The sequence below is a fragment of the Brevibacillus nitrificans genome (assembly GCF_003710965.1).
In the GTDB taxonomy this organism is placed as follows: domain Bacteria; phylum Bacillota; class Bacilli; order Brevibacillales; family Brevibacillaceae; genus Brevibacillus; species Brevibacillus centrosporus.
The window spans coordinates 576,714-634,384 of record NZ_RHHU01000010.1 but is presented as its reverse complement, the minus strand read 5'-3'; the positions used below and the strand labels follow the sequence as shown (position 1 = coordinate 634,384).

Sequence of the window (57,671 nt, the reverse complement as noted above, 5' to 3'; positions counted from 1 at the left end):
CCTCTGGACGAGTAGACAGAGACACACTGTATTCGAAGCCGAACACTTTATAAATACTGTCGATCAGCTTGATCATGCCTTTGATTTCGGTTTCGATCTGATCCGGACGAACAAATACGTGCGCGTCATCCTGGCAGAAAGTCCGTACGCGAAGCATACCATTCAGAGCACCGGAGTACTCGTGGCGGTGAACCTGACCAAACTCGGAGTAACGAATTGGCAGATCGCGGTAGGAATGCATCGCATTTTTGTACATCAGCATGTGTCCTGGACAGTTCATCGGCTTCAGAGCGTAAGTCGCATTATCTACTTCAGAGAAGTACATGTTCTCTTGGTAATGCTCCCAGTGGCCGGATTGCTTCCAGAGGCGCTCGTTCATCAGGAACGGAGTGCGTACCTCTGTGTATTGCGCCAGCTGCTGCAGACGGCGGGAGAATTGCTCCAGCTCGTTGCGGACAGTAAAGCCTTTAGGCAGGTAGAACGGCATACCTGGTGCTTCCTCGGAGAACATGAACAGCTCGAGCTCTTTGCCCAGTTTGCGGTGGTCGCGTTTTTTCGCTTCTTCGATGAAGTGCAGGTATTCTTCCAGCTCGGCTTTTTTCGGCCATGCGGTACCGTATACACGCTGCAGTACTTGGTTTTCCGATTTTCCGCGCCAGTAAGCGCCCGCTACGTTCATCAGCTTGAATGCTTTGATGAAGCCAGTGGAAGGCAAGTGAGGACCACGGCACAGGTCGAAGAATTCGCCCTGTTCATACAGAGTGATGGTCGCATCCTCCGGCAGATCGCGGATCAGCTCCAGCTTCAGATGGTCGTTCAAGCCTTGGAAAATCTCAGTTGCTTCCGCACGGCTCACAACTTTGCGGCGAATCGGCAAATCTTCTTTCACGATTTTTTCCATTTCCGCTTCGATTTTGCCGAGGTCTTCCGGGCTCAGGGAAACCGGAATGTCCATGTCGTAGTAGAAACCGTCTTCGATCACAGGACCGATTCCGAATTTTACTTCACTGCCGTAAATGCGTTTTACTGCTTGTGCAAGCAAGTGAGCGGTGCTGTGACGATATACTTCAACGCCGTCTTGGGAATCCAGCGTTACGATTTCGATCGCTGCATCCTCTTCCAGCGGGGTGTACAGGTCTACAACTTTGCCGTCTTTTTTACCAGCGACGGCTTTCTTTTTCAAGCTGGCGCTAATGGAACCAGCGATGTCTTCGATGGTAGTCCCGGCCTCGTATTGACGAACTGCGCCATCCGGGAAAGTCACGTTAATTTGTGCCACGTTAGGTTCTTCCTTCCTTTGCTAAGATTTGAGATTTACTAAACTCGGCAATGCCAAGTAAATAAAAAAACACCCATCCCAAAAAGGGACGAGTGTCATCTCGCGGTACCACCCTAATTCAAGTCTGTCAGTCTTGCCCAAACAGACTCCTCAAGGAATTTTAACGGTTATTCACCGGCTGACCGATACTGGAAGGCAGATGCCTTTGTTCCCGGCTGCTACTCAAAGGGGGTAGATCCATATGGGTGCGCAGCGGGCTTCCAGCCATGTCCCGCCTCTCTGAAGCGACCTGCATATCGTCCATGTCCTTCTCATCGTATTTCCTGTAAAGTTGTTGTTGCTATTATAGTTTAGACGGATTGTGCAAGTCAAGTACACGTCTGTCTGCCAGACAAAGGGGGCAAGACTGGCACGTACTCAATCGGCTGTCGAAAATGCTGCGAATGGTCTGCGTCAGTCCCGGTCTCTCCGTCGACATGTGCAGGACGATACTTTCCGGTGCCAAGGTCACGAGGGCGCTGACCAAATAGTCTTCGTCCCGGCAGTTTTGCTCCTCCATGCTCAGAACGGAATCCAGCTGATCCAGCCACAGGCGATCCCCTTTTTTATCATAGAGGTGGAAAGGTTTGTCCACACTAGGAACGACGTGAACCACTTCCTGCTTGGTTTCCTGGACGGCGATGAAGTAACGCAGCAGCTCCACGAATTCCTGATATTGCTTGTCTTCCAGATATTCGTCGATTCCCGCCTCCACCAGCTCAAACAGTTCATTCCAATGGTCCTGCAGGCGAAAACGGACGAAGCCCAAAACGTTGACGGTTCTCTCGTATTCCAAGTACGTAAATGCCTTGCGATAGACATTCGCCTTGCGTGTTGTAGCGGTAAACAGCTCCGTGCCGGAAGGTTCATGTTCTTGGCACATACGCTGGATGTAGGGAAGGATTTCTGCCCACTCTTCCTCCAGCTGCTCGGACTGCAGCAAATCCTCTGCCATTTCCTCGATGATTTCGGGTTCCTTTACCTGCATGATCCACTCAGCTAAGGACAATGCCACGAAAGCACGAGCCCAATCAATCGTCTGCGCATCGTATTCTTCTTCGCACCAGCTCTGAAAGAAGAACACATGGTATCCGTTCTGGTCCTCCTCTTTATATGTAATACGCACCGGTGCAGTGTTGACCCGCTCCGTCATCTCTTGCAAGATGGCGCGATACGTGCCACTATGCGCAGGGACATTCTCCAGCAATACGCGGAACGCTTGCATAACCATCCCCCCAACCCGCAATTGTACTTACAGTATATGTCCCGACAGGAGCGATATACTTTTAAACGGTTGGAAACGGAGGGAAGGAGGGGGACAAGCTTCCTGCTATTTCCTTACAATCACTTTCAATCTGGTTGTTTTCCCTGCGTACTTGGCAGTGAGGGTAGTAGTTCCTGTTTGATGGGCCAGTAGCTCTCCATCATTTACGGTTGCAATGTCTGGATTCTCCACCTCCCAGCTCACCACATCCGTGAGGTCATCCTCGAAGCCGTCTTCGTAAATCCCTTTCACCGACAGTTTGACCAGGTCTTCCTGTGCAAGCCGCAGCAAATGTTTCTCCATGGCAATTCGCTGTGGCTTTTTGTCTTCCATAACCGTGACCGGAATAGAAATGGTACGACCACTATAAGCTGCGATCAGCTTTGTCTTACCTGTGGTCAAAGCCGATACTTCGCCGTCCGTTGCCCGGATGATTTCCGCTTCTTCTGCATGCCAGCTTGCTAAAGAGGTTATATCCATTTTCTTGCCATTGAACAGAACTGCATAAAGTGTGATTTGTCGCTTTTCCTCTTTATCTAAAAGGATTTGACGATAGGAAGACGTGAGATAACGGACTTTCGCCTTTGAAACCACGACCTTGATCTCGAGTACCTTGCCTTCGTAGCTGACCGTGATCGTCGCTTCTCCCTCTTTCTTGCCTGCTTTGATCTGCCCTGCTTTTACCGTCACCAGAGTGCTGCTGCTCTTAATCTTTACGTTTTTGTTTTGTGTAATTTCTTCCTCAGTGCCATTTTCGTAGACAGCAGTGACGTTCAAGCTCGCTGTATCTCCGGGTTGAAGCATGAAGCTCGGTTTGTCCACAATCAGCTTTGCCAATTGGTTTTCAGCTTTGACAGGCTCTACCGTCACTTTTACAGAAGCTGTTTTATTCCCATCAATCGTCGTGACGCGGACGATCGCCTCTCCCGCTGAAACAGGCTCAACATAGCCATTTTGATTGACCCTGACTACTCCCTCATCGCTCGTGATCCAGCTGACTTGCTGATTCGTCGCGTAGACCGGCGTGATCATTGGACGAAGGTAAACTCCATCGCCGCTTTCTTTCAAGGTGATTTGCTCTTCATTCAACCGGATTTGCTCGACCGGATAATAGGCAGGTGGCGATGCGGGCGTTTTCGTACGGAAAGGCAAAGCTGTTACGTTCGCCGCCAGGTTCCCCAGCAAATCCTCTGCTACCAAATAGATGGTGTAGCTCGTAGAAGCTCGCAGCCCTGTCAGATCGAAGCTCTCTTCCTGATTCGCTGTCACCGCCAGATTGCCATGCATATTTGCAGCTAGCGGCATCCCGGCAGCATCAGTCCCTGCCTTAACCTGCGCGGCCAACGGAGCTCTTGCGTTTTGAGGGACGACAGCATAATAGACGACGCCCGTCTCATTCGTTTTCACCATTATTTCCGCGCGATTATTTCCAATACTCCCCGTTTTCGGATAGTTCGTTGCAAAGTCAGGTGCAGCCACGTCTACATGTACCGTAACGGATTGTGCCTGCTCCACATTACCTGCAGTGTCCTCACTCCACGCTTTCAGCACAAAGGTTCCGTCCGTCTGGAAGCTGACTGTATGACCAGATTGGGGGACGTCACTATCGATCTGGTAGTACGTCGTTTTTACACCCGATAAGTTGTCGCGGGCAGACAAGGAAACCGTCACCGTTCCGTCTGGCAAGCGAACAGGCTGCGAGATCGTCGTCACTGGCGCTGTACGGTCGATCTTGATCCCGGCCGCCGTTGCAGTTGCCGTGTTGCCTGCCTTATCACGCACAGCCGCCGTTACAGATAGATTGTCCCCCTCTCCCGTTAGAAGACTGTCGTTCGGCACAGTGACTGGATTCACTCCTGAAGTGCTGTCATTCACGTTCCATTTCACCGTCACATCACTATTGAACCATCCTGCCGCATTGGGCTGTGGGGCTGTCGTCCAAGTAATTGTCGGCGGTGTCGTATCCTTGACGGCATGAACGGTATACACCTTCTCCTCGGAGCAATCCCCTTTTTTCACGGAAAAGGTTACTGGGGTGATTCCCTCGTTTACAGGAGTCGTGTATGGCGCTCCACTTATCCACCCCTGTTCGTTGACTTCCAAATAAGAGTCAGCAGGTGTTTCTAGCTTAGGAGTAAGCGTCAACCCAGTCGCAGTAGGGAGCACGATAACCAAATACTTCAGATTAGCGTTGTCCGTTTCAATGCTACTAATAGTATCAGCCACAAGCAGCTCAGTTAAATTGGTTGTGGATTTGCTTGGGTCTCCTTTCGTCATGTACAGCTTTAACCGCATTTCCTCTGCATCGCTAATTTGCTTGGTACCATCCTTGTCCAAGTAAAATACCCCGTCGGAATATTTTTTGGGGGAAACACTCACCATTGTGATGAGACCACTGCTGTTCAACTGATAGATTTTCACCGCATATTTCTGGCCTGCGACGATCGGAATCGCTTGTGGGAACACCATGTTTTTCCATCCAGTACCTTGGATCCTGGCACTGGTCTGACCGATGATGGTTCCCGTCGACGGATCATCCGAAGTCAGGGATAAAAAATCGATACCTACGTCGTCACCCGCAAGATCATGCTGCAAGTAAACATCCAAAGACGTTACGTCAGCCGTATGTTTCGCTTGAAAGGTCTGTGTTAAAAAATCAAAGTAACCAATATTCAAGCTACTATAATTACTTGATGATGGGTCGCCAATAGCCACACATGGACTGGGCTGAGCTGCAGCTGCTGTAGAGGGGATCTGCCCACACAGCATCGCAGTCATAAAGATAGTTAGAACCAAAGTCAGAGCAGAGGACCGAATCCACTTTGACTTGAAACGTTGGTTTTGATACATGATTTCACCTCTACCATTTATTATCGTTGCTAGAATTATAAAAAATTTCCGTAAAAGATTTCTGTAACGACCACCACACTTTACACAAAAAAGCGTCTTCATCTCGTTCCCGTTGGAAGCGATGAAGACGCTTGTTCGTCATTTCATTCAATTAGTTCTGCATCACAAAATCTTTTTCCGCCATTTCGCCATCCCTAAAGACGCGCAGGATGTCATACTGCGTGTTGCGCTGCGCAGGCGTTTTGCCAGCACCGCGGATCAGCTCGAGAATCTGGTTGGTATTTACCTTGTACGTACATGCGGCTGCGGATACGACGTTTTCTTCCATCATCGTCTGCCCGAAGTCGTTGGCCCCATAGGAAAGGGACAGCTGACCGTAGTGTGGTCCCATCGTTACCCAGGACGACTGGAAGTTTTCTACGTTATCCAGCATCAGGCGGCTGATCGCCAGCGTCTTCAGGTACTCTTCCGGCGTGTTGTTGACGGCCTTCATGTTGGTGTTGTCCGGCTGGAATGTCCAGACGATGAACGCCTTGAAGCCGTGCGTCTCATCCTGTGCATCGCGAATGCGCATCAAGGAAAGAACGCGTTCTTCCATTTCCTCGCCGAAGCCGATGACCATCGTTGCGGTACCTGGAAGCCCTGCACGGTGAGCTGCTTTTTGTGTGTCGATCCAATCTGTCCAGGAGCCTTTCAGTCGAGAAATTTTGCGACGCGTGCGGTCGTCGAGAATTTCTCCGCCTGCTCCTGGCAGGGAGTCTAGACCCGCTGCTTTCAGCTCGCGCAGGACATCCTCTACCGACATTTTGGAGACCTCAGCGATTTTCAGGACCTCGGCTACGGAAAGCGAGTGCATGGTAATTTGCGGGAAGCGTTTTTTAATATCGCGCAAGAGGTCAGTGTAGTACTCCAGCTTCAGATCCGGGTTGGTTCCGCCTTGCATCAAAATTTCGGTGCCGCCTACATCTACCGTTTCCTGAATCTTTTGGAAAATCGTTTCTTTTGGCAAAACGTAACCTTCCGAAGATCCTGGCTTGCGATAAAAGGCGCAAAAGCGGCAATACGTGTCACAAACATTGGTGTAGTTGACATTACGGCTAATGACGAAAGTTGCGATGGGATCCGGATGATGCTTTTGCATCACCAGATTCGCGTAATGCCCCATTTTTTCAATTTGATCGCTTGCAAACAAGGCCAAGCCATCCTCAAGGCCCAGACGTTCGCCTGCAAGTGCCCGTTCCAATATACTGTCGATCATAAGGATCACTCCTCGTTACCTACATAAATTCCACTCCACATGATAGCACACTTGGTCAAAGGCGGCTATGCCCGAGGTGCATACGATGTAAAAACTTACATACAAAAAAACAACCCTGCTTCCCGCAAGGTTGTTTGTTCAGCATCTCTTCTATTCAAAACCAATTTGCTCGTAAACTTCCGGTTCCCAGTAAATAACTGTCTGGGCAAGCGGCAGATTCGTCTCACGAGCGCCGTTTGGCTGACCATTAAAGTAGATGATTTCCGTAACAGAAACGCGTTCTCCTCGAACGTCAATTTCACCGGAAAGCTGCAGATTGGTTCCATCTGGTGCATAAAAAATGACTTTCCCCGAACCTAGTGTTTTCACTTCGGCCCCTCCCACTGATGTTTGTCCTTTCTCTATAGTAGTGGATATTATTTCCTATCGTCAATGAAAAAACAAGGACCTATTGACCAAGCAGCGAATCCGAAATGGTATTCTTTTTGCGACTTCGGTTCTGCTTTCCTTCTGCTTGCTGGTACAAACCGCCTGTCGCTTCGATTCCTTGTGTCTGTAACGCATCCGTGGTCATCGCCGTATCTTCAGAAGGCCCATTGAATTCCGGGCGGTATGGCTGAGGTGAAAAAATCGGTGCCGCATTCACGGGGGTCAGCGGCTGGTCAGCTGGGGAGGAAGCTTTTGCGCCACTGGCTGTCTCTCTCAGTAAGTGAGCGGAAATGGAGCCTTTTTCCTGAAGCGGCTGCGTCGGAGCAGCCGCTGGAGAAACAGCTTGCTCCATCACTCCATTCTCGGGGCGCAAAGGCTGATAACCGCGCAGCAGCTCGGCATTGGTCGATTCAGACATCGTTGCCAGCGGATAGAACCCTCTGCTCTGCATATAGCTCCATATTTCGTGAGCCTGATGAGCACAATTGACGGCTCCCTGCAGCAGCAGCTCACGAATCTGCGGATGCGCTGCCTCGAGTGCCGCTGCCAGCTTGGTTTTGGCTCCTGTTTTATGCATACCGAGAAAAGCGGACGCCACATCGCGGTCATCGATTTGGGCTGAATACGCATGCGGCTCACTTATTTGTGCAGCCATGGCTGGGGCGGCAGGTGCAAATGTCCGGTTCGGGCGATAGGGCAGCATCTCTCCCGCGCCCAGCCCTTGCACGGTATAAACGAAAGTATTGTACGCATTTTGCATGAATTGCAGCTGATGAGCTGTGATTTGGGCCAGCTGTGCATCGCGAATAAATGGGACGTACAAGTGGGCCGTATTGATCGCGTCAACCGCTCCGTTCAAAACCTCATGAAGCTCTATGACTTCGTGTGCACCATAGGGATGAGATTGCATAGATGGTTACGCCTCCTTTTTGTCTCTCGTCAAAATCTCTAACAGTATGTCCGAAAATTTTCCGTCCTAGAAGCTGGTGCTGACTTTGGACAAACGGACATATCTTAGCTACAGAAACCAGAATCTTTCCTGTATAATGGCTAGGGAAGGAAAAATCGCAAGGAGATGCCCATGCTGGAACAAATCACGCAACTGTTTATGAATTACGGAATATGGGGACTCTTCGGAATGGCATTTTTGGACTCGTTTATCAGTCCAGTTCCACCTTTCTTCATGCAAATTGCGATGAGTTTGCTCGATCCTGGCTCCGCACTGCGATTTGCGACTGTAGCTTTCACGGCTTCCATACTCGGCGCTCCCATCGGATTTATGCTGGGAAGATGGCTAGGGAAACCGCTTTTACAGAAACTGCTACCCGCAAAATGGACAGCTCTCGCGACCGAGCAATTTGCGAAAAACGGAGATGCTGCTGTACTGATTGGGGCTTTTACCCCCATTCCCTTCAAAGTTTTTACTGTGCTTAGCGGGGTATTCAATTACTCTTTAACGAAGCTGATGCTCTTCGCCATCGTCGGGCGAGGATTAAAATTTTTTCTAATCGGCACTCTGTTTCACTTTTACGGAAAGCACGCAAAAGTACTCCTGGATGAATATCTGGAGGTCACGATACTCGGGATTGGGGTCTTGGTCGCGATCGCCTGGTTCATCTGGAACAAGCGCAGGAAACGGTATTTGTAAACGGAAGACAGCCTCATACAGAAAAAGCGTCCAAGCCATGTCACTGGCTCACGGACGCTTTTTTCATGTCACGCGAAAAAGATGGTCTGGCAAAGCCAAGATGCACGCCCACAGAAAAATTCTCTTCGGTAATCACCGATCGCACAGGCGCCCATATATTGTAATTGTGAGTTTTTGGAGGAGGTGAGGCAATGGCCGTAATCAAAGCGAACTCGAACGACGTGGATCTGCTAGCTCGATTGCTTCGTGCTGAAGCAGAGGGAGAAGGCGAGCTTGGCATGCTGATGGTCGGCAACGTGGGTGTAAACCGCATCCTTTCCAACTGCCTTGACTTTAAAAACATCCGAAACATGAATGACATGGTGTTTCAGTCTCCAGGTGGCTACGAATCGGTGCAAAAACCGTATTTTTATCAACGCGCGCGAGATCGAGAAAAACGTTTAGCCAAACGCACGATCAATGGAGAACGGACGCATCCCGCGTCAAACGCTTTGTGGTTTTATCGCCCTGCCGGGAACTGTCCGCCAACCTGGTGGGACCAACGCAATTCCGGACGTTACAAAGCGCACTGCTTCTTCGTTCCAACACCGCAAGATTGCCCACGCGTCTACTAGAGCAAGACAGATAAAGGAGAGAGTTCATCATGAGCCAACAAATGCCCTACCCTCAGTATCAGCAGTACGGGTACGACATGTACCAATCGACTCAGTTTCCGTACGGAATGCCTCAGCAGCAGCAACCTCAGCTGGTCCCTATGCAGCCAAGCGGTTCTGCTATTCCTGGCATCCCGTTTACGCCAGGCCAAGTCGTCGAGGAATCTTATATTGAAAACATTTTGCGTCTGAATCGCGGCAAAGTCATCACGGTGTATCAAACATTTGAAAACAACAGCCAATGGAATGCGAAAATCTTTCGCGGCGTGCTGGAAACGGCTGGCCGTGATCACATCATTCTCAGCGATCCGCAAACAGGCAAACGCTACCTGCTGCTCATGGTCAACACCGATTACATCACTGCCGATGAAGAATTGAACTACGTTCCTCCTACCCTGCCACAAGGCATCCGTTAAGAAGGCCTCGATCGCGGAAGCCCTCGTAGAGAGGAGCGGAACAATTCACGCAAGAAATTAGGGCTTCGCCAAGCCTTCGGCGGAGCTTTAGTTGCGCTTACGCTGGATAAAGATATCTGTACAAAAAAGACAGACTTCCCTGCAGCAAGCATTCGGAAGTCTGTCTTTTTCCATTCTGGAAATCCATTCTGTTATGATAAGGAGAGTCTAAGAAATAGCCCAAAGGATGAAGAAACGTGGCATTTGGAATCACTCGTGCAGAATTAAGCCGCTGGAAGCAAGCCGTGACCAGGGAGGAGATCGCCTATCTCACCCACTATTGGATCGATCCCCGCTTTCCTGGTGTAAAAACGGTCACCAAGGTCGGTTGTGCCAACCGCGCCCTTCTCACGCAATGGTGCTTGGAGAACGGCTTAAATCCTGCCTACATACACGATCGACCACCTTTTCCTCACTTTGACCTAATCGGTCCTAAGCAAAAGGAAATCTTGAAAAAAGAAGGCTTATGGGATCAGCTGGAGCGTTTTCACCTGCTCGACTGATTCATAAGCCTGACGGCGGTACTTTACCGTTTTTTCTTTTCGTTGTAGCCCCTCTCTCCATAGGGCTGAAGCTTGTCGAGCCATTTGTTCTCCAATTTTTCCAAGGCATCCGCTAAATCGAAAAAGGGATCTGGCTTTTGCTCCAATACCTCCAGCACTTCAAATACGAAAGCATCCTCTCCGTATTCGTTCCATTCTTTTTGGAGTGCTTTGTTGGTATGCGACCCGTGCTTGAGCGTAAATTGTTTGCCATTCATGGTTTTCAGGTTTTTCGTCGCATCGACCCACACTTTGCCGTTCTGTATGTTTTTGATCTGATAAACGCCGGCTTCTGTTTTGACTTCCCTGTACATCTGTTTAAGCTCTTGCTTGCGATTCATCTGTTTTTCCTGCTCCTCCCCGTTGCTTTTCACCCAGTACTCGCTGCCATCTGCTGCCCGATCCAGGAAGCCGTGGTCAATCAGGTACCTCCTGATCGTCACGTAATCCTCGTAAGCAGTTTCCAACACCGCATTCACTTCTTTTTCGCTGTAGATTTTCTTTGGATCAAAGCGCTTGGTGATCTCCTCCAGCACGACCAGCCGATGCTTGAGCTTGCGTGGATAATGCTCCAGGCGGCCAAGCGTTCCCTCAGGAAAGTATTTTTGTGTAATTTCCGCATACTCCGCAGAAGACACTTGCAGCTCATCGTCTTTCTTTTTCGGGGACCTTGGCGCCTCCGATATCACGGCTGTCACAGGCGATTTCTTGGTCGTCCCTTTCATCAGCTCCATCATCACCAGAAAGACCTTGGCCTGGCGTTCCTTTTCCTTTAAGGCAAAGCGATGATTGCGAATGGTAGACGCGCTTCCAATGCCCATCTCCTTTTGCACTTCCTGGTCGCTCTTCCCTTGGAAGAATAGGCGCATGAGCTGGTTCTGGTGATCGGACAAGCCTGTGATCTTTTTATCCAGCTCACTCAAATACTGAAACACAGAGCCATGCGCTTCTTCTATGTGATGGTGGATAAATTTCGCCGCGTCATAAAGACGTCCCTCGACAGGATAGATGATTCCTTTTTCAATGGATTCCCCGCAAAGCAAACAGAAATAGTCATGCTCGCGCTCACAATATCCCTGCGTTACCTCCTCAAAGGTAGCACTCCAAAATGGTTCTGTAAGTGACATAAATAAACACTACTTTCTTTTGTTTGTTTTATAATAGATAATTTATCATTTCGTTTGTATTATGTCAAACATTTAAGGGTCCTGTCTATACAAATTCCCGGATGAAGCTATCGCATCCCACGGGAACAAGTCTTATTCGGGTTCGGAATCTCCTTCATTTGGATCTATGCAAAAAAGCTCCCCGTTCGCCAAAGGCTAAACGCAGGAGCTTTTCGTTTATGGTTAGGTTCAAGTCGACTCCATCGTAAGATTCGCCTGTGCCGTGAGGAAGGCCCTTCGATCTCCCTTCCAAAACCGGCTATCCTTGACCTCTTTTTGATTCCGATAGCGTATGGCAAGGCGGTTGACCAGCCTGTTGATTTCGAGATGCTGGGCTTCTTCCATCGTAAAGCGCACCGCGTATTCATAAAAGCTTTCTTCCCAGGAGCCCGTGCGAACGATATGGCCGTACATCGTAATCGGCTCCCCGCACAGCTCCGTGGCAAATTGCAGGACAAGCTGGTCGTTGGCAGGCATTTTTAAATGGGATAAAAAGCGCAATCCCCCTGCGCCAATATCCTCGATCAAAACGTGAGCGCTTCCAATTTCCATCATCTTTCCCTTGATGAGCACGATCGTCATCTCAGCGCACAAAGGCTGCACCAACTTCAATCGAAAGTATTCCCGTTGATGTACCCCTGTGACTCCAGTCAATCTGCTCACCACCTTGAAAGGAATAGGATCTTCTCACATCGGACAAATTGGCATTCCTATTTTTTCTGCTTCGGATAACGCATGTCCTGCAAGTCGACTTCGTAATGTTCCCACAGCTGGCGCTGGTCGTAGATGATCGAGTCGCGTTTGTCCAGACGGAAGAGGAGCTTAACCACGAACCAGACCACCAAAAGGAAACCAAAAAAGATCACGAGCGTTAAATAGATCACCGACTTTCCTCCTCCCATTTTGTACCATGATATGGGAAGGAGGAAAAAAAGATACCTAAATGTGTCGGATTCGTGACAATTTTCATTTAAAACGGCGTTGTACTCCTCGGCTTGTCTCCCGTGGCAAACAACCTGTCCACGAATGGAATCTGTTTTTCATCACTGATGTCTGCCAGACCATACAGGTGCAGCTTACGCAAGCTGATCACCCCCATGACCAGAGAGGAAAAATCCGAAATATCCATCCAAAGCTCGACATCCGGCTCTCCTGCCTCTACCACCTGCGGATGGCCTTCCGAAAATTCGATTAGCCAGCTCCCCTCATTTTCCGGGAGAAAGGAATCACGAATGTTCAGACGCACAAGTCCGCTTTCTCTGCCAAAACGACATGTCGCGAGCTGATGGAAAAATCCCGGCACATCGATCACGCGGTACATCAAACCGACACCAGAGACATGACTCTCGTGGTAGATGCTTGGGATCAAGCGGTCCGTTCCATTGCCAGGATCAGTCAGCAGCATGTGAAAATCCTCATCTGCAGTAGTCAGCACCACACGTTGGATCTGATCGGACTGACTGTGCAAAAAGGACAGGAGCTGCAGTAGCGCCTCTTGATTTTCATATAAAAATTCTTTAATGACAATATTATTTTGCAATTGATTCTCTTCGTGAGTACGTTGAAAGTGGAAAACGAGATAGCCCGTGACTCTGCCGTCTTTTTTGCACCCGACGATCACCTGTTCCGGTTGATCCAGGAAGGTCTTCAGCTCCCGCTCCGTCTTTTTGATCATCCCGTGCGTGCAACGGACGATGCGGTGATAGCAGGCAAGGATCTGCTCCCGTTCTGCCTCGCCCAAATAGGAGACCTTGTCCTTCGCCGTCAAGGGAAGGCTGGCTGGAGCGATCCGATATTGATGAACTTTGGTCCCCTGGCCAAATCCCATCTTTTTGTAAAAATCGACGCGAAACGGATAGAGCGAAACCAGACAGACGCCACGCTCCCGGTACGTCGCAAGGAAGCCTTGCAGCATCGCTTTGGCTACCTTTTCCTTTTTATGCAGCAAATCAACAGCGACCGTACCGATTCCACCGGTCAGCATCTGGATTCCGCGGACATTCATAAAAAAGTCGTACCACTTCATGACACCGAGCAAGCGCTCTCCCCGAAACAGTCCGTGGAAGCTGGCATTCTGGTCATTCTCCAGTGTATCCTGCACACGCTCCGCAAAGCGCTGCCGATTGTCGGGGGCAAGGAGATTGCTTCCAGGGTACGCCAACGCTGTAATCCTGACAACATCATGGATATCCTCGTGTGAAATCGGTCGAATTTCCTCCATCGTCCTGCACTCCTGTCCATCGCAATATGGGAATCATCCATTTTCTTACAGGAACATCGTACCGAATCGGCAGGGGGATAGGCAATACGTTTTCGTCGTTACGGATAAGAAAACCTCTATCGATGCCTGCTCAAGGAGGAGCGACCGCGTTTTAGTGGAAAGTTTTCATGCGCTCCAGAATTCATAAGCATTACGCTTATAAATTCTTATACGTTGAAAAAAGACATCGACTTGATCGCCGATGTCTGTTTCTGTACCTAGTTTTCTCTACGTGCATCTGCAGCTTTTTGCGCTCTCGCAATCATCAAGGCGATCACCAGACAACCAATGGCCACGATCCATGTTCCCGTGAAGACGACGTGTACCCCGGAAGCCAGAATGCTGCGAACGTGGGCGAGCTGCTCGACAGGCAGACCACCGCTTTCAAACGATGATCCCAGATTGGTTTGCCCGCTGGCTACCGTCACCATATTGAAAAACATCCCGAAAACCGCAGCTCCAAAGGTCTGACTAAACGTCCCTGTAAACGTGTTTAGGGCAATCGCCGTACCTCGCTTATCTACGGCAACGGAAGCCTGAATCTTGACCATGACAATCGGACTGATGAATCCCATTCCCAAGCCAATTAACCCGACGGCCACATAGATCAGGAATCCTGGCGAACTCTCCGCCAATAGGAACAGAAGAAACGAAGCGATCGTAAGCACGGTTGTCCCTGCCGTCACCAGCTGCTCTGCGCGAAGGCGTCCAAGCAGGTTTCCGGACAGCACAGCGCCAAGCGTCCAGCAAACAGGCATAGGAGTTAGGACAAAGCCTGCCATGGTCGCACTTTCCCCCAGCACGCCTTGACTCCAGATCGGCAGGTAGACGACCAGGCTGATCACAATGGCGTTGGACAATAGCGTCAGCAAGTTAATCATCGTCACATTGCGATTGGTAAACAAGCTGAGCGGGATTAAAGGCTCTGGTGACTTTCTCTCGACGGTCACGAAGATGAAATAGGTGATCAGACTAAACGCAATCAGCGAAAGGATGGTTGGACTCAGCCAGGACTGGTTCTGGCTGCCGGTCAAAAGCGCGTACAGCAAAGCGATGGTCCCGATGCTGAAGATAAGCGCTCCTGGGTAATCGATATGCCGCTTTGTTTTGGCCCCGAACTTTTCCTTGTAATACAACATGAGCATGAAAAAGGACAAAAGTCCAAAAGGCAGGTTCAAGAAAAAGATATAGCGCCAAGACAGCATGTCGACGAGGAAGCCTCCCACAAGCGGTCCCGCTACGCCAGAAAGCCCCCACACGGCACTGATCCAGCCCTGTGCCTTAGCACGCGAGGATTGATCGTTGTACAAATCTCCGATAATCGTCATCGTAATCGGCATCACAGAGCCTGCACCCAAGCCCTGCAGCGCCCGAAAGACGATCAGCTGCTCCATGGAATTTGCCAGTCCGCATAAGGTGGAGCCAGCAAGAAAAATTCCGATCCCGAACATCATGACGTTTTTTCTGCCAAACAAATCGGCCAGCTTTCCGTAAATGGGCGCAGAAACCGCTGTTGCCAGCATGTAGATCGCATACACCCAGCTGACTTGCTCAAATCCAGACAAATCACTTGTAATCCGAGGCACGGCGGTACTCACGATCGTTCCTTCCAGCGCGGCCAGGAACGTCGAGAGCATCAGTGCGATCATGATTTTTACCCTCATACAATCTCCTCTCTATCTATGCACGCATTCTCTATCTAAAAAGCATTGTAACAGTATAGCACGAAAAGCCACTCGTACAGCATGGGCGACCAAACAAAAATACCCTCCCACCGCGTGGCAGGAAGGCACCCCAAACCATCCTTTATTTTGCTTGCCGCTTTTTGCCCAGAGAGCGCACCGCTGCAAACACTTGCTGATAATAGTGAGCCTCGTGAGGGACAAAAGCCGACTGCTCCACGCGAAGCTCGACTTCCTGTCTAGTCCCGTCCGGCTCGGATAAAAAGCCGTGCACCGCAATCGTGGCCATATCTCCCGCGAATAGTCGTTCCACCTCATCCAGCTCTGCCCACAACAGCCCCGTTACCTCTTCTGCTTGCAGCACATACGCTTGCAGAGGCTGATCACAAGCATAGGCAAACACGTGGCACATTTCTTTGTCGATGAGCTCTGGAGTCTCCAAGACGTCATTTATTACTCCGATCTCATCGAGCGCATCGAACGAGACAGTCAAGCCCAGCTCTTCCTCCAGCTCTCGGACGCCGTCTGCCGGACCCTCGGACGCTACCAGATGGCCAGCCGATGTAATGTCCAATAAATTGGGGCCTGTATCCTTCTGCGGGTGGCGTTTTTGAAACAGCAGCCATATCTTGGATTGCTCTACGCGGTAGATCCAGCAGTGAAACGTCTGGTGCCAATGCCCGAGTCGGTGTACTTCTGTGCGTGGCGCCACGCCTATAGGTGTTCCGGATTCGTCAAAAATGTCCAGCATCTCCGCTTTCAATTCCCTACACCTCTTCCTATCTCTCTTGTCTTCTCTACCTTACCAGTCCTTGTGCACGCTGGCTACAGCAAGGAGTGGTAGCCGTCGATGAACACTTTTCCGGCAAAGTACAAAAAGAGCAGTGCAGATACAAACGAGAAGCCCCGAACAAGCCGATGTCCCAGCCATTTGCCGCCTTGGCTCGACACACCTGCCATAAACAGGGACCATGTGATCGAAGCCGTAAAGAAGCCACTGAAAAAGAGCAAAAGAGCCGACGCCGAGTTTGCATCAGAAGAAGCGATCACGCTGCCGCCGATTGTCGCAAACCACAAAATAGCCGAAGGAGAGGCCAGCGCCAAGCCAAGCCCGGAGGAAAAGTCTCTCCAGCTGCGTTTCCGATTGTTCTGCTCCCCGCCCTGTTCCTGCAGGTCAATTTTTTTCGGGCTGCGAAATTCTTTGATCATGTTCCAAGTCATGTACAAGAGAATCAACGTCCCGCCCAACCAGAGCACCCAGCGGATGACCCGGTTTTCCATCAGGAGCGAGATCCCGACCATGGAAAGCAAAGCGTAAATCAAGTCACCGAAGCTGGAGCCAACCCCAATGAGAAAAGATGGGAGCAAGCCTCGTGCTACTCCTGTGCGAATGATCGCGACATTGACGATCCCCAAATCCAGACAGAGCGATAAGGATAGAAAAAAGCCAGAAAGAAACCAGGTCAAATGAATCCCCTCCACCAACAAACAGATGTCAGAAAACCTAACCTATTTATAACATGAATTTGTTCACAATGGGTATGGTTTCCTTTCATCAGGGACCATCAGCTTGCTGTCTTTTTTTGTGCAGGCTCTTCTTCCGCCTTTTCTTTCCATAATCGCTCTAACACCAAAGCAAGGAGGACCCCTACCAGCAGACCGTTTCCGGCTATATACTGCACGATGGCGGGAGCCTCTGAGAATGTCTCGGCAGGCAAAAACAATATCGCCGTCCCGATCATCATCGCCACCCCGAGAATCAGCAGTCTTCGCTCCGTCATAGGCTCGCGCAAGATGGCCCTCACTCCCAGACCAATCATAGGGACAAACGCCGCCAGTTCAACTGCATAGGCCACCTGTGCAGGCATCGTCGTCAAGAAGCGGATGATGGCAGGCATAAACGCCAGACAGGCCATGATCAATCCTCCTGCCAAGAAGGGGGCCATCCTCTTTTGACCCGTCATCCGTACATAGCCGGCGCTTCCTCCCAGCGGAACGATACCGACCGTGGCAAAAAGGGCAGAAAGCACATGGGTCACCCCGCTTACCGCCGTGCTGCGAAAGACGTGCCGTGGATCTGCCCCTGCTTTTTTCTCAAGGACGTGGTCCATTGAATCCGTTGCGGCCATCGTACTTGCGAGCACCATCAGGATCAAAGGAACAACAGCTACAGCCATCCCCACATCCAGATGGGGAAGTCCCCAGACAAATACGTCCGGCAGCCGAAACCAGACAACGTCCGAGGCCGCACTCTCCGCTTGTCCCAGGCAAGCAAAGGCAAGCCATCCGACGGCAATTCCGATCAGGACCGCGTAGCTTTTCCACCAGCCAGCTCCCCACACCGTCAAGCCGAGCACGAAGACAAACACAGCAAACGCCAGGAGTGCCGACAGCGTATGTCCCGATGTCAAAGGGCCATGGCCGGCTCCCAGCATCCCTTTCAGAAAAACTCCCCCCAGCTGAAAGGAGAGCAGCAGCATGAACGATCCCGTTACCAGCGGGGTAAACCACACCGCGATTCGATGTGCCACACGGCTGATCAGAAGCAAAAGCACTCCAGCCAGAATCATTCCACCTGTCAATAAGGATAGCGTAGCGGAGGGATCGCCATGGCTGCGCATGGCCATATCCCCCAGGATGACAAAGACGCTCAGCCAAATTCCTGCCGGTCCATCAATAATGGGGCGACGATGCCCCAGTGTGCCTTGCAATATCGTCGCGAGCCCTGACACGAGAAACGTTCGCTGCATCACCCCCTCTATTTCGGCGGCAGGCAGATGGAACAGACCGCCGATGACAATCGGAATCGGAATGGAGTAAACCAGCATGTAGACAAACCATTGCAAGGCTCCCAGCCCGTTATGCCAGCCAGGGAACTGACTTTTCATGATGAGGAGTCCTCCCAACAAAATCGGGGATAGCGCATTCCGCCATCCCCGTCTCTTTTTTCACTATTGGATCGTTACTTCATCCAGCATCAGGTATCCTACCGGACTCAACCAGAAGCCGCGTACATCTTTGGCGGTTACCGACACGTGATCGATCGTGCGGATCGGAATGAGCGGTACTTCCTTCAGCTCGATTTCCTGCAGCTTTGCATAGATTTCATTGCGTTTTTGCGGATCTTTCTCGCGACGGCCTTGTTCGATCAGCTGGTCCACTTCCGGGTTGCTGTAGAAAGCAATGTTACCCATGCTGCCTTTCGAGGAGCTGTGGAAGACGTTGTACTGGTTGTAGTCACCGTCTCCTGTCGCATTCCCCCAACCGCCGATGAACATATCGTGCTCGCCTTTGTCAGTGAAATCGAGGTAGGCACCGTACTCCATTACCTTGATTTCCACGTCGATGCCAATCCCTTTCAGCTGAGATTGAATAACCTCTGCTACGTTCATGCGCTCTTTGCGGTCATCTGTGACGATTGTCGTCTTAAAGCCGTTCGCATAGCCAGCATCACTCAGCAGCTTCTTCGCTTCATTTACATCGTAGGTGTAGTCCGTAAGATTCGGGTTGTAGCCGATTACTTTGGAGGACATCGCAGATACCGCTTCGTTCCCTACGTTGTTGTAAACGCCTTTGACGATTGCTTCTTTTTCCACAGCGTGGGCAACTGCTTGACGGACACGAATATCGTCAAAAGGCTTTTTCGTTACATTAAAGCCGATATACTCGACTCCCAGGCCCTCAGCGCGAACCATGTTCATGTTCGGGGAAGATTGGGCACGTTCTACTTCCGTTACAGGCAGCTGGTCACCAATGTGAGCTTCTCCTGCCTCTACCATCGCGATACGAGTCGTGTCCTCTGGAACCACCTTGTAAACAACCTTGTCTACTTTAGGCTTTTCGCCCCAGTAGCTGTCATTTTTCACGAGTGTCATATCTTGGCCAGGTGTCCATGATTCAAACTTGAACGGACCTGTACCAACAGGCTGCTTGGACAGCGTGTCCGAGTGCTCAGCGATCGCCTTTGGACTCAAGATGCTGCCTTCTGAGCTAGCGAGAATGGAGAGCAGTGGTGCGAAAGGATAGTCCAGGATAAAGTGAATGGTCTGCTCATCCACCACCTTGACTTCTTTGATCATGGAAAAGTTGGATGCACGTGGAGAGCCTACTTTTGGATCTACTGCTCGTTCAAAGGTCTTTTTCACGGCTTCTGCATTGAACAAAGTACCGTCGTGGAAGGTGACGCCGCTTCTCAGCTTGAACTCCCATGTCAAATCGTCCAGCTGCTTCCACTCCGTTGCCAAGGTAGGCTTGTACTCGGAATTTTTATCCCGCGAAATCAAGCTCTCGTACACTTTTCCATAAATGTAGTTCGCGGAAGGAATGTTGGTGATGAATTGAGGGTCGAGATTGTTCGCGTCTGCCTTGCGCGCTACAATCAGCGTTCCCCCTGCTTTCGGGCCGTCCGCTGGTGCGGATGCTCCCGATCCCGATTGCTCTTGCCCTGCACCGCAGCCGGTCAATACGGCACCGACGGTCAGCGTCAAAGCGAGCAAGGATCCAAACAAACGTGCTTTTTTCATTGGATTGTCCCCCTGTAAGATGCTGTCGAAATTTCTGCAATGTTTGCTTAACTGCATTATACGGTAAGGGGCCAAACAAGCCTTTCAGCATCTTTACATCTATTTATAATATTTTTACTTTTGCTTAACTTTACACTTCTTTTTGCCAAACTATGTTTCCCTGAAAAAACACTGCTGCTTTTGCTGACTGACGGGCAACTGCTTCTGCCGAGCAGCTCGCTTGCAAAAATACTGCATCCGCCTGATCGCCGACTTTCGGCCAAACACGTTCGCCAGCGTCATCAAGCGGAGTCACCCCGCCTGTGACATACCCGAGCGCACGGGACAGCCGGAATTCATCCGTCCATCGGAACCGCTCCGCGAGGCGGTTTGCCTTTTGCAGCATATCTCCCGTCCCGAAGGAATCCCAGTGATCCGTAATGTTGTCGTTGCCAAGAGCGAGGTGAATGCCTTTTTCGCTCAGGAGAGGAACGGGAATCGTCGGCATATCGATCGGGATCGCAGAGACAATACGAATCTGCAAATGCGCGAGAAGCTCTGCTGTTTCGGAAGCAATCGCTTCGGGAACCTCCCCCAATCCATAGGCGTGGCTAATCGTGACACGCCCTTGCCATCCTGCCTCCTCGGTCAAAGCTGCGATCCGCTTCATGATGAAGACACCCAAGTAACCTGGCTCATGCAGATGCAGGTCGATATCTGCGTTTGCTTCGACCGCCAGATCCATAACGGTATGCAGCGATTTTTCAATGTCGTCGTCAAATGTCGCAGGATCTACTCCTCCAACCAAGCCAGCACCATTTCGTAGTGCTTCTCGCATCAGTCCGACCGATTGACTACGAAGCAAGCCGTGCTGAGGGAAGGCGACCATTTCCCAGGAAAGTTTCCCGCTGTATGCCTCCAAAGCACGCAGCGTCTCCTCCATGTTTTTCAGACCGATGACCGGGTCAATGTTGCAATGCGTACGAACATGGGTAGCCCCGTTTGACTGGAGCAAATGCAGCAGCTTTTCTGCCCGCTCTCGCACAAACGGTAGTTGCTTAGGTAACAGCTCTTGCTCCTGTTCGATCCGAAAAAAGCGATTCGGAGCAGGAATGCACGCTTGCCACGGTCCCCCGTAAAAGGTCTTGTCCAGATGAATGTGCATCTCCCGAAAGGATGGCAGCATCAGGTGTCCGCGTGCATCCCAGCTCGGCACCTCATCCGGTAGTTCCTGCGCTGCTGGCACGATCTGTGCGATCCGCCCTTCCTGTACGCGCACATGAAATGGCTCCGTGCGGGTACCACTCACCCTCCCTTCCTTCCATTCAAAGCCGGTTTCCAAGGTGACATTGGCAATCCAGAAGCTGCCCTTTTTCTCCGTCATCCGTCTCTCTCCCTATCACTCGATGGTAATGTCGTTAATCATCATGTACCCGGATGGACTGATCCAAAATCCTTTGATATTTTTGCCGAGGGCAGCGACATTCTCCAGATTGCGGATCGGTACCATCGGCGCCTCGCTCGACTCGATCTGCAGTGCACGGGCGTAGATGTCTCTTCGCTTTTGCGGATCCTGTTCCCTGCGACCTTCCTCGATGAGTTGATCAACCTCTTTGTTTACGTAGAAGGTCGTATTTCCCCCTTTGCCCAAAGAGCTGGAGTGAAACAGGTTGTACTGGTTGTAGTCTCCATCGCCAGTGGCATTCCCCCAGCCACTGATGAACATATCCGTCTCTCCATTATCTTCCGCATCCAGATAGGCTCCGTATTCGAGAACTTTCACTTCCACTTCGATCCCGATACCTTTTAATTGCGATTGGATCACTTCTGCCGCATTGATTCGCTCTTTGCGATCGCCTGTCCAGATCGTCGTCTTGAAGCCATTCGGATAGCCAGCTTCTTTCAGCAGAGTTTTCGCCTTGTTCGGATCAAAGGTGTAGCCCTGCACGCTATCGCTGTAGCCCAGCACCTTTGGACTCATCGCGGAATTGGCTCTCGTGCCAACACGATTGTACACGCCTTGAATGATAGCATCTGTCTCAATCGCATAGTTGATCGCCTGGCGGACACGTACATCGTCAAACGGCTTTTTCTTCGTGTTAAATCCGACAAACTCTGTACCCAGCCCCTCGCTGCGATACAAGTCGAGCTGCGGCGAGTTTTTTACGCGATCAATTTCTGTGACGGGCAACGGCTCTGCGATGTGCGCTTCTCCGGTCTCAACCATCGCAATCCGTGTCGTATCTTCCGGAACGACTTTGAATACAGCCTTGTCTACCTTGACCTTTTCTCCCCAGTAGTTTTCGTTTTTTACCAAGACGATTTCCTGACCAGGTGTCCACGATTCAAATACAAACGGACCCGTCCCTACCGGATGCTTGCTCAAATCTTTTCCGTACTGTTCGATCGCTTTTGGTGAGAGAATGCTGCCTTCATGGTTTGCGAGGATCGAAAGCAGCGGCGAGTACGGATACTCGAGCTTGAATTGAACGGTGTAGTCGTCGATGGCCTTCACTTCTTTTATCATTTTAAACTGCGTAGCACGAGGAGAACCTACTTTTTCATCGAGAACACGAGCAATCGTCGCTTTCACGGCTTCGGCATTGAAGGGGGTGCCGTCGTGGAACTTGACATCCTGGCGCAGCTTGAATTCCCACGTCACATCATCTACCTGTTTCCATTCTGTCGCCAGCATCGGCTTGAACTCCATGCTCTCGTCCCGCTGGATCAGCCCCTCATACACTTTGTGATGGACAACGCTCGCTGCATTGATCGCCGAAATGAAATGGGGATCCAGGTTGTTGGCATCGGACTGACGGGCAATAATCAATGTCTTTTGCGCTGATGCAGAGGCTTCTGATCCCGCTTGCTTGCTGACGGCTCCTGTCTCACTACCATTCGAGCAACCAGAAAGCAGAAGTCCGGTGCTCAAGACGCTGGTAAGCACCCAATTCCACGTTTTGTTTTTCATCATGTGACACGCCCCCATGCTTGGTTATCTATCTTTTTTGTATAGAGCAACAGCATAGCTCGACCCCGCAGGAATCTCGCTATGCTGCTCATCTGTCTAGCTTTTACGGCAGAACCACGTCGTCCACTTCGATGTGACCAGCCGGGCTGATCCAGACGCCTTCTACCCCTTTTTGGATCGCAGCGAGATTCTCAGAGAAACGGTATGGAATCAACGCAACGTCATTCATTTCGATTTGTTGAGCTTGCTCATAGATCTGCTTGCGTTTCTCTGCATCCTTTTCCTTGCGGCCGTCCTCGATCAGCTTGTCCACCTCTGGATTGCTGTAGAAGGAGTGGTTGCCGGGAGCGCCTTGGGACTTGGTGTGGAACAGGTTGTACTGGTTGTAGTCCGCATCACCCGTTGCATTTCCCCAGCCGCTGATGAACAGGTCGGTTTCGCCTTTGGAAGCGGCATCGATGTACGCACCGAACTCCAGAACCTTCACTTCCAGGTCGATCCCGATTTGCTTCAGCTGTTGTTGCAGTACTTCCGCCACATTGATACGAGCTTTGTTGTCGTTGAGGTAAATCGTTGCTTTCAATCCGCTCGCGTAGCCAGCTTCAGCAAGCAGCTGCTTTGCTTTTTCCAGGTTGTACTCGGTGTCTTTTACATTTTCACTGTAGCCTACCATGGTTGGGGTAACCGAAGAGTGTGCGATCTTCCCTACATCGTTGTATACCCCTTTGATGATGGAATCCTTGTCAACTGCAAGTGCAATAGCTTGACGGACACGAACGTCATCAAACGGCTTTTTCTTGGTGTTGATCCCGATATGATCGCTGGAGAAGGAAGCGTAGCGTCCCAGCGTCATGCTGCTGGAGTTTGTCACCCGATCCACTTCGGTAACTGGCAGCTGCTCAGCTACTTGCGCCTCGCCCGTTTCTACCATCGCGATGCGGGTCGTGTCTTCCGGAACGGTTTTAAAGACGACTTTGTCCAGCTTTGGCTGACCACCCCAGTAGCTGTCATTTTTCACGAGTACGACCTCTTGTCCAGGCGTCCACGATTCGAATTTATAAGGCCCGGTTCCAGTCGGATGCTTGGTCAGATCTTTGCCGTACTCCTCGATGGCTTTCGGTGAAAGAATGACGCCTTCTGCGCTTGCCAGAACAGACAAGAGCGGGGTATACGGATAATGCAAAATAAACTGTACGGTTTGGTCATCCACGACCTTTACTTCCTTGATCGCTTCAAACAGATTCGCCCGGTTGGAGCCGACTTTTGGGTCTTGCACGCGAGCGATTGTCTTTTTGACCGCTTCAGCATTGAATGGAGCTCCGTCATGGAACGTTACACCTTGGCGCAGCTTGAATTCCCAAGTCACGTCATCCAGCTGCTTCCATTCTGTCGCCAAAGAGCCGACGTACTTGCTTTCCTTGTCCATCCGCACAAGTCCCTCGTACACTTTGTGATGAATAATAGCAGCTGAGTTGATTTGGGTGAGGAAATGCGGGTCCAGATTGTTCGCATCGGAAAGCCTTGCGATGACCAAGGTGCCGCCTGTTTTTCCTGCCGCAGGCGTGCTTGCACCCGGCTGTGCTGCTCCATTTGTCCCCTGACTAGCTTCCTGACCGGATGAGCAGCCAGCCAGTGCAGCCGAAACCGCAACGGTCAGCGCAATCAGCGTCTGAAAAAAGCGCGTCTTTTTCATGAAGATGTCCCCCTCTTTCGCGCGTTCTTATTGTGTTAATTTTTTCACCATTCGCGCATATTTCATTTTACCTACTATTCTGGCTATATTTTTTCACTCTCTTTACTACTATTTTCAATTTCTTTACTTTCGTTCGGATTGCCGATCCTCCATATGCCCTCTCACGCCAAATTATTTCTTTCATCTAAATATTCACATATGCGTCATTTCATCTACTATTCCGCCTTATCCCATTAAACTAACTATCCCGATTGTTTATTCCGATATAAAACATTGTTGAAGCGATTATGACTTTTTACCTACACACCACGAAAGGATGCTAAGCATGAAAAATCGCAGTGGAAAGACCCCTCGAGGTAATTTCAAAACAAAGCTCATCACTGCGTTTCTCTTGATTCTGGTGATTCCTTCCCTCGCGATAGGCACACTGGCTTATGTCCAGTCGCGCGCCGAGATGGAAGACCAAATTATGAAAAGCGCAGACGAAAATGTCCAGCTGGTGAATTCCATCGTCAGCTCTACCTTTTCTCCCAAAATGAAGGATGCCGACTACTTGGCTTCGCTCATTACGAGAAGTATGTATAAAGAAGGAGATAGTCCTGAGGTCACCCGTCTGTTTGAAATGTACATGGGCATGCACCCTGAAGTGGCCAGCATCAGCATGGGCACCGATACAGGCAGCTACTATCGCTTTCCAAAACAGGAAACCAAAGCTGGCTTCGATCCCCGTACCCGAGACTGGTACAAAAGCGCTATGGAAAGCAAAGGCTCTGCCATCATCACCGCTCCTTATTTATCTGCGGTAACAGGAGAAGTCATCGTGACGATCGCGCAATCGACAGACGACGGCTCCGGTGTCATCGGCATTACACTCGGTATCGAGCAAATCAAAAATGTCGCTTCCTCTGTAAAAATCGGGAAGGAAGGCTACGTACTGATTTTGGACAAAGACAAAAAGTACATCGTCCATCCTACGATGAAAGCCGGAGAGGTAGCCGAGGATGCGTTCTACGAGCAAGCCTATCAGAACCACGCAGGCCACATCTCCTACAATCTAGGCGGCGATGAAAAAATGATGTCCTTTACCACCAATGAGCTGACAGGCTGGAAAATTGGCGGAACGATGCTCATGAAGGAAATCGCGGATTCCGTTCAACCGATTTTTATCAATACACTCGTCACCATCATTGCCTGCCTCCTGATCGGGGGCGTGCTGATCGCAATCATCCTGCGATCCATCATCCGCTCTATCAAGCAGCTGAGCCAGCAAGCTGTCAAGGTCAGCAACGGCGTCCTTACCGAGACCATCCACGTTCAGTCCAAGGATGAAATCGGGGAGCTCGCTCAAGCGTTCAGTCAAATGCAGCAAAATCTTCGTACTCTGATTCAAGACGTAGAAAGCAGAGCCGAGCAAGTCGCAGCTTCCTCCGAGCAATTGACAGCCAGTGCCCAGCAAACGAGCGCTTCCTCCGAGCACGTCGCCGCATCTGTGCAGGAGGTGGCCAGCAGCGCGGAAAAACAAACAACCGGAGTCGAGCAGAATGTCCACGCTTTAGAGGAAATCTCCCACGGAGTCGATCGGATCGTGGAGAGTGTGCGTGTACTCGCAGACCTGTCGAAGGATACGTCCGTTCAGGCGGATGAAGGCGGCGTGTCCATCCAGCAGGTCATGGGACAAATGAATTCAATCCACGAGTCCGTCGAAAAATCAGATGCGATGATCAAATCGCTGTATGATCGCTCCAAGGAAATCAGCAACATTTCCGAAGTCATCAGCGGAATTGCCCAGCAGACGAACCTGCTGGCACTAAACGCGGCGATCGAAGCAGCCCGCGCCGGAGAGCATGGAAAAGGATTTGCCGTAGTCGCAAACGAGGTACGCATTCTGGCTGAGCAATCTCAGCTTTCCGCTACCCAAATTTCCGAGCTCATCACGGAAATTCAGCGGGAAACGACAGAATCGGTAGCCACCATGGAAAAAGTACGTCAAGACGTTGCCGGCGGTCTGGAGGTTTCCACCGAAACCATCCACAAGTTTGAGCAGATTTTGCTCAGTACGCGCGAAACCGCCCCACATATTGACGAGGTATCCAGCATCGCGGCGCAAATAGCAACCGGTGTGCAGGCTGTCAGCCAAGTGGCGAGCCAGCTTGCTCAAATCGCGAAAAGCAATGCAGAATCCGCAGAAGAAGTGGCCGCTTCGACAGAGGAACAGCTCGCCTCCATGCAAGAGATATCTGCATCCTCGCAGTCCCTGGCAACACTTGCAGAGGAGCTTAAGGCGCTTCTCAACAAATTCACTTACTAATAGAAATGCAAAAGGGATAGACAGCCAGTTCGACGTGGCTCTCTATCCCTTTTTTCGTGGTTGGCGACGCGTTTGTTTATTGAATCGTCACATCGTTGATCTCTACATAACCAGATGGGCTGATGGTGATGCCTTGCACGTTTTTCGCGATCGCGGCCAGATTCTCACTGCTGCGGTACGGGATGAGCGGCACTTCGTCGATCTCGATTTGCTGGGCTTGCTCATAAATTTCTTTGCGTTTCTGCGGATCTTTTTCTTTGCGTCCTGCTTCGATCAGCTCGTCGACCTTTGGATTGGCGTAGAAAGAGTGGTTGCCTGGCACTCCTTTGGACGTGCTGTGGAACAGATTGTACTGGTTGTAGTCAGCATCTCCTGTCGCATTTCCCCAGCCGCTGATAAACATCTGCGCTTGTCCTTTTGCTGCCAGGTCTAGGTAAGCCCCAAACTCCATCACTTGAATCTGCAGGTCGATTCCAATCCCTTTCAGCTGGGACTGCAGAACCTCGGCTACATTTATGCGCGCCTTGTTGTCATTGAGATACACGGTTGCCTTGAAGCCATTGGCGTAGCCTGCTTCGGCGAGCAATTGCTTCGCTTTGTTCAGATCGTAATCCGGCGTTTTCAAGTTCGGGCTGTAACCGATTACTTTTGGACCCAGGGAAGAAACGGCTACTTTCCCGACATTGTTGTAAACTCCCTGGATGATCGCTTCCTTGTCGATCGCGTGGGCAATGGCCTGACGTACGCGTACATCGTCAAACGGCTTTTGCGTTACGTTCATCCCGATGTGATCGACTGCGAAGGACTCATACCGTCCCAGCGTCATGCTGGAAGAATTTTTTACGCGGTCGATCTCGGTCACGGGCAGCTGCTCTGCGACGTGAGCTTCGCCTGTCTCCACCATTGCTACACGGGTCGCATCTTCTGGCACGGTCTTGAAGACGACCTTGTCGATTTTGGGCTTGTTCCCCCAGTACGCTTCATTTTTTACCAGCACGATTTCCTGACCTGGCGTCCAAGACTCAAATACGAATGGACCCGTTCCTACAGGATGCTTGCTCAAATCCTTTCCGTATTGCTCGATAGCCTTTGGACTAATTATCCCGCCTTCTGCACTCGCGAGGACGGACAGCAGCCCTGCAAACGGATAGTGAAGAATGATCTGCACTTTATGCGGATCGACGACTTTCACTTCTTTAATCATGCCAAACATATTGGCTTTCGGTGTAGGCGCATTCTTGTCCAAAATGCGGTCCATCGTCTTTTTCACGGCTTCGGCATCGAACGGTGTCCCATCGTGGAAAGTGATTCCATCCCGCAAAGCAAACTCCCACGTAAGGTCATCGAGCTGCTTCCACTCACTGGCCAAGAGCGGCTTGTACTCACTGTTGGCATCCAGCATCACCAGCCCTTCGTACAGCTTGTGCTGAACAACGGCCATAGAATTGATCTGCGTGCTGAAATGCGGATCGAGATTGTTGGCATCGGACAAGCGGGCGATGATCAAAGTCCCCCCACTGGATGCTGCTGGAGCTGGAGCTGCCCCCGACTGACTGCTCGTTGGCGTGTTGGCGCCGTTTGGACTGCTGCTTGCTTGCTGCCCGGTCGAACAACCCGCGAGGACGGTTGCCAACAGCACAGATAGGGCAAGCATAGAACGTAGGCCGTTTTTTCTTTTCACGAGAATGACCCCCTCTTTTTTCAGATGAGAATGGAAGAATAACTTCGTAGTTCTAATTTTAATAATTTTCTAACTTTTTTCTTTCAACTATCTTTACCTTTCTTTTCATTATTTTTACCATTGTTATTTTTCACGATCATAAACTTCTGATCGATAATGTGAAAATGTAACGAGAGAAGCTGCTTGGAAATAGCAAAAGGCACAGTCCCTCCCTCGTCGGAAGGCAACTGTGCCTGTCAGCCAAAACTCATTTATGCTTTTGTCACTTCAACAGACCAACCGAACTTGTCTTCCACAAGTCCGTACTGGATGCCTGTCATCTGATCGTACAGCTTGGAAGTCAATTCTCCGATCTGTGCGTTGTTGATGACCATTTTGTGCTCGTTCCAGCTCATTTCGCCAATCGGAGAAATCACTGCCGCTGTCCCTGTTCCAAAGGCTTCTTCCAGCTCTCCTTTGGTATACGCCTCGTACAGATCCTCCATGGAAATGCGTTTTTCCACAACTGGAACGCCCCAGTCCTTCAACATATGGATGGTGGAATCTCTCGTAATCCCCTCGAGGATGCTGCCGTTCAATTCCGGTACCCACACTTCCCCATTTACCTTGAAGAAAACGTTCATGCTGCCGACTTCTTCTACGTATTTGTTTTCGATTCCATCCAGCCACAGGACTTGCTCGTAGCCTTTTTCCTTTGCTTCTTCCTGTGCTTTCAGGCTGCCTGCATAGTTACCAGCTGTTTTGGCATTTCCCGTACCGCCTCGAACTGCGCGTACGTAATGGTTTTCTACATAAATTTTTACCGGCTTCATGCCGCCAGCGTAGTAAGCACCTACCGGGGACAAAAGAATAATCAATTTATACGTATGGGATGCACGAACACCAAAGCATGCTTCGGTCGCAATCACGAAAGGACGAATATATAGGGACGTTCCGCTCTCAGTTGGAATCCACTCTTTTTCCGTGGCTACCAGCTGCTTGAGCGCCTCGAGCATGAAATCCTCATCAATCAAAGGCATGCTGAGTCGGCTCAGGGAACGATTCAATCTTTTGAAATTTTGATCCGGACGGAATAACCACGCGCGGTCATCTTTGTTGCGGTAAGCCTTTAGTCCTTCAAAAACAGTTTGTCCATAATGGAAAACCATTGCTGCCGGATCGAGAGTGACCGGGGAGTACGGTACGATTTGTGGATCGTGCCATCCTTTTCCCTCTGTGTAGTCCATCGTAAACATGTGATCGGTAAAATGAACACCGAATCCAAGTTTGTCGCTAGCAGGCTTTTCTTTTCTCTGTTCGGTCAGGGTAATTTTTAACTGACACTCCATCTTCTACATCTCCCTTAGCATTTAAAAATCCTACACTTCTAGTACTACATAATGTTATTAAAATATCAACAATTTTGAACGATTTCCACCGTAAGTTTATTCCGAAAAGTTCATCTTTGTACAAAAAAACACTTTCCGCTTGTTTTCTACACGTTCTTCATAAAACTTCATACTTTTTTCAGAGCTACTACAGAAATGTCGTTTATAACTGGGTATGTAAAAAGATTTCCCTCGAGGGAAGGGAATGATGGAGGATGAAAAAGATGAAAAAAACCTGTCGTTTTCTTACATTCACAGCTATGATGGCTGTTGTTGCTTCTTTGGCTGTTCCGGCTTTCGCTGCTAGCGAGCCAGGCGAAAATGAAGGAACTCCTAGCTTCTTCAGCTCTTTTGTAGGCCAAAACCACATTGTTGTGAACCCAGCTGCAGAAGAAGCTACTACTTCTACTACTGGTACAGCAGCTCCAGCAACAGAAGGTACTGCTCCAACCACAACGGTAGATGCAAGCGTTCCTGCTTACACACTGGGTGGCGGATGGATGAACTTCCCTGCGCAAGCTGACAACAACAACGACCGCTAAGAATTTGCACGAGAAAAAGGTGCTCCGCTACACTGGAGCGCCTTTTTTTTACTGGGAAGGCATTTACTCCTTATATGCCTAGGTAACGCAACTATTTTATAATAATGGTGAATAAGGAGGTCTTTCTAAATGAACACCCCTACGATCTTAATCGCTGACGACGATCCGGATATTGTCCGGTTGCTCGCCGAAAGCTTTCAGGATGAAGGATTTGTCACGATTGAAGCGCACAACGGCAAGGAAGCCATGGAAAAAGCCCTTGATCCTTCCCTCTCCCTGATCCTGCTGGACATCATGATGCCGGAAATGGACGGTCTTGATGTTTGCCGCAAAATACGGAATGTCGTCAATATTCCCATCTTATTCTTGAGCGCCAAAGATCGGGAGCTGGATCGGATTATCGGCTTGGAAGTCGGTGCGGACGATTATATTTTGAAGCCTTTCAGCATTTCAGAGCTGATCGCCCGGGTACGCGCGCATCTGCGCAGGGAAAATCGATACATATCCGCCGCCAAAACGATTCACAGTGGAAACCTGGTTATTAACAAGGACACCTTTGAAGTGTTTCATCATGATAAACGGATCGATCTGTCGACCAAAGAATTTCAGATTCTTTTATATTTGGCGGAAAATGCGAATCGCGTGCTCAGCCGCGAGCAAATCTACAACGCCATCTGGGGAGAAACCGAGTACGGAGATATCAACACCGTCACTGTACACATTAAAAATTTGCGCTCGAAACTGGAGCATGACAAGCATTACATCAAAACGGTCTGGGGTATCGGATACAAATTTGTTGGTGACATGCAGTGAGACATCATATTCAGTTGAAAATGCTGATCGCGCATGGCATCGTCCTTTTGCTCAGCCTCATCCTTCTTGGCCTTTATTATTGGAAATTTGAAATCGCGGACTTTGCCACTGAATGGGAAAAACTGCGCCACCAATTCCAGCAGCAGGACCGCCAATTTATTAATGAAATCAATGAATTCCGCGGGAAGCCAGACGAGACTCGGACATTTTTGTACAGCTACGCGCAGGACCACTCTATGCGCATCAGCATGTATGACCGTGAGAAGGGAAAATCCATTACAGCTGACTCGCTGTCGCACAACATTTTCTCAGTCACGCTGCAGGATGATCAATACACCGATCAAAAGCATCGGTACGACTTTACCTTTACGCATCCCGTCACCTGGGATATGCTGCGGCCTGTTCAGTCTTCCAGTCACATTCTCGCCGTAGCCGTTTTGCTCTTTTGCCTGTCAACCGTCTTCTTGGGCATCTATAGTAGGAGGTTAGCCATGCTGCCGCTCGTGACGTTCTACAAAAAGCACAGTGATCTCATCAAATCCGATTTTCCTCCCTACCCGAACGAAATGGAATGGGAAAAAATCTACAGCTCCCTGCTTAAAGCCAATGAGACCCTCTCTCTGGAAAAGCACAGGCAGTCTGCAGCCATGGCGGCAATCTCCCATGATCTAAAAACACCGCTCACCTCGATCAAAGGGTATATGGAGCGTCTGATGCGTGGACGTGTCCAATCAGAGGAAAAGCGCCAGGAATACTACCAGATCATCTACCGCAAAGCGACGGAGATTGAAAAGCTGACCCAGGACCTCACAGAGTACGTGCAGAATGCCAATCACCCGCTCCTGGTCCGAAAGAGAGTACCTCTTCATTCTTTCGTGCGATCGATCGCTTCGGAATACGAAGAGGAGCTGCCAACATTTTCTGCCAAGCTCAGCTGCTCCTGCTCCATTCAGGGGAACCCCATCCTATTCGTGGACGAGCAGCGCATTCGCCGTGTCTTTGCAAACGTCATTCACAACTCGCTCAACCACTCATTGACACAATGTGAGGTTCATATCTCTTTCCGCGTCTATACGGAAAACGATATGGCGATATTCGAGCTGGAGGACAACGGACCCGGAGTCCCTGAAGAAGAGCTGCAAAAAATATTTGAGCCTTTTTATCGCGTAGACAAAGCGCGGTCAAAGGTCAAGAACGGCAGTGGTCTCGGGCTTGCGATCTGCAAGGGAATGGTCGAGAAGCAGGACGGCCGCATCCATGCGTACTTGCCAGAAAAAGGCGGTCTCGGCATCAAAATCGCTTTGCCTCTGCAAGCAGCAGAATGAAACAAGCCCAGTCTTCTATAGACTGGGCTTGCTCGTTTAATCTGGCGTGGTGTATCAAGAGAAAAACGCTTCGAGCACTTGCTCCTGTTCATGAATGGCGACTCTTGCCTCGTAGTCGCGTACGGCCTGATTGCTCGCAGCCATAAATGCCTGTGCCACTGCCATCAGTACGTCGCGGTGCTCGGATACGCCCTTGAAATGACTGCCGTTTGCGCTGACTGTCACGATCGCTTCCCCGGTCGCGTGTTCTCCGGAAGAGAGGGAATACAGCTCCATATCGGTGAACTCCACCTCGATCGGCAGCGCCTGCTTGATGCCTGCCACCAAAGCTTCGACTGGACCTTCGCCTGTGCCAGAGTATGTCTGCTCTTCTTTTGTGACGTTGTTTGTGATCGTGCAGGATGCCATCCGGTTGCCGGAAGTTCCGGTCAACACCTGCGCATTGACCAGCGTAAATGGCTCCAGCACCGCATTGACGGTGTGTCCGACCAGCTCGAGCAGCTGATGGTCCTGTACCACTTTTTGCTTGTCGGCCAGTTCTTTGAATTGATTGTACAGAGTTTCCATCTGTTCCTCATTCAGCTGTACCCCAAACTCGTTGACACGATGCTTGATCGCATGGCGTCCGGAGTGCTTGCCGAGAATGATCATGTTGCGCGGCACGCCCAGCTTCTCTGGGTCCATGATTTCGTAGGTGCTGCGCTCTTTCAACAGGCCGTCCTGGTGAATGCCCGCTTCGTGCTGGAAAGCGTTGCGACCGACGATCGGCTTGTTGAAAGCGATCGGGAAGCTCATCGCACGGCTGACCTTTTGCGAGGTCGTGTAAATATGCTCCGGACGAATGCCCGTCTCCGCATCCAGCGCTTCCTTGCGCGTTTCAATCGCCATCACGAGCTCCTCAAGTGAGCAGTTCCCTGCACGCTCTCCGACACCGTTTACCGTTACTTCCACCTGTGTCACACCCGCCTTGATCGCAGCAAGGCTGTTGGCAACGGCAAGGCCAAGGTCGTTGTGGCAATGGGCGCTAAACTCTACTCTGTCGCTGCCACGGACGTTTTTCATGACGCGGGTGAACATCGCTCCATACTCTTCCGGCAGTGCGTATCCCACTGTATCCGGGATGTTGATGATGGTCCCCCCTTCTTCAATCGCCGCCTCGATCATCTCAAACAGGAACTCGTCTCCTGTACGGGTCGCATCCATAGGGGAAAACTCAATTCTGTCCACGAATTGCTTCCCGTAGGCAATCATCTCCCGGGCAATCTGAATGACTTGCTCGCGCGACTTGCGCAGCTGGAAGTCCAGATGAATGTTGGAGGAAGACAGGAACATATGCAGTCTGCGTCGCTCAGCTGCCTCTGTAGCGCGAACGGCAGCATCGATATCCTCCTTCACTGCGCGGGCAAAGCCACAGATTTCGACGCCATGCACCTCTTGGGAAATTCGTTGCACCGCCATAAAATCACCAGGACTGGAAATCGGGAAGCCCGGCTCAATCACATCCACACCGAGTTCTGCCAGCTGTTTTGCGATTACGATCTTTTGCTCGGGATGCAGGGATGCTCCTGGCGCTTGTTCGCCGTCACGCAGGGTTGTATCGAAAATATGGATTCGTTTTGTCATGGGTATTGCCTCCTCAAAGGTTGTTTTTGTTTTTCGGGAATAAGAAAACCTCTATCGAGGCCATCCCATGGAGGAGCGACCGCGTTTTAGCGGAACGTTTCCATGCGCTCCAGAATTCATAAGCATTACGCTTATAAATTCTTATACGTTAAAAAAAAGCCCGCCGTCTCCTATACAAGAGACGACAGGCCTGTCAGCTGCCGCGGTACCACTCTCGTTGATCCCCCTTCGCTGGGGATCCACCTCATAACCCCGATGACGTGGGGTGATTCCGTCAAGGTCTACCGTCCCCATCAGGGGTTCAACCTTGCCGCTCCCGGGTGAGATTCAAGCTACTCTTGACTGCGTCGCACCGTCCCGCAGCTCTCTGGACAAGAATATTGCTTTACTAGCTCCCGTTCTTCGCGTTTGTTCTATGCTATTTTAAATTCTTACTGTACAAAAAAAGGCCCGCCGTCTCTATCGAAGAGACGACAGACCTTGTCTATCGCGGTACCACTCTCGTTGACCCCAGCTTACGCCAGAAGTCCACCTCATGTACGGAATCAAACTGTTCCGCACGACCCGATCACGGAGGTTAACCGTCAGGACTTACTGGCTTCGGTGCAGCGCTACATCCGATTTCAGTCCTGCCGCTCCCGGGCGAGCTTCACTGGCTTCTCTGACTGCGTCGCACCGTCCCGCAGCTCTCTTTACAGATCAGACCACTTACTGTTCCCGTTCTTCGCGTTATACGTTGTTCTTGTTGTTTGAAATTCTATTCGCTTTGGCTGCCCTTGTCAATGACTCTTTTTGAAAAAATTCATTTGATCCATCAACATTTCGTCATTTCAAGAATGGCTCTGTTCTGTAAGCCAATCTACGATTTTCCCCTGCAGCTCCTCTACTTGTCGGGCGAAGCTATGGTCCGCCTCCTCCATCAAGAATAGGTCTACGCGTCCCTCGTAAGCTTGGGCAAACTGCTTCGAGCCTTCTGCCGGCACCGCTGTATCTGCTGTTCCATGAATGAGGAGTACAGGGTTTTCATAGTTTTGGGAAGCTTTTATGGGAGCATGTCCCTTCTCGATCAGATCCCGAACAAAATCCGGCTGCAAGGACATCGCTTTGCCATAAAAATGCGAGATGGTCTCTCCGGACTCTGCCGCAGCCCAAAGCTCGGGGCCCAGGATGATGTCATGGAAGTTTTCCCTGGGATGGATGACTGGAGCCAGAGCAATTCTTCCTGCTACCGGTATTTTCGTGTCATCGTGAAGCAAAGCGATGCACCCACCCAGACTATGGCCGAGCACATAGATCGGAGACTTTTGAAAAGATGGCTGCTCATGGACCCATTCCACGACTGTGTTCAGGTCATCCTTCCATCCGGAAATGGTCGTATCACGAGCAAATTCTCCCGCACTTTCCCCAGAGCCGGAGAAGTCAAATCGAACGGCTGCAAAGCCTGCAGCTTCCACTGCATGGGCCAGACCTAATACGAACTGATTGCCTCCGACTTTTTCCCCTGTAAATCCGTGACAAAGAATAACGACTGGTGGATTTTCCTCTCGTTCCGGCATGTGAATCATCGCAGACAGACGTTTTCCGTTACGCTCAATCCATTTGTGGTCTTTCACGGCACTCCCCTCCTCATAAGGATTGATTATACCTTTCTGCTCATCATTTTTTCAATATTTTGCATAAAAACCCTTTGACTGACTCTGCCAATTTGCAAAAAAGCACAACCTGCTCTTTCGAAGCGAGGCTGTGCTTGTGTTTTTATCTAGCTCGATTGCGGCTCCCTACTTTTGCACGCGAAACGAAGGCGTAAACAGCTCTTCTGCCCCGAGCTGCTGGTAGTCTCTCTCAACGTAGCCCAGTTTCATTTTTTCAAAGTAGCGCTGCCCCTTTGCCTTGATTTCCTCCAGATCGAGACCTGGAATCAGGCGGTCCTTCATGACGACACGTCCATTAATGATCGACAGCTTGACGTCGCGGCCTGAGCCCGACATGATCAGTGTGCGAATCGGGTCTTCGATTGGTCCCAAGTGGAAGCCGTCCAGGTCGATTGCGATCAAATCCGCTTTTGCTCCCGGCGCCAGTCTACCAAGATCCTCTCTGCCGAGGAAGCGAGCTCCCCCCAAAGTAGCTGCACGGAAAATATCTGCGTAAGACGAATCGGTGACATCTCTCTCCAGAAGGCGGGAGAACATGCTTGCCGTACGGATGTTTTGAATAAAGTCTGGCGGGAAGGTGTCCGTACCGATCGCGATGTTGATACCACGACGCTTGTAGCGCGCAAAAGTCTCCAGCGCATCTCCGTGACGTCCAATTACCAGTGGGCAATGAATGACGGTCGTACCCGTCTCCTGTAAAATCGCGAGGTCGTCCCCTTCCCCGATCGTCGCGCCACTGTACCCTGGAACGTAGTGAGCGTGCGGAATGGCCGTACGCTCCCCCAGGAAACCGATGCTGTGCAGGAACTGAACAGGCGACATGCTGTGACGGCGGTGCATCTCGTTGTATTCAAAGCTGCCCTGTGCTGCGTGCAGACGAATCGGACAGCCCAGCTCTTCACTGTATCGTTTTGTTTGGATCAGGTTTTCCGGTGTCTGCGTCTCGATGCGCTCTGGTGCGAGCATTCCCCGGATTAGGCCGTTATGCGCTCCATCGAAATCTTTGACGAACTGAACGGCGCGCTCAAGTCCAGCACGACCTTCTTCTTCGTTCCACAGTACCTCGATTTCTCCGTTTTCTTTGACCACACGCATCCCCGACTGATAGCTTGGCCCCATATACATCCGCAGACCCAAGCGACCTGCATGATTGGCTGCTGCCGCCAGCTCCTCGTACGTTTCCGCCCAACGCTTGTAAAAGACGGATGTGATCGGCATCGCAGTCGTCACGCCATTTAAGATCAGCTGGCTGTAGGCATATAAGGATTTGAACGCCTCTTCTTCCGGAGTCATGACTTCATGGTAGCCACTCTCGTAATACTGCTCGGACCAAAGCAGATTTTTCGATCGGCTGGCAGGTACCTCCAAATGCACGATATCATGATCAATGTCGCCTAAGGCATTCAAATCGATAAATCCCGGGCTGATCACCGCGTTTCCTGCGTCAATCACTTCATCGGCATGTCCCTCGTATTTTTGGCCCACATACAAAATCGTGTCATTCTCGTATACCACTTCTCCATTGCGGATGATGATGTGGTCGTCCCCATCAAAGCCGATCACGTATGTGGCTGTGACTTTCGTTTTCATCCTGCGATTCCCCCTCGTATTTTCTCCCAGCGATGTGTCCAGACCTACCTCAGGCTATCGTATAAAATATTCTGGCAACTGTGTTTCATTCGCTTTACCTGTATTTGCACAATCTTTACTCCTTTGCGAAAATAGCGACCTTTCCCCCAATACGTAAAGATCATGCAAAAAAAAGTAAAGAACCTGAACCTAGATGTTCGAAATATTCCGTACAATTTACTAGTGAGGAGTTTCCTCTAAGAGAGATTATGGATAGAGATAAATGCGAAGGGACGGATCATTGCATGACGAATGCTTTTTGGTTAACGAATGTACGCCTGGACAGCGGTTTTGAAACGGGAGACGATGGGGTCGACCACACGCTCACGGAGCTGTCTCACTTGCTCGTTGAAGACGGACGAATTGCGCGAATCGAGTCGGCGGAGCAGCCTTTGGACACAACGCTGCCGATCCAAGATGCAAAAGGGCTTTTGGCACTCCCCTCATTTGTAGAAAAGCATAATCATCTGGATAAAACGTATGCCGGTGCAGCCTGGAAATCATGTCTGCCTCCGAAAAAGCTCATCGATCGTCTGCAGTTTGAAGAAAAGGAAATGCCGCTGATCTCGGGTACGACCAAGCAGCGTGCGCAAGCCATGCTCTCCTGGCTGCTCGCGGGCGGTGCAACTCATGTGCGGACGCATGTAAATATCGATCCGTTTATCGGGCTGAAAAACCTCGAGGGTGTACGTGAAGCCCTCGAATCCTACAGCGACAAAATGACCTACGAAATCGTGGCGTTCCCGCAGCAAGGCCTACTTCGTACGAAGGCTAGCGATCTCATGAGACAGGCTATGCGCGAAGGGGCAACCCACGTCGGCGGATTGGATCCTGCTGGCATCGATAACGAGCTGGAAGGCTCCCTGCGCGAAATGATGGACATCGCGGTTGAAGCCAATGCAGATGTCGATATCCACCTGCACGATCCCGGTACACTTGGCTTCTATACAATCAAGCGTATCATGGATCTGACAGAAGAAGCTGGCTGGCAAAACCGGATGGCGATTAGTCACGCTTTTGCCCTGGGTGATGTCTCCCCTGAGGAAAGCGCGGAAATGGCAGACCGTCTCGCCCAAAATGGTGTGCAGATTATGACGACGGTTCCGATTAATCGTCCGATGCCGCCTGTACCCATCCTGCATGAAAAAGGCGTTCGCGTCGCTCTTGGCTACGATGGCTTCTACGATTCCTGGTCTCCTTATGGCACCGGGGACATGCTGGAGAAGCTGAACCGTCTTGTGGAGCGATACCGTTGGGTAGATGAGCGTTCTCTTGTTCAGTCGCTGTTCTTCATTACCGGTGGAAAAACGACATTGGACAAAGAAGGAAATCGTCTCTGGCCAAAGGTTGGGGACGAAGCAAGCATCGTTTTTGCTGAAGCGAGCTGCTCGGCAGAAGCCGTGGCGAGACGTTCTCGTCGTCCAGCTGTTATGTTTAAGGGGCGTATCGTTTTGGGGGAGCTTTCTTGAAATGTGGCTGCCGCGGGGGCGAAGAATTTTTCCATTCTTCGCTCCAGGCTCCGTCCTGCTGGGGGTTTCACTGGTCGCTGCGCAACGTCTGGCGGGGAAACGCAAAAGGGGTAGCCGCTTCGCCGTTTTTACAGGTTGCGTTTCTTTTGCCCGCCAACCGTCGCTCCGCTGGGCCGGACTCCACAGTCGCTCCGCCTGGAAAAATTCTTCTCTGGCGTTGCCTTTTTTCGATAGCTTGGGCTTGGGAGCGTCGTGATGGCGGATTCTGGGGGGAGCTTTCTTGAAATGTGGCTTCCGCGGGGGAGAAGAATTTTTCCATTCTTCGCTCCGGGCTCCGTCCCGCTGGGGGTTTCACTGGTCGCTGCGCAACGTCTGGCGGGGAAACGCAAAAGCGGTAGCCGCTTCGCTGCCTTAGCACGTTGCGTTTCTTTTGCCCGCCAACCGTCGCTCCGCTGGGCTGGACTCCACAGTCGCTCCGCCTGGAAAAATTCTTCTCTGGCGTTGCCTTTTTTCGATAGCTTGGGCTTGGCAGCGTCATGAGGGCGGGTTCTGGGGGAGCTTTCTTGAAATGTGGCTTCCGCGGGGGAGAAGAATTTTTCCATTCTTCGCTCCGGGCTCCGTCCTGCTGGGGGATTCACTGGTCGCTGCGCAACGTCTGGCGGGGAAACGCAAAAGCGGTAGCCGCTTCGCTGCCTTAGCAGGTTGCGTTTCTTTTGCCCGCCAACCGTCGCTCCGCTGGGCTGGACTCCACAGTCGCTCCGCCTGGAAAAATTCTTCTCTGGCGTTGCTTTTTTTTCGATAGCTTGGGCTTGGCAGCGTCATGAGGGCGGGTTCTGGGGGGAGCTTTCTTGAAATGTGGCATCCGCGGGGCGAAGAATTTTTCCATTCTTCGCTCCGGGCTCCGTCCTGCTGGGGGATTCACTGGTCGCTGCGCAACGTCTGGCGGGGAAACGCAAAAGCGGTAGCCGCTTCGCTGCATTAGCAGGTTGCGTTTCTTTTGCCCGCCAACCGTCGCTCCGCTGGGCTGGACTCCACAGTCGCTCCGCCTGGAAAAATTCTTCTCTGACGTTGCTTTTTTTTCGATAGCTTGGGCTTTGTAGCGTTATGAGGGCGGATTCTGGGGGGAGCTTTCTTGAAATGTGGCTTCCGCGGGGGCGAAGAATTTTTCCATTCTTCGCTCCGGGCTCCGTCCTGCTGGGGGATTCACTGGTCGCTGCGCAACGTCTGGCGGGGAAACGCAAAAGCGGTAGCCGCTTCGCCGTTTTTACAGGTTGCGTTTCTTTTGCCCGCCAACCGCCGCTCCGCTGGGCTGGACTCCACAGTCGCTCCGCCTGGAAAAATTCTTCTCTGGCGTTGCCTTTTTTTTCGATAGCTTGGGCTTGGTAGCATTGTGAGGGTAGGTTCTCGGTAGGTTCTCGGCAGCTTTTGGCCTTTTGAGGCTCAAAGCTGCCGCTTTTTACTACTGGAGTGCAGCTTCCGAAGACTTTCGTCATCCGGATACAGGTTTCCCAAATAGGATAATGTTGTGATCAATTTTCAATTTGACCTCTTTCTTTATCTAAGTGTAGTAACATCAAGTAAGAAAATGGTAGGAGGTTTGTAAATGCCTAGTTTCTTGCAGGTGTTATTCTTGTTTAACCTATCTCTATTTCTCCTGCACGAAATGGATGCGATTAGACGTTCTGAGTGGAGATTGTTTATCGTGCTAAAGGATATGGAAGAATCTAAAGCTTATCGAGTCTTCACGTTGATTCACCTTCCGCTTTACACGATCATTCTCTGTTTTCTTTTTAGCAACTATCAGACGGTTACTTTTTGGGTCCTGGATTCATTCTTTATCCTACATGCGATCCTGCACCTATTTTTTGAAAAGCACCCCCGTAATGAATTTAACAATACCTTTTCAAGAACCATCATTTACTCCATGGGACTTCTTGCGTCTATCCATTTCCTCCTCCTGTTTCAAAACTGAGTACAAATCAGGTCCGAAGTACGAAGCGGATGGCAACCTTGTAATCAGGCGGATGACGTGTGGATTATCGTACAATGAAGGGACGCTTCCTGCGCAGTTTGTAGGTGAGCGAGCAAATTGGAAGATACGAGGTTCCTATCTATGAAGTGTAAACTCGTGTTAGCCTTCATGCTAGTTGCCCTGCTCGGTACGGTTAACTCATTGCCAGCTTTCTCCGCTTCCCCGGTTCAAATCGCGGTAAATGGTGAGACGGTGGCATTTCCCGATGCCGTTCCTTTTGTTGAACCGGGGACGAGTCGGACGATGGTTCCAGCACGGTTTCTGGCGGAAGCGCTTGGACTGAGTGTGAAATGGAATGAGCAGTCGAATCAAGTAACGCTCAAGAAAAATGAAACCACGATCCTGCTCTCTATCGGTCAAAATCATGCTCTGGTGAATGGGAAATCCGTCGCATTAGATGCCCCTGCGGTGATCAGGAACGGTCGCACGATGGTACCTCTTCGCTTCATTGGCGAAGCCCTTGACGCCGGAATCACTTGGGACGCCGAGCGTAATCTGGTTAACGTGACGACTCCCTTTCAGCAAGGCACATGGATTTGGGATGCTGCCCTCATCCAGACAGAGCCGGATAAGATTTTGGCGTTTGCCAGCGAAAATCAAGTGACATCTCTCTACCTTCAGTTTGATAAAAGTGTACCTTCCTCTTCCTATGAGCAATTCATTCGAAAGGCAAAGGAAAAACAGATGGAAGTAGAAGCCCTCGCAGGACGGCCGCAGTGGGCCCTTCCCGCATATCAAGACCAGATCCGCACATTCATTTCCTGGGTAAAAGCCTTCAATGAAGGCGTGGAACCAGATGCACAATTCGCAGGTCTTCACTTCGATATTGAGCCCTATTTGCTGCCTGAATGGAAAACAAACCAGCAGCAGGTCACGCTGCAGTGGATGGACAATATGCGTTTGATTGAGCGAGAGGCAAAAGCAAGCGGCATGAAGCTGAGTGTGGACGTTCCTTTCTGGCTTCCCATGGTCAAAGTCCCTGGCACAAGCTACAGCTTTAGCGCATGGCTGTTGGAGAAAGTCGATACACTCGTCATTATGGATTATCGGAACACGGCTTTAGGGAGAGATGGGATCGTTGCCAATGCCAATGCAATCTTGAGAGAAGCACACACCCTCAAAAAGAAAGTGATTATTGCGGTGGAAACGGCCCCGAATTCGGAAGGCGATTTCACTTCGTTTTATGAATCAAGTACAGAAGCGATGAAAACCGAGCTGCAAATCGCAAGGGAGCAGCTTTCTCGATTTTCAAGCTTTGCAGGATTTGCTGTTCACGACTATACGAGTTGGGCAGCATTAACGAAAAAATCGGAGCGACTACGATAACGCGGGTTCCTCCCTCCCTTGAAACAAGAGGGATCATCATGCCTCCGGAAATGGAGCCGATTGACTTGAGGCGCTTCGTCTTTGCCTCGTTCAGTCAAGTTATTGGCAGAAGAACGAATGAATGAAAAGCTCCCTCTCACCACGAGAAAAACCCGCCTGAGCGGGTTTTTGTGTTTCTTGTACACGATTACTGAAAAAATTGGAGGAAACCTAAGGATACGGCAGCGGTTAGGATGACACTCCAGATCACAATTCCCACCGACATCCACCCCATTAGCTTACCAGTCGGAGCACCGAGTGAAATCCCAATCGCTGCTCCCAGTGGGGCCCCCGTGATCAACGGCGAAGCTAATCCAAGTCCGATCACTCCATATTTGTCCCAAATGCGAACCATTCGCCCTTGCCTTTTTCCTTTTTTCTCAAAACGCTTGATTAGCCAGCTGCGAAGTGATCCTCCCAAGAAGATGACCATACCGGCACTCGCAATCGCTCCGATAGCACTGAGGAAGCCGGTGACTACCGCAGGAAGCTGCAAGGCAAAACCAAGCGGAATAGCTGCCCACAGCTCCAGCATGCTCGTTCCGAAAACACTACCCCATTTCCATACCCCATCCATGGTGATCCGTTTTGTCCCCTCTCGTTGTCGTCTTTTCCCTATCTATTGTGAGACGTTTCAAGCAAACATAAAGTTACCATTCTGGAGAAATTAGGATATACCCTCCCATTTGAAAATCAAAAGGGTGTCTCTTCAGCAGCTTCCACTGCTCCTGGAGACACCCATCTCGCTTATCTTTACGCTACTTCCCTGAACGGCTGCTTACAAAGAACCGTGAACGATGTTGCCTTTAAACATCACGGCTTGACGCTTGGAGCGACGTGCTACTGCTTCCCCAGCCGAAGCTGCGTGGAGGAATACGATGTCGGCGTCGTCGCCTACATTTGGCCATTGACGGTTGCCTTCTTTGTCCAAAGGCGTCTTGTGGCCCGTGATGAAGCCCAGTGCTTGCGAGAGAGAACGCTCGTCCTGCATGCGGAAACGCTCTGCGAGGCGGCCTGCTTTCTCCAGACTGTCCCCTTGGCCAAATGGCGACCAGTGGTCTGTGATGCTGTCGTCCCCAAGAGATACCGACACGCCTTTTTCATGCAGCAAGGGGATCGGGATGGTCGGTTTGATGACGGGAACCGTGCTGGTGATGGAGATGCCTTGCTCTGCCAGCATTTCCGCTACCTCTGCTGCTTCTGCCAGGCTGATGTCTCCCAGCGAGTTGGCGTGGCTGATCGTGACTCTTCCCTTCCAGCCCGCGTCCTCTGTCATTTTTGCCAGGCGCTTGAATGTGAAAATACCCAAGTAATCGGGATCGTGCAGATGCAAATCGATTGGCGCATCCGCCTCGACCGCCAGTTCAAACACAGTCGAGAGCGACTTCTCGATGTTCTGATCCACATTAGCCGGGTCGACGCCGCCAACGTAAGTCGCGCCCATTTTCAATGCCTCCCGGATGTTCTCCACCTGGTTGCTGCGCAAGAGTCCTTGCTGCGGGAATGCCACGATTTCGCAGCTGAGCTTGCCTTTGAAGGTCTCGATCGCAGCCAGCGTTGCCTCCAGGTTTTTCAGTCCGATATAAGGATCGATGTTGCAGTGCGAGCGAACATGCGTCGTTCCCGAAGAGAGCAAGAGGGCGAGCATTTTCTCCGCGCGTTCCTGTGCTGTCGGCAAGAGCTGCGTCATGAGAGTAGCTTCTTCCGACAGGCGATCCAAAATGGTCTTGATCGGCGTTACTGCTTTCCATGGACCGCCATAATAGGTCTTGTCGATGTGGATGTGCATATCGCGGAAGGTGGGCAAAGCCAGAAGCCCAGCAGCGTCCTGCTTTGGCAGCTCCGTCTGCGGCAATGCTCCGTATGCGATTTGCGCGATTTTGCCGTCTTCGATCAAAAGATGTGCGACCTGTGTCTCCGTCGCCACAACCTTGTCATTTTCCTTGCGGTATCCGCTCTCCAAGCGGACGTTGGTGATCCAATAGCCTGTAGACATCTATCCTGACACCCTTTCTTTGTATGATGATCTATCTACCACTCACCGGAGATACGATTTCCTTGGTACAGCACGACACGGCGTTGGGCTCTTCTCGCCACCGCTTCTGCAGAGCAGGTCGCCTCGACTGCCATCAGGCTTGCCTCATCTCCTACTAGCGGCCAAATCCGGTTGCCCTCCTCGTCCAGCGGAATCCTTCCCTCTGTAACATATCCGAGCGCGACACCCAACGAGCGCTCATCCGTCAGGCGAAAACGTTCCGCCAGGCGCCCCGCTTTTTCCAGAAGATCTCCTGATCCGAAAGGCGTCCAGTTATCTGTCAACGAGTCGTTGCCGAGCATGACGGCGACACCGGCAGCTTGAAGCAAAGGAATGGGAATCGTAGGACGATTGATCGGCACGGTAGATGCGATCGAAATGCCCAGAGCTGCGAGCTGCTGTGCCATGTCCCGCGCTTCCTCTACGGACACATCTCCCAGGCCCATCGCATGACTGACCGTGACGCGGCCCTGCCAGCCTGCTTCTTCTGTCAGCGCCGCCAAGCGCTTGATGGTAAATGTTCCGAGATGGCCCGGGTCATGCAGATGCATGTCGATATCCGCATCGGCCTCAACGGCCAGCTCCATCATGGTCGCAAGCGACTTCTCGATGTTTCCGTCTACCCCGCCAGGATCGACACCGCCTACGTGTGTCGCTCCATTCCTGAGCGCTTCTCGCACGCTGTCTGCCGCGTTTGTACGAAGCATGCCATAGTGAGGAAAAGCGACAATCTCATGCGACAGTCTTCCTGCGTAGGTTTCAAATGCTCCGAGCATGCCTTCCAAAAAACCAAGCCCTACCTGCGGGTCAACGTGGCAATGCGTGCGTACATGGGTGACTCCTGTCTCTACCAGCAAGGACAGGATGTTTTCCGCCCCCTGTCGCGATTGCTGCAAATATCTAGGTAACAATCCCTTGTCTTCCTCGTGCCGTTCAAACAAGTTTTTTACCGGCGTGGTCGCCTTCCAAGGTCCACCGTAGTAGGTCTTTTCCAAATGGATGTGCTTCTCCGCCATCGACGGCAGGATCAGCAGTCCACGGGCATCCTTTTTCGGCAGACCATCCTCCAAAATCTCACTGGAAGGCACAATCCGGCTGATCTTTCCATTTTCAATCAGCAAATCGCAAAGCTCCGTCTTGGTCGCGCAGATCACACCTCGCTCTCTCTCGTATCCGCACTCCAAGCGAGCATTGATAATCCAATACGGGGACGGCATGACCGATCAAGCCTCCTCAGCGTTCACAACATCAAGGGCTCCAGCTGCCAGGTTGCCCTTGAAGAATACGGCTTTGCGGTCCGCACGACGCGCCACTGCTTCTGCGGTGCAGCTCGCCTCAACCAATACCAGGCTGGCGTCTCCACCTACTGCTGGCCACAGCTGTGTACCATTTGCGTCCAGGGTCGTTTTGCCTCCTGTAATAAAGCGCAGCGATTGGGACAAGGACAGCTCATCCAGCCAACGGGAGCGTTCAGCCAATCTCCACAGACGCTCCAGCACATCCCCGTTTCCGTACGGCTGCCATGTATCGAAAATGTTGTCGCAGCCAACAGCTACGTCGACGCCGTTTTGATGCAGCAAAGGAACGGGCGGGATCACGCGGCTGTAAGGCACGCTCGTGATGATCGTAATACCTGCTTCACGCAGAATCGTCGCCATTTCTTCCGCTTCCGGCGCAGGAATGTCACCCAGCGCAAATGCGTGGCTGATCGCCACCTTCCCTTGCAAGCCAGCCTCTACGGTCATCGCCGCCAAACGCTTCATCGTAAACGTTCCGAGGTGTCCTGGATCGTGCAGATGCAGGTCCACTCCCGCATTTGCCTCTACTGCCAGATCGATCATCTGATGCAGTGATTCCTCGATATCGCCATCCACCATCGCAGGGTCTACCCCCCCGACATGTGTCGCTCCCTGCGCCAATGCCTCGCGCAGCAAGCCCTTTGCTCCTGTACGCAAGAGACCGTGCTGCGGGAATGCCACGATCTCGTGGGAGACGCGGTCCTTGTAAGTCTCGAGTGCTTTTTGGACCTCCAGCAGATTGGCAATGCCCACCTCTGGATAAATGTCTACATGTGTGCGAACGTGCGTAGATCCGTACGAAAGCAGTACCGCGAGCAGGTTTTCCGCACGCTCCTGCGTGGTAGTCGGCAATCCGGGAAGCACACGCTTTTCGATTTCGCAGCGCTCAATGATGTTTGCGACTGGAATCACCGCACGCCATGCTTCGCCCAGCAGCGTCTTGTCGAGATGCACATGCTTCTCCACAAAGGAAGGCAGTGCCAAGAGTCCGCCAGCATCGCGCTGGTCGATCCCGTCAGATAGTACCTCTGTCGCCGGCGTGATCCGCGCAAATTTTCCGTCTTTTATCAAAATGTGAAACAATGCAGCATCCGTTCCGCTGACGACTCCGTTATCCCGACGATAGCCTGTCTCTAAACGAACATGGGTCAACCAATAGGTAACGCCCATCCACCATCCATCCTCTCTGTTTTGGGTTCTCTCCAAGCCTTTCTCCCCCATTATCAGGCAGGCGGAAAGACTAGATTTGCACAATCTTTACGTCTATTTTCACTATTTTTACGAGTTGTTCAAATTGCCTTTACTTCATACATTTTTCTGATAACTTTGGACTAAGCAAAAGGAGGGTTGCACCATGAAGGTTGAGTACGCTACGCCAACCAATCAAGCCATTCCACCCAAAACTGCGGCTGCACGCCCAGGCAGGTGGCGCACTTTTTATCGCAAGCTTCGCAAAAACAAACTTGCCATGGTCGGCGGCTTTATCGTTGTGTTCTACATCGCGATCGCCCTGTTGGCACCACTCATCGCCCCACATGATCCGTATGCCATTGATCTGGTGGGAAAGCTTAAGCCGCCATCCGCTGAACACTGGATGGGAACAGATGACAAAGGCCGCGATGTATTAAGCCGCCTCTTGTACGGGACACGCTTGTCCATGTCCGTCGGTTTTGTCGCCGTATTCATCGGAGCATTCTTTGGAATCATCCTCGGACTCTTGGCTGGCTACTACGGCAAATGGGTAGATACGGTCATCTCCCGTGTCATTGATGTTCTCTTGGCATTCCCGGGTATCCTGCTTTCTCTGGCCATTGTAAGCGCACTCGGACCGAGCTTGTTCAACGTGATGATCGCCGTCGGTGTGTTTTCCATTCCCGTATTCGCCCGGATCGTTCGCGGTTCGACCTTGACCGTAAAGAAGCTCGAGTACATCGATGCGATTCGCTCACTGGGTGCCAGCGATTTCACTATCATCTTCAAACATATTTTTCCAAACATTCTGTCACCGATTATCGTTCAGGCAACTATGCGCCTTGCAACAGCGATTTTGTCGGCAGCCGGACTTTCCTTCCTCGGCTTGGGTGCACAGCCTCCCCTGCCGGAATGGGGTGCCATGCTGAGTAACGGACGCGACTTTTTGTTCACGGCTCCTTACCTCGCCATGTTCCCTGGGCTTGCCATTTCGACGCTTGTTCTCGGCTTCAACATCTTCGGAGACGGCCTGCGGGACGCTCTCGACCCACGGATGAAACAATAGGAGGGAATGCTCAATGTTCGTCTACCTGATACGTCGCTTGCTGCAGATGATTCCCGTCCTGCTCGGTGTGATTCTCGTCGTTTTCCTGATCATGCAGATGGTCCCTGGTGACCCTGCTGTACTGCTCGCAGGGGAAGGCGCTTCTGCAGAAACGATTGCCAATATCCGCACACAGCTCGGTCTTGACCAGCCTGTCATGGTTCAGTACTTCCATTATGTAACAGATGTTTTCGCTGGTGATCTGGGAACTTCCCTGCGTTCGAACCTGCCCGTGTTTGACGAGATCATGGCTCGTCTGCCTGCTACGATCGAGCTTGCTATCGCCAGTATTTTCGTCACCATCGTTCTCGGCATGATCGCGGGTATCATCTCCGCGACCAAGCAGTACTCTGCTGCTGATATTACCATCATGATCGTCGCCCTGCTCGGGGTATCCTTACCAAGCTTTTGGCTCGGTCTGAGCCTGATCTACTACTTCTCGGTCAAACTGCATCTTCTGCCTGTAGCCGGTTGGGGTACATGGAAGCACGTGATCCTGCCAGCTATCACGCTCGGAGCCGGGGGAGCCGCGATCGTGGCACGGATGACTCGCTCCAGTATGCTGGATGTCGTTCGCCAAGACTACATCCGCACAGCGAAAGCAAAAGGTCTGCGCGAGACAGTCATTGTTTACAAGCACGCTCTGAAAAACGCGCTCATCCCGATCATCACGGTCGTCGGTCTGCAATTCGGCTATCTCTTGGGCGGTACCGTCCTCGTCGAATCCGTCTTTGCCATTAACGGTCTAGGACGTCTGATCGTCGATGCGATCCGCATGCGTGACTTGCCTGTCGTTCAAGGCGGAGTTCTCATCGCCTCTATTATTTTCGTTTTCGTAAACCTGCTCGTCGATGTCCTGTATCGCCATTTCAATAAACGAATTGACTTGAACTAAGGAGGGAGCACCATGCCGGGACAACAAGAAAAAATCCTGGACGTTCGCAATCTGCAAACGCACTTCTTTACAGACGATGGTGTCAGCAAGGCCGTCGATGGCGTTGATTTCTCTCTGAACAAGGGAGAGACGCTCGGTCTCGTTGGCGAATCAGGCTGTGGAAAAAGTATCACTTCCCTTTCGATTTTGCGATTGATTGCCAGTCCTCCGGGAAAAATTGTAGGAGGAGAAATTCTTTTCAAAGGCCAAGACCTGCTGAAAAGATCCGAGCCCCAGATGCGCGCCATTCGCGGCAACGAAATCTCGATGATTTTTCAGGAGCCGATGACCTCGCTCAACCCAGTGTACACCGTGGGTGAGCAAATCGCAGAAGTATTGCGGCTGCACCAGAACATGGGGCGAAAGGAAGCTTGGGACAAAGCTGTAGAAATGCTGAAGCTGGTCGGGATCCCCTCACCGGAGAAACGCGCTACGCAAGAGCCGCATGAGCTGTCCGGCGGAATGCGTCAGCGTGTCATGATCGCGATGGCACTCGCTTGTCGTCCGGAAATTCTCATCGCTGACGAGCCTACGACTGCACTGGACGTAACGATCCAGGCGCAAATTCTGGAGCTGATGAAAAAGCTGCAGATAGAGCTCGGCATGAGCATCATCATGATCACGCACGATCTGGGTGTTGTTGCGGAGACGTGTGATCGCGTAGCCGTCATGTATGCAGGAAAAGTCGTGGAGTACACCACTGCGAAAAACCTGTTTGAAAACCCTCGCCATCCGTATACGATCGGCCTGATGAACTCCCTCCCCCGCCTCGATGAAGACGTGGAAGAGCTGCAGGCGATCAAAGGGAATGTTCCAAGCCCGTTCAATATGCCAGTGGGATGCCGGTTTGCCCCTCGTTGTCCGCATGCGACACCGCTGTGCGAGACTCGCTTGCCTGAGCTTCTCGAGCAAGCAGACGGCAGCCAGGTACGATGCTGGATGTACACTCCGGAATGGGATGGACAAACGAAGATGGCTACGGAAACGGGGGTATAACACATGACTGGACTCGCTCCAAACGAGAAAAAACCGTTGCTTCAGGTAAACAATCTCAAGCAGCACTTTCCGATCAAAGGCGGCATTTTTGGCCGTACCGTCAACCATGTAAAAGCGGTGGACGATATCAGCTTCACCATTTTTGAGGGCGAGACGCTCAGCATCGTTGGCGAATCCGGCTGCGGGAAATCCACGACGGGACGTGCGATTCTGCGCCTGGATGAACCGACGAGTGGCTCTGTATTGTTCGAAGGAAAAGACCTGCTCGCCATGTCCAAATCGCAAATGCGCGACATGCGAAAAGATCTGCAGGTCATCTTCCAGGACCCGTTCGCATCGCTCAACCCACGACAATCCGTTTCGCAAATTCTCGGCGAAGCCTTGGCGATTCAAAACGTCGTTCCTGCAAACCAACGCCGTGAGCGCATCATCGAGCTGCTCAGCTACGTAGGTCTTCGCCCGGATCAGATCGACCGTTTCCCGCACGAATTCTCCGGCGGACAGCGCCAGCGGATCGGGATCGCCCGTGCCCTCGCGATGCAGCCCAAGCTGATCATCTGTGACGAAGCCGTTTCTGCCTTGGACGTTTCCATCCAGGCGCAGGTGCTGAACCTGCTGAAAAGTCTGCAGCGCCAGTTCAAGCTGACGTATTTGTTCATCTCCCATGACCTCGGTGTCGTGCGTCACATTTCTGATCGCGTCATGGTAATGTATCTGGGTAAAATCGTCGAGATCGCGGATAAAAAATCGCTGTTCGACAGCCCGAAGCATCCGTACACCCAAGCGTTGCTTTCGGCGATTCCGGTACCAGATGTGACCAAGAAGCAGGAGCGAATCATCCTGCGCGGCGATGTGCCTTCCCCGATCAACCCGCCAACGGGATGCCGTTTCCACACACGCTGCCCTTATGCGGTTGAGCGCTGCAAGACAGAAGTACCTGGACTGACGAGCCTGCATTCCACACACCAGGTCGCATGCCACCTTGTTGAACAATAAATCATTAAAATTTGATAAAAATGAAAAGCAACACCTTCCTCATGCTATGATGGACTGTAGCAAATCAAGTGAGAAATCATCGTACAGAAGGGATCTCATGATTAGTTTCGAAGGTTTCACGTTGCTCATTCTGTTCTTCATTTTGGCTCCTATCATAGGAGCTATTGCTTTATTGTTTCTGTTTATTTTTGAGAAGCGGATCGACCTGTTGGAAAATCGAAACGTGAAAATCGAGCTGGAGAAAGAGCTGCAGCAAGCCTTGTACAACCAGCTGAACCAGCAAATCCAGCCTCATTTTTTGTTCAATACCTTGAATGTCATCCTCAGTCTGGCCAGGCTGAACCGGACGCGCGAGCTGGTGCGTGCACTCGAGGTATTGTCCCAGTTTCTCAAATTCAAGTACAAGTCGACGGAGCCGCTCATCTCGCTGCAAAGAGAGATCGACTACACCGAGCAATATTTGGAGATTCAGAAGCTGCGTTTTGGCAGCCGCCTCTCCATCCAGCTCGACTGCGCGGATGATCTGTTATCCGCCTGCATCCCTCCGTTCGTCCTGCAGACTTTAGTCGAGAATGCTTTCAAGCACGGACTGGAGCGCAAAATGGGAGAGGCGCTTCTCGAGATCCGAATCAGCGCGGAAGACGAAAAAGTCCGCCTCGAAGTCATCGATAACGGATCCTCTGGCATGGAAGACCTCTCTCATGAGGCTCCCCCGACAGAGGAACCTCAGCTGGAAAAGAGCGGCCACGGCCTGGACAACATCCGCCGACGGCTGCACCTATGCTTTGGGGACCATGCCCAGTTGTCTTTATCCCCTATAGAAGAAGGCGGAACGCAGGTGCTCGTAGTATGGCCTTTTGTATTCTGCGACCCCTATGAGAGTGAGGTGAGAGGATGAACGTGCTGTTAGTGGATGATGAACCGTTGGAGCTGGATCAGCTCGAGTTTCTGATTCAGCCCATGTTTCCCTTGTGGAATCTATACAAGGCAGCGGATGGTAGTCAGGCCATGGCGATCAGCCAGAAGGTGCCTCTTCATCTCGCCTTTCTGGATATCAATCTTCCTGGAAAATCCGGCCTCGCCTTGGGCGAAGAGCTGCGTGCCCAGCATAGTGACATCGATCTGATCATCGTCACAGCCTATCAGGATTTTCACTATGCCAAGCAATCGATCCGACTGGGCGTGGAAGACTATTTGACCAAGCCGGTCATCGAGAGTGAGCTGGTGGAGATCCTGCAAAAGTATCAGAAAAGCCCTGCTCTGGCTGCCTACACGCGAATCATTACAGACGCGATGAACATCATCCACCAGAAATTTGCAGAGAAGCTCAACCTGGCCGATCTTGCGTCAGAGGTGCACATCAACCCGACCTACCTCAGCCGGCGTTTTCACGAGGAGGTTGGCGTCTCCTTTTCCGAATACTTGATGCAGTACCGGATTCAGATGTCGAAAAAGTTTCTGCTCTCCCATCCGGACTGGAGCATTTCGACGGTAGCTGAACGGACAGGCTTTAACAGCCAGCATTACTTCAGTACAATCTTTCGCAAAGTCGTGGGGAAAACGCCTAAAGAATACCGGGACAAGGGGAATGTATCTTGACCTACCAATCCTTTCGCGAGTACGTCTTAGGCGCTTTTCATATCGGCATCGGACTAGGTGTGGTCTCGATCCTCGCCAGGTGGGTGACGGGAAATACCATCTTTGGCTCCCCGGAAGCATTGGTCAAATACGGCATGTTCGGTGGAATCGGCTTTTCTTTGATGGGCGCTTTTGCCCTGATCGCCTTTGGCTGGCTCGGCCGCAAAGTCCGCAGTGATTTGTCTGGCGGAATGACCATCGGTGACTACATGCGCAGCAAGCTGCATCCCTTTGGTTATTGGGCCATGATCGCTATTCTGCTCATCACGAGCATCGAGGGCATGTTTGTCCAAGGCATGGCTGGCGGCGTGCTGCTGAACATCCTGTTCGGTTTGCCGATCCCTTTGGGTTTACTTTGTTTTTTCATCTTCTGTGTCCTGTTTGCAGGTATTGGCGGCATTCGTACTATCCATCGCTTTGCCAATGTGCAGATTGTGATTACCTTTGCGACGGCGATCCTGATACCGGTTTACTTTTTTATCGGAAAAGGGGTCGAGCACGTCTTCAACGGCTTGCGGCTCTATCATCCGTACCTGTTAGTGCTAAACAATCACGAGGGAATGCTCTTCATCGTGACGGGCGTGCTGATCGGCTTCGGGCAGGTATTCGTCGATCAGGCGACGTGGCAGCGGCTCTATATGATGGAGGAGAAAAAAGTCGTCCCTACCTTTCTCTTGTCTGGCCTGATCTTTGCGACAATCCCCCTCGCCTTTTCGGCCATGATCTTCATCGTGCTGTTTTCCGGCGGCTTTCATGACATCTTTTCCCTGTTGTTTGAGCTTGTCCGAAAAATCGATACCCTGTTTTTGCTCGTTCTTTTCGTGCTCTGTTCCTTTGGCGCCATCACCTCTGCCTTTGGAGCCGGGCTGCACTCGATGATCAGCCTCATGGTGAACAACGTCTATCAGCTGTTTCGACCGGAAGCGAGTGAGCGGCAAAAAATTCGTCTCGGCTACACCCTCGCAATCGTGACTGGTGCAGTCTCCTTTTGTCTGACGATGTACTTTACGCCGACTCTGCTCGACCTTCTCTTTTTCTTTGGCATTATTTACGCCTCGCTGTTCTTGCCCGTGATCGTCATCATCCTGACGAGGGGCAGAGCGAGCAATTTCATCATCATCAGTGCCATTGCCGGGCTTGCGAGCGGGTACATCAGCAGGCTGTACGTGGACAACATGAAAGCGATCTGGGTCGCGTCGTCTGTCACGGCCCTCGTCCTGCTCCTTTATTTGTGCATCGCCAGCGTACACAAGCACTACATGCGCACGAAAGCCCGTACTTAGCTGCACTTCGGAAGGAAAGAATGTCACATGCTGCGCTCCTATCTTCTGCTCATCTTTTGCGTCACGGCATGGGGGAGCAACTTTGTGTTCGGCAAAATGCTTGTCGCAGAGTTCTCTCCCTTGCTTTTATCCGCCTTGCGCTTGTTGTTCATCACGATCTTTTTGCTCATCTGGGCTCGCGGCCGCCTTTCGATGCCCACTCTATCACGGACGGATTGGCTGCTGCTCGGTACACTCGGGATCGTCGGTGTCTTCATCAACCAGTGGTCCTTTTACAAAGGTCTTGTCACGGCTGATCCGACCACTTCTGCGCTTGTATTGGCTTTGACTCCAATCGTCACAGCAATGTTGGCAGCAATCTTTCTGAAGGAGTCCCTGACCCCGCGCATGGCGATCGGTTCTGTCATCGGGACAGCAGGCGTTCTGTTCGTCATCTACAACGGAGCCGAGCTGCATTTTGACGCTGGCATCCTGTGGATCTTTTTGACGATGATCACCTTTGCCATCTCGATTATCCTCGTGCGTCTGCTCGGACATCGACTGCCGCCGCTCGTGACGACTCTTGCTTCCAATCTCATAGGATTTGGCTCCATGCTGCCGTTCGTTCTGATCAGCGCACCTGCAGCGACCGTCAGTCTTCAGCTTTCTTCGTGGCTTTTGTTATTCGTGACAGCTGTCGTCATGCACGGGATCGTCACCTTGATCTGGAATAGTCAGCTGCAAAAGGTCGGTGCCGCCAAAGCGGCGATGTTCTCCAATCTGGAGCCTTTTATCGCCATGCTCTTCGGGTTTTTCCTGCTTGCCAAGCCCGTCACGTCCGTACAGCTCCTCGGTGCTCTTCTGATTATAGTTGGTGTGACATTGACAACGACCTCCAAGGAAGCGACAACAAAGCGAAACGAAAGCCTTTCCTTATCCAACTAAAAAAGTCGGAATAAATACAGCAGGTCAGTTGTGATTCCCCCTCGCACTCCTTTATACTAGTAAGTATCTGGGTTTCCTGGCGGATCAATGATGCATACTACATACAGGCGAGGAGGAGCTTTCATGTCTACCGTCAAACTTTCACAATGGGAAATGATGCTGCTGGAGACGGCTCGTGCCAACGGTTTTGTCGATGAAGAAATCATCCACAAGCTGCGTACTGACAATCGTCAAGCCTTCGCAGATGTCGAGGGCGGCCGCTACGATTTCAGCGATTTGTTCGAGCTTGCCCAGCAAGATCCATTCACATTGGAAACAGCCATTCGTGAGGGCTATCAAATCAAATTCACGACGATCAACGGTGTCAAGTTCCTGCTGAACAAACGCTTTGGACTGACTGCCGAAACGGATTATCAGGTACAGGAAACGGCGCTGGATCAAATCCGTTTGACGGATGACGCACTCGCTGCCGTTCATTCTACGCTTTCTCCAAACTGGCGCATTATCGAGCTGGAAAAGCAGCCGGTTCAAAAAGAAACCATCGTTCGGATCGAGCTGGCCCAATAACACATGAAAATGAGAAAGAGCACATCCTCTGTGAAAAGGATTGTGCTCTTTTCGGTTCCTACCCTTTCACAGCCCCCTGTGTCAGTCCCTCCACCAGGTATTTCTGGCAAAAGGCGAAGAGCAGCATGGTCGGGATCACAGACAGCACGGTCGCTGCCGACATGGCCCCCCACTCGATGTCGTACTTTTTGATGAAAGCATTCATGGCGACCGGGATCGTCTTGACGGACTCCTCGTCGATGAATAAGACCGCCATGATCAGCTCGTTCCAGCATTGGACAAACGCGAAAATAAAGGTCGCAGCAATGCCCGGCAGCATAATGGGTACGATGACCCGAAACAAGGCATGAGTGCGCGAGCAGCCATCTATCATCGCCGCTTCCTCCAAAGCGTTTGGAATCCGCTGAAAAAATCCGGACATGATGATGGTGCAAAACGGGATCAGCATCACCGTGTAGACGAGCATCAGCGATACCAGACTGTTCAGGATGTGCATGCGTGACATCATCACGTACAGGGGCGCCATACCGATGAACATCGGAATCATCTGGGTGAGTAAAAATCCGAGCATCACCTGTCTTTTGCCGCGAAAGGAGAATCGCGCCAGCACATACCCGCCCAGCATCGCAATCAAGACGACCACGGAGGACGCAACCAGCGATACGAGGAAGCTGTTCCAGATGTACACCTGAAAGTGAGAGATCCGAAAGATTTCCATGTAGTTGAGCAGCGTAGCCGATTCCGGCCAATAGCGTATGGGCAGCGCGAAAATTTCCTGCTGTCCTTTGAGCGAAGTAATGACGATCCAATACAGCGGGAAGATCGCGAATGCCAGGAACCCACCCAGCACGACGACCCTGCCTGTTTTCCACCAAACGTTCTCTCGCTGCATCAGAAGTCACCTCCCTTCTCCACTCGTGTCGCCTTGACGTAAAACACCGTGAACAGCAGCAAAATCAGCACGATAATGACACCAATAGCCGATGCCTGGCCGTAGTCCTGTCCGAAAATGACCTTCTCGATCATGAACGTGGCGAAAATATGCGTAGATCCGGCTGGTCCTCCGTTTGTCATCGCGTAAATGATGTCTGGGAAGTTCAAGATCCAGATGACGCGCAAAAGGATCGTCACCAGCATGGTCGGCAGGATGTAAGGCAGTGTGATTCTCCACAGCTGCTGGAAACGACTGGCCCCATCCATCGCGGCTGCTTCGTACAGCTCTTCCGGGATCGATTGCAGCGCCGCCAAAATCATGATGGCGAAGAAAGCCACCCCGTACCAGATGTTCGCGATGATGACGGCCGCCATCGCCCAGATTCCATCCGCTAAAAAAGGAATAGGGGCATCGATGAGTCCCGTTTTCATCAGCAGATCGTTGATGACCCCAAACTGGGCATTAAACATCCAGCGCCAGATCAGCCCGATCAAAAACCCCGACATCGCCCAAGGAAAAAACACAAACGCCTGATAGAATCCTCTTCCACGAAATTTGCGCCGCATCAGTAAGGCGAGAGTCAGTCCAAAAAGCAGCTGGAAAAACAGCGAGCATACGACCCAGAAAAAGCTGTTGAGCGCTACTCGAGGGAAGTCAGGGCTCGTCACGACATCGACAAAGTTGTCCAGTCCGATGAATTGTATGTTCAACAAATCAAAGAGGGTGTAGTTTTGAAAGGACATGACGACTCCACGCAGGAGCGGATAGTACGTAAAGACAGCTACGAACAGCAGGGCCGGGAAGAGGCACCAGAAAATGAACTGGCCCTCTCCCTTCAGCCGAAACGGCTTTTTTCGCTCTGCAGCCGCCCGCTTATTCGTCATGACGACGGGCTTCTCTGATTGCACCTAGGGCTTCCTCCCTTCGCCTATTTCCGCTCTGCTTTTTCTTTTGTCCAATACTCATCCCATTTTTTCAGCAGGTCTTCCGCCGTGATCTTGTCGAGCAAATAGCTCTGAATATCTTTATCGGCCGCGCTTTGCCATGCTCCCCAGCCCTTGTAATCAACCGGTCTGGAAACGTCGATGAAAACGTCAGCTTGTGCGTTCATATCGATGAATGCTTTGAAATAGCCTGTCTTGTAAAACTCATCCTCGGCTGCTGTTTTGACGACCGGAATGACCGAGGTCCGCTTGGCATACGTCGTGCTTTGCTCAGGATCGGAGAGAAATTCGATCAGCTTCCACGCCTCATCCTTGTGCTTGGAGTACGC

53 protein-coding genes and 2 other annotated features (2 of these 55 cut by a window edge) are annotated in these 57,671 nt (G+C 51.3%); of the genes, 23 read left to right on the top strand and 30 right to left on the bottom strand.

Features of this window, described 5'->3' with window-relative positions; translation table 11 throughout:
• The 6 genes from thrS to EDM59_RS16560 all read right to left on the bottom strand — a co-directional run.
• A protein-coding gene (gene thrS, locus EDM59_RS16585; RefSeq protein ID WP_122924614.1) for a threonine--tRNA ligase crosses the window boundary here: on the bottom strand, window positions 1-1,279 show its 5' portion. It extends 635 nt beyond the left edge of the window; the window shows 1,279 of its 1,914 coding nt (coding positions 1-1,279); the start codon lies at window positions 1,277-1,279; its stop codon lies beyond the left edge, outside the window.
• Between the two features lie 343 nt (window positions 1,280-1,622).
• Complete coding sequence (gene ytxC, locus EDM59_RS16580; protein ID WP_122924613.1) at window positions 1,623-2,543, bottom strand: putative sporulation protein YtxC; 921 nt, start codon at window positions 2,541-2,543, stop codon at window positions 1,623-1,625.
• Window positions 2,544-2,648: 105 nt separating this feature from the next.
• Window positions 2,649-5,432: an Ig-like domain-containing protein gene (locus tag EDM59_RS16575; protein ID WP_183192931.1), complete on the bottom strand. Its 2,784-nt coding sequence runs from the start codon at window positions 5,430-5,432 to the stop codon at window positions 2,649-2,651.
• 151 nt (window positions 5,433-5,583) lie between these two features.
• Window positions 5,584-6,690: a cyclic dehypoxanthinyl futalosine synthase gene (gene mqnC, locus EDM59_RS16570; protein ID WP_122924611.1), complete on the bottom strand. Its 1,107-nt coding sequence runs from the start codon at window positions 6,688-6,690 to the stop codon at window positions 5,584-5,586.
• Window positions 6,691-6,840: 150 nt separating this feature from the next.
• Window positions 6,841-7,059, bottom strand: coding sequence for a hypothetical protein (locus EDM59_RS16565; protein ID WP_092276108.1), 219 nt, complete (start codon window positions 7,057-7,059; stop codon window positions 6,841-6,843).
• A 79-nt stretch (window positions 7,060-7,138) separates the two neighbouring features.
• The gene (locus tag EDM59_RS16560; protein WP_122924610.1) at window positions 7,139-8,029 is read right to left on the bottom strand and encodes a spore coat protein; all 891 of its coding nucleotides are present in this window, start codon (window positions 8,027-8,029) and stop codon (window positions 7,139-7,141) included.
• Window positions 8,030-8,200: 171 nt separating this feature from the next.
• Between EDM59_RS16560 and EDM59_RS16555 the strand changes: the two genes are divergently transcribed.
• The 4 genes from EDM59_RS16555 to EDM59_RS16540 all read left to right on the top strand — a co-directional run bounded on the left by EDM59_RS16555 (window position 8,201) and on the right by EDM59_RS16540 (window position 10,378).
• Complete coding sequence (locus EDM59_RS16555) at window positions 8,201-8,767, top strand: YqaA family protein (RefSeq protein ID WP_122924609.1); 567 nt, start codon at window positions 8,201-8,203, stop codon at window positions 8,765-8,767.
• Window positions 8,768-8,958: 191 nt separating this feature from the next.
• Window positions 8,959-9,381: a cell wall hydrolase gene (locus EDM59_RS16550; protein ID WP_122924608.1), complete on the top strand. Its 423-nt coding sequence runs from the start codon at window positions 8,959-8,961 to the stop codon at window positions 9,379-9,381.
• A gap of 29 nt (window positions 9,382-9,410) precedes the next feature.
• The gene (gene gerQ / locus EDM59_RS16545) at window positions 9,411-9,836 is read left to right on the top strand and encodes a spore coat protein GerQ (RefSeq protein WP_122924607.1); all 426 of its coding nucleotides are present in this window, start codon (window positions 9,411-9,413) and stop codon (window positions 9,834-9,836) included.
• 236 nt (window positions 9,837-10,072) lie between these two features.
• On the top strand, window positions 10,073-10,378 hold the full coding sequence (locus tag EDM59_RS16540) for a hypothetical protein (protein ID WP_122924606.1): 306 nt from the start codon (window positions 10,073-10,075) through the stop codon (window positions 10,376-10,378).
• A 23-nt stretch (window positions 10,379-10,401) separates the two neighbouring features.
• On the opposite strand, the gene EDM59_RS16535 is transcribed toward EDM59_RS16540, so the two are convergent.
• From EDM59_RS16535 to EDM59_RS16485, 12 genes are all read right to left on the bottom strand, one after another.
• Complete coding sequence (locus EDM59_RS16535; RefSeq protein ID WP_122924605.1) at window positions 10,402-11,544, bottom strand: DUF2087 domain-containing protein; 1,143 nt, start codon at window positions 11,542-11,544, stop codon at window positions 10,402-10,404.
• 228 nt (window positions 11,545-11,772) lie between these two features.
• A complete protein-coding gene (locus tag EDM59_RS16530; RefSeq protein ID WP_122924604.1) occupies window positions 11,773-12,237 on the bottom strand; it encodes a PilZ domain-containing protein in 465 nt (154 codons plus the stop codon).
• Window positions 12,238-12,293: 56 nt separating this feature from the next.
• Entirely contained in the window at window positions 12,294-12,467 is a 174-nt protein-coding gene (locus tag EDM59_RS31075; protein ID WP_183192930.1) for a hypothetical protein, read from the bottom strand.
• Between the two features lie 86 nt (window positions 12,468-12,553).
• Window positions 12,554-13,804, bottom strand: coding sequence for a GNAT family N-acetyltransferase (locus EDM59_RS16525; RefSeq protein ID WP_122924603.1), 1,251 nt, complete (start codon window positions 13,802-13,804; stop codon window positions 12,554-12,556).
• A 257-nt stretch (window positions 13,805-14,061) separates the two neighbouring features.
• Window positions 14,062-15,507 (bottom strand): MDR family MFS transporter, encoded by a 1,446-nt coding sequence (locus tag EDM59_RS16520; protein ID WP_122924602.1) that lies wholly within the window; start codon window positions 15,505-15,507, stop codon window positions 14,062-14,064.
• Between the two features lie 142 nt (window positions 15,508-15,649).
• Window positions 15,650-16,288 (bottom strand): NUDIX hydrolase, encoded by a 639-nt coding sequence (locus EDM59_RS16515; protein ID WP_122924601.1) that lies wholly within the window; start codon window positions 16,286-16,288, stop codon window positions 15,650-15,652.
• Between the two features lie 62 nt (window positions 16,289-16,350).
• Window positions 16,351-16,992 (bottom strand): LysE family translocator, encoded by a 642-nt coding sequence (locus EDM59_RS16510; protein ID WP_122924600.1) that lies wholly within the window; start codon window positions 16,990-16,992, stop codon window positions 16,351-16,353.
• 98 nt (window positions 16,993-17,090) lie between these two features.
• Window positions 17,091-18,413 (bottom strand): purine/pyrimidine permease, encoded by a 1,323-nt coding sequence (locus EDM59_RS16505; protein WP_122924599.1) that lies wholly within the window; start codon window positions 18,411-18,413, stop codon window positions 17,091-17,093.
• A gap of 63 nt (window positions 18,414-18,476) precedes the next feature.
• Window positions 18,477-20,048, bottom strand: coding sequence for a glutathione ABC transporter substrate-binding protein (locus EDM59_RS16500; RefSeq protein WP_122924598.1), 1,572 nt, complete (start codon window positions 20,046-20,048; stop codon window positions 18,477-18,479).
• A 130-nt stretch (window positions 20,049-20,178) separates the two neighbouring features.
• The gene (locus tag EDM59_RS16495; RefSeq protein ID WP_122924597.1) at window positions 20,179-21,411 is read right to left on the bottom strand and encodes an amidohydrolase family protein; all 1,233 of its coding nucleotides are present in this window, start codon (window positions 21,409-21,411) and stop codon (window positions 20,179-20,181) included.
• Between the two features lie 15 nt (window positions 21,412-21,426).
• Window positions 21,427-23,001 carry a glutathione ABC transporter substrate-binding protein gene (locus EDM59_RS16490; protein ID WP_122924596.1) on the bottom strand — a complete coding sequence of 525 codons (1,575 nt, stop codon included), beginning with the start codon at window positions 22,999-23,001 and terminating at the stop codon, window positions 21,427-21,429.
• Window positions 23,002-23,101: 100 nt separating this feature from the next.
• The gene (locus tag EDM59_RS16485) at window positions 23,102-24,691 is read right to left on the bottom strand and encodes a glutathione ABC transporter substrate-binding protein (protein ID WP_122924595.1); all 1,590 of its coding nucleotides are present in this window, start codon (window positions 24,689-24,691) and stop codon (window positions 23,102-23,104) included.
• A 325-nt stretch (window positions 24,692-25,016) separates the two neighbouring features.
• Between EDM59_RS16485 and EDM59_RS16480 the strand changes: the two genes are divergently transcribed.
• Window positions 25,017-26,999: a methyl-accepting chemotaxis protein gene (locus tag EDM59_RS16480; protein WP_122924594.1), complete on the top strand. Its 1,983-nt coding sequence runs from the start codon at window positions 25,017-25,019 to the stop codon at window positions 26,997-26,999.
• A 76-nt stretch (window positions 27,000-27,075) separates the two neighbouring features.
• On the opposite strand, the gene EDM59_RS16475 is transcribed toward EDM59_RS16480, so the two are convergent.
• Both EDM59_RS16475 and EDM59_RS16470 read right to left on the bottom strand, forming a co-directional pair.
• Window positions 27,076-28,680 carry a glutathione ABC transporter substrate-binding protein gene (locus EDM59_RS16475; RefSeq protein ID WP_122924593.1) on the bottom strand — a complete coding sequence of 535 codons (1,605 nt, stop codon included), beginning with the start codon at window positions 28,678-28,680 and terminating at the stop codon, window positions 27,076-27,078.
• Window positions 28,681-28,931: 251 nt separating this feature from the next.
• Complete coding sequence (locus EDM59_RS16470; protein ID WP_122924592.1) at window positions 28,932-30,008, bottom strand: branched-chain amino acid aminotransferase; 1,077 nt, start codon at window positions 30,006-30,008, stop codon at window positions 28,932-28,934.
• Window positions 30,009-30,271: 263 nt separating this feature from the next.
• On the opposite strand from EDM59_RS16470, the gene EDM59_RS16465 reads away from it, so the two are divergent.
• From EDM59_RS16465 to EDM59_RS16455, 3 genes are all read left to right on the top strand, one after another.
• The gene (locus EDM59_RS16465; protein ID WP_122924591.1) at window positions 30,272-30,589 is read left to right on the top strand and encodes a hypothetical protein; all 318 of its coding nucleotides are present in this window, start codon (window positions 30,272-30,274) and stop codon (window positions 30,587-30,589) included.
• Between the two features lie 129 nt (window positions 30,590-30,718).
• Window positions 30,719-31,402 (top strand): response regulator transcription factor, encoded by a 684-nt coding sequence (locus EDM59_RS16460; protein ID WP_122924590.1) that lies wholly within the window; start codon window positions 30,719-30,721, stop codon window positions 31,400-31,402.
• Window positions 31,399-32,727 (top strand): sensor histidine kinase, encoded by a 1,329-nt coding sequence (locus EDM59_RS16455; RefSeq protein WP_122924589.1) that lies wholly within the window; start codon window positions 31,399-31,401, stop codon window positions 32,725-32,727. The genes EDM59_RS16460 and EDM59_RS16455 overlap by 4 nt, the downstream gene beginning before the upstream one ends.
• 54 nt (window positions 32,728-32,781) lie before the next feature.
• Here the strand turns inward: EDM59_RS16455 and EDM59_RS16450 are convergent, their stop codons facing one another.
• The 3 genes from EDM59_RS16450 to EDM59_RS16440 form a co-directional block, all read right to left on the bottom strand.
• Window positions 32,782-34,350, bottom strand: a complete 1,569-nt coding sequence (locus EDM59_RS16450) for a 2-isopropylmalate synthase (protein WP_122924588.1) — start codon at window positions 34,348-34,350, stop codon at window positions 32,782-32,784.
• Between the two features lie 174 nt (window positions 34,351-34,524).
• Window positions 34,525-34,762, bottom strand: a binding site (T-box leader).
• 51 nt (window positions 34,763-34,813) lie between these two features.
• Window positions 34,814-35,084, bottom strand: a binding site (T-box leader).
• A 96-nt stretch (window positions 35,085-35,180) separates the two neighbouring features.
• A complete protein-coding gene (locus EDM59_RS16445) occupies window positions 35,181-35,963 on the bottom strand; it encodes an alpha/beta hydrolase family protein (protein WP_122924587.1) in 783 nt (260 codons plus the stop codon).
• A gap of 165 nt (window positions 35,964-36,128) precedes the next feature.
• The gene (locus tag EDM59_RS16440; protein ID WP_122924586.1) at window positions 36,129-37,592 is read right to left on the bottom strand and encodes an amidohydrolase family protein; all 1,464 of its coding nucleotides are present in this window, start codon (window positions 37,590-37,592) and stop codon (window positions 36,129-36,131) included.
• A gap of 284 nt (window positions 37,593-37,876) precedes the next feature.
• Here EDM59_RS16440 and EDM59_RS16435 point away from each other — a divergent pair, with 284 nt between their 5' ends.
• From EDM59_RS16435 to EDM59_RS16405, 6 genes are all read left to right on the top strand, one after another.
• Complete coding sequence (locus tag EDM59_RS16435) at window positions 37,877-39,100, top strand: amidohydrolase family protein (RefSeq protein ID WP_122924871.1); 1,224 nt, start codon at window positions 37,877-37,879, stop codon at window positions 39,098-39,100.
• 280 nt (window positions 39,101-39,380) lie between these two features.
• Window positions 39,381-39,515 (top strand): hypothetical protein, encoded by a 135-nt coding sequence (locus EDM59_RS31610; RefSeq protein WP_281274570.1) that lies wholly within the window; start codon window positions 39,381-39,383, stop codon window positions 39,513-39,515.
• 148 nt (window positions 39,516-39,663) lie between these two features.
• The gene (locus EDM59_RS31605; protein WP_281274569.1) at window positions 39,664-39,798 is read left to right on the top strand and encodes a hypothetical protein; all 135 of its coding nucleotides are present in this window, start codon (window positions 39,664-39,666) and stop codon (window positions 39,796-39,798) included.
• Window positions 39,799-39,953: 155 nt separating this feature from the next.
• Entirely contained in the window at window positions 39,954-40,082 is a 129-nt protein-coding gene (locus tag EDM59_RS31600; RefSeq protein ID WP_281274568.1) for a hypothetical protein, read from the top strand.
• A gap of 621 nt (window positions 40,083-40,703) precedes the next feature.
• Window positions 40,704-41,072: a DUF6713 family protein gene (locus tag EDM59_RS31695; RefSeq protein ID WP_122924581.1), complete on the top strand. Its 369-nt coding sequence runs from the start codon at window positions 40,704-40,706 to the stop codon at window positions 41,070-41,072.
• A gap of 141 nt (window positions 41,073-41,213) precedes the next feature.
• Complete coding sequence (locus EDM59_RS16405; RefSeq protein WP_246011078.1) at window positions 41,214-42,458, top strand: copper amine oxidase N-terminal domain-containing protein; 1,245 nt, start codon at window positions 41,214-41,216, stop codon at window positions 42,456-42,458.
• Window positions 42,459-42,645: 187 nt separating this feature from the next.
• On the opposite strand, the gene EDM59_RS16400 is transcribed toward EDM59_RS16405, so the two are convergent.
• The 4 genes from EDM59_RS16400 to EDM59_RS16385 form a co-directional block, all read right to left on the bottom strand.
• Entirely contained in the window at window positions 42,646-43,074 is a 429-nt protein-coding gene (locus EDM59_RS16400) for a small multi-drug export protein (RefSeq protein WP_122924580.1), read from the bottom strand.
• Window positions 43,075-43,275: 201 nt separating this feature from the next.
• Window positions 43,276-44,493, bottom strand: coding sequence for an amidohydrolase family protein (locus EDM59_RS16395; protein WP_122924579.1), 1,218 nt, complete (start codon window positions 44,491-44,493; stop codon window positions 43,276-43,278).
• A gap of 35 nt (window positions 44,494-44,528) precedes the next feature.
• On the bottom strand, window positions 44,529-45,749 hold the full coding sequence (locus EDM59_RS16390) for an amidohydrolase (RefSeq protein WP_122924578.1): 1,221 nt from the start codon (window positions 45,747-45,749) through the stop codon (window positions 44,529-44,531).
• Between the two features lie 6 nt (window positions 45,750-45,755).
• Window positions 45,756-47,000 carry an amidohydrolase gene (locus tag EDM59_RS16385; RefSeq protein WP_122924577.1) on the bottom strand — a complete coding sequence of 415 codons (1,245 nt, stop codon included), beginning with the start codon at window positions 46,998-47,000 and terminating at the stop codon, window positions 45,756-45,758.
• 184 nt (window positions 47,001-47,184) lie between these two features.
• Between EDM59_RS16385 and nikC the strand changes: the two genes are divergently transcribed.
• The 9 genes from nikC to EDM59_RS16340 all read left to right on the top strand — a co-directional run bounded on the left by nikC (window position 47,185) and on the right by EDM59_RS16340 (window position 55,464).
• Window positions 47,185-48,087, top strand: coding sequence for a nickel transporter permease (nikC, locus tag EDM59_RS16380; protein WP_122924576.1), 903 nt, complete (start codon window positions 47,185-47,187; stop codon window positions 48,085-48,087).
• Between the two features lie 13 nt (window positions 48,088-48,100).
• Window positions 48,101-49,021, top strand: coding sequence for a nickel ABC transporter permease (gene nikB, locus EDM59_RS16375; RefSeq protein WP_122924575.1), 921 nt, complete (start codon window positions 48,101-48,103; stop codon window positions 49,019-49,021).
• Between the two features lie 12 nt (window positions 49,022-49,033).
• Window positions 49,034-50,056 (top strand): ABC transporter ATP-binding protein, encoded by a 1,023-nt coding sequence (locus EDM59_RS16370; RefSeq protein ID WP_122924574.1) that lies wholly within the window; start codon window positions 49,034-49,036, stop codon window positions 50,054-50,056.
• A gap of 3 nt (window positions 50,057-50,059) precedes the next feature.
• A complete protein-coding gene (locus tag EDM59_RS16365) occupies window positions 50,060-51,052 on the top strand; it encodes an ABC transporter ATP-binding protein (protein ID WP_122924573.1) in 993 nt (330 codons plus the stop codon).
• Between the two features lie 97 nt (window positions 51,053-51,149).
• On the top strand, window positions 51,150-51,950 hold the full coding sequence (locus EDM59_RS16360; protein ID WP_122924572.1) for a sensor histidine kinase: 801 nt from the start codon (window positions 51,150-51,152) through the stop codon (window positions 51,948-51,950).
• Window positions 51,947-52,651 carry a response regulator transcription factor gene (locus tag EDM59_RS16355; RefSeq protein WP_122924571.1) on the top strand — a complete coding sequence of 235 codons (705 nt, stop codon included), beginning with the start codon at window positions 51,947-51,949 and terminating at the stop codon, window positions 52,649-52,651. The genes EDM59_RS16360 and EDM59_RS16355 overlap by 4 nt, the downstream gene beginning before the upstream one ends.
• Window positions 52,648-53,973, top strand: coding sequence for a sodium:solute symporter family transporter (locus tag EDM59_RS16350; RefSeq protein WP_122924570.1), 1,326 nt, complete (start codon window positions 52,648-52,650; stop codon window positions 53,971-53,973). The genes EDM59_RS16355 and EDM59_RS16350 overlap by 4 nt, the downstream gene beginning before the upstream one ends.
• Before the next feature lie 27 nt (window positions 53,974-54,000).
• A complete protein-coding gene (locus EDM59_RS16345) occupies window positions 54,001-54,897 on the top strand; it encodes a DMT family transporter (RefSeq protein WP_122924569.1) in 897 nt (298 codons plus the stop codon).
• A 123-nt stretch (window positions 54,898-55,020) separates the two neighbouring features.
• Window positions 55,021-55,464, top strand: coding sequence for a hypothetical protein (locus tag EDM59_RS16340; RefSeq protein WP_122924568.1), 444 nt, complete (start codon window positions 55,021-55,023; stop codon window positions 55,462-55,464).
• A 58-nt stretch (window positions 55,465-55,522) separates the two neighbouring features.
• Here EDM59_RS16340 and EDM59_RS16335 read toward each other — a convergent pair whose 3' ends face one another.
• The 3 genes in view from EDM59_RS16335 to EDM59_RS16325 are tightly spaced (at most 44 nt apart) and all read right to left on the bottom strand, a layout consistent with a single transcriptional unit that may run on beyond the window.
• Complete coding sequence (locus EDM59_RS16335) at window positions 55,523-56,356, bottom strand: carbohydrate ABC transporter permease (RefSeq protein ID WP_122924567.1); 834 nt, start codon at window positions 56,354-56,356, stop codon at window positions 55,523-55,525.
• Entirely contained in the window at window positions 56,356-57,282 is a 927-nt protein-coding gene (locus EDM59_RS16330; RefSeq protein WP_425455993.1) for a carbohydrate ABC transporter permease, read from the bottom strand. Before EDM59_RS16330 ends, EDM59_RS16335 begins: the two co-directional genes overlap by 1 nt.
• 44 nt (window positions 57,283-57,326) lie before the next feature.
• Window positions 57,327-57,671, bottom strand: partial view of an ABC transporter substrate-binding protein gene (locus EDM59_RS16325; RefSeq protein ID WP_122924565.1) — the 3' portion only. 990 nt of this gene lie beyond the right edge of the window; the window shows 345 of its 1,335 coding nt (coding positions 991-1,335); the start codon falls outside the window, past its right edge — the gene reads right to left on this strand; the stop codon is at window positions 57,327-57,329.

Excerpts from the sequence above, each read along its gene's own strand:
- ytxC (WP_122924613.1), bottom strand. The coding sequence starts at position 2,543 with ATGCAAGCGTTCCGCGTATTGCTGGAGAATGTCCCTGCGCATAGTGGC.
- EDM59_RS16575 (WP_183192931.1), bottom strand. The coding sequence starts at position 5,432 with ATGTATCAAAACCAACGTTTCAAGTCAAAGTGGATTCGGTCCTCTGCT.
- mqnC (WP_122924611.1), bottom strand. The coding sequence starts at position 6,690 with ATGATCGACAGTATATTGGAACGGGCACTTGCAGGCGAACGTCTGGGC.
- EDM59_RS16560 (WP_122924610.1), bottom strand. The coding sequence starts at position 8,029 with ATGCAATCTCATCCCTATGGTGCACACGAAGTCATAGAGCTTCATGAG.
- EDM59_RS16555 (WP_122924609.1), top strand. The coding sequence starts at position 8,201 with ATGCTGGAACAAATCACGCAACTGTTTATGAATTACGGAATATGGGGA.
- EDM59_RS16550 (WP_122924608.1), top strand. The coding sequence starts at position 8,959 with ATGGCCGTAATCAAAGCGAACTCGAACGACGTGGATCTGCTAGCTCGA.
- gerQ (WP_122924607.1), top strand. The coding sequence starts at position 9,411 with ATGAGCCAACAAATGCCCTACCCTCAGTATCAGCAGTACGGGTACGAC.
- EDM59_RS16535 (WP_122924605.1), bottom strand. The coding sequence starts at position 11,544 with ATGTCACTTACAGAACCATTTTGGAGTGCTACCTTTGAGGAGGTAACG.
- EDM59_RS16525 (WP_122924603.1), bottom strand. The coding sequence starts at position 13,804 with ATGGAGGAAATTCGACCGATTTCACACGAGGATATCCATGATGTTGTC.
- EDM59_RS16520 (WP_122924602.1), bottom strand. The coding sequence starts at position 15,507 with ATGAGGGTAAAAATCATGATCGCACTGATGCTCTCGACGTTCCTGGCC.
- EDM59_RS16505 (WP_122924599.1), bottom strand. The coding sequence starts at position 18,413 with ATGAAAAGTCAGTTCCCTGGCTGGCATAACGGGCTGGGAGCCTTGCAA.
- EDM59_RS16500 (WP_122924598.1), bottom strand. The coding sequence starts at position 20,048 with ATGAAAAAAGCACGTTTGTTTGGATCCTTGCTCGCTTTGACGCTGACC.
- EDM59_RS16495 (WP_122924597.1), bottom strand. The coding sequence starts at position 21,411 with ATGACGGAGAAAAAGGGCAGCTTCTGGATTGCCAATGTCACCTTGGAA.
- EDM59_RS16490 (WP_122924596.1), bottom strand. The coding sequence starts at position 23,001 with ATGATGAAAAACAAAACGTGGAATTGGGTGCTTACCAGCGTCTTGAGC.
- EDM59_RS16485 (WP_122924595.1), bottom strand. The coding sequence starts at position 24,691 with ATGAAAAAGACGCGCTTTTTTCAGACGCTGATTGCGCTGACCGTTGCG.
- EDM59_RS16480 (WP_122924594.1), top strand. The coding sequence starts at position 25,017 with ATGAAAAATCGCAGTGGAAAGACCCCTCGAGGTAATTTCAAAACAAAG.
- EDM59_RS16470 (WP_122924592.1), bottom strand. The coding sequence starts at position 30,008 with ATGGAGTGTCAGTTAAAAATTACCCTGACCGAACAGAGAAAAGAAAAG.
- EDM59_RS16465 (WP_122924591.1), top strand. The coding sequence starts at position 30,272 with ATGAAAAAAACCTGTCGTTTTCTTACATTCACAGCTATGATGGCTGTT.
- EDM59_RS16460 (WP_122924590.1), top strand. The coding sequence starts at position 30,719 with ATGAACACCCCTACGATCTTAATCGCTGACGACGATCCGGATATTGTC.
- EDM59_RS16450 (WP_122924588.1), bottom strand. The coding sequence starts at position 34,350 with ATGACAAAACGAATCCATATTTTCGATACAACCCTGCGTGACGGCGAA.
- EDM59_RS16440 (WP_122924586.1), bottom strand. The coding sequence starts at position 37,592 with ATGAAAACGAAAGTCACAGCCACATACGTGATCGGCTTTGATGGGGAC.
- EDM59_RS16435 (WP_122924871.1), top strand. The coding sequence starts at position 37,877 with ATGACGAATGCTTTTTGGTTAACGAATGTACGCCTGGACAGCGGTTTT.
- EDM59_RS31600 (WP_281274568.1), top strand. The coding sequence starts at position 39,954 with ATGTGGCATCCGCGGGGCGAAGAATTTTTCCATTCTTCGCTCCGGGCT.
- EDM59_RS31695 (WP_122924581.1), top strand. The coding sequence starts at position 40,704 with ATGCCTAGTTTCTTGCAGGTGTTATTCTTGTTTAACCTATCTCTATTT.
- EDM59_RS16405 (WP_246011078.1), top strand. The coding sequence starts at position 41,214 with ATGAAGTGTAAACTCGTGTTAGCCTTCATGCTAGTTGCCCTGCTCGGT.
- EDM59_RS16400 (WP_122924580.1), bottom strand. The coding sequence starts at position 43,074 with ATGGATGGGGTATGGAAATGGGGTAGTGTTTTCGGAACGAGCATGCTG.
- EDM59_RS16395 (WP_122924579.1), bottom strand. The coding sequence starts at position 44,493 with ATGTCTACAGGCTATTGGATCACCAACGTCCGCTTGGAGAGCGGATAC.
- EDM59_RS16390 (WP_122924578.1), bottom strand. The coding sequence starts at position 45,749 with ATGCCGTCCCCGTATTGGATTATCAATGCTCGCTTGGAGTGCGGATAC.
- EDM59_RS16385 (WP_122924577.1), bottom strand. The coding sequence starts at position 47,000 with ATGGGCGTTACCTATTGGTTGACCCATGTTCGTTTAGAGACAGGCTAT.
- nikC (WP_122924576.1), top strand. The coding sequence starts at position 47,185 with ATGAAGGTTGAGTACGCTACGCCAACCAATCAAGCCATTCCACCCAAA.
- nikB (WP_122924575.1), top strand. The coding sequence starts at position 48,101 with ATGTTCGTCTACCTGATACGTCGCTTGCTGCAGATGATTCCCGTCCTG.
- EDM59_RS16370 (WP_122924574.1), top strand. The coding sequence starts at position 49,034 with ATGCCGGGACAACAAGAAAAAATCCTGGACGTTCGCAATCTGCAAACG.
- EDM59_RS16365 (WP_122924573.1), top strand. The coding sequence starts at position 50,060 with ATGACTGGACTCGCTCCAAACGAGAAAAAACCGTTGCTTCAGGTAAAC.
- EDM59_RS16360 (WP_122924572.1), top strand. The coding sequence starts at position 51,150 with ATGATTAGTTTCGAAGGTTTCACGTTGCTCATTCTGTTCTTCATTTTG.
- EDM59_RS16355 (WP_122924571.1), top strand. The coding sequence starts at position 51,947 with ATGAACGTGCTGTTAGTGGATGATGAACCGTTGGAGCTGGATCAGCTC.
- EDM59_RS16345 (WP_122924569.1), top strand. The coding sequence starts at position 54,001 with ATGCTGCGCTCCTATCTTCTGCTCATCTTTTGCGTCACGGCATGGGGG.
- EDM59_RS16340 (WP_122924568.1), top strand. The coding sequence starts at position 55,021 with ATGTCTACCGTCAAACTTTCACAATGGGAAATGATGCTGCTGGAGACG.
- EDM59_RS16335 (WP_122924567.1), bottom strand. The coding sequence starts at position 56,356 with ATGCAGCGAGAGAACGTTTGGTGGAAAACAGGCAGGGTCGTCGTGCTG.
- EDM59_RS16330 (WP_425455993.1), bottom strand. The coding sequence starts at position 57,282 with ATGACGAATAAGCGGGCGGCTGCAGAGCGAAAAAAGCCGTTTCGGCTG.